This is a genomic window from Adonisia turfae CCMR0081 (genome assembly GCF_011009555.1).
Classification (GTDB): domain Bacteria; phylum Cyanobacteriota; class Cyanobacteriia; order Phormidesmidales; family Phormidesmidaceae; genus Leptothoe; species Leptothoe turfae.
On sequence record NZ_QXHD01000004.1, the window covers coordinates 6977879 to 7034518 of the forward strand.

Annotated in this window: 65 protein-coding genes and 1 pseudogene (1 of these 66 running past the window's edge); 33 read left to right on the forward strand and 33 right to left on the reverse strand. The window is 47.5% G+C overall.

From position 1 onward, the window contains the following. From DXZ20_RS37990 to menB, 3 genes are all read right to left on the reverse strand, one after another. The coding region (locus tag DXZ20_RS37990; protein WP_431732095.1) for a DUF6891 domain-containing protein at positions 1 to 308 on the reverse strand (308 nt) is incomplete at its 3' end. Between the two features lie 121 nt (positions 309 to 429). Further along, positions 430 to 1212: an aminoglycoside phosphotransferase family protein gene (locus DXZ20_RS33660; protein WP_163661927.1), complete on the reverse strand. Its 783-nt coding sequence runs from the start codon at positions 1210 to 1212 to the stop codon at positions 430 to 432. 118 nt (positions 1213 to 1330) lie between these two features. Further along, a complete protein-coding gene (gene menB, locus DXZ20_RS33665; RefSeq protein WP_163703006.1) occupies positions 1331 to 2164 on the reverse strand; it encodes a 1,4-dihydroxy-2-naphthoyl-CoA synthase in 834 nt (277 codons plus the stop codon). Positions 2165 to 2358: 194 nt separating this feature from the next. Between menB and hemJ the strand changes: the two genes are divergently transcribed. Further along, complete coding sequence (gene hemJ / locus DXZ20_RS33670; RefSeq protein ID WP_163661931.1) at positions 2359 to 2949, forward strand: protoporphyrinogen oxidase HemJ; 591 nt, start codon at positions 2359 to 2361, stop codon at positions 2947 to 2949. A 189-nt stretch (positions 2950 to 3138) separates the two neighbouring features. Here hemJ and DXZ20_RS33675 read toward each other — a convergent pair whose 3' ends face one another. Beyond that, a complete protein-coding gene (locus DXZ20_RS33675; RefSeq protein WP_163661932.1) occupies positions 3139 to 4098 on the reverse strand; it encodes a LysR substrate-binding domain-containing protein in 960 nt (319 codons plus the stop codon). Between the two features lie 97 nt (positions 4099 to 4195). On the opposite strand from DXZ20_RS33675, the gene chrA reads away from it, so the two are divergent. Both chrA and DXZ20_RS33685 read left to right on the forward strand, forming a co-directional pair. Continuing rightward, entirely contained in the window at positions 4196 to 5368 is a 1173-nt protein-coding gene (gene chrA / locus DXZ20_RS33680) for a chromate efflux transporter (RefSeq protein WP_163703007.1), read from the forward strand. Between the two features lie 128 nt (positions 5369 to 5496). Then, on the forward strand, positions 5497 to 6558 hold the full coding sequence (locus DXZ20_RS33685) for an N-acetyltransferase DgcN family protein (protein WP_163703008.1): 1062 nt from the start codon (positions 5497 to 5499) through the stop codon (positions 6556 to 6558). Between the two features lie 56 nt (positions 6559 to 6614). On the opposite strand, the gene infA is transcribed toward DXZ20_RS33685, so the two are convergent. From infA to rplC, 21 genes are all read right to left on the reverse strand, one after another. Beyond that, positions 6615 to 6839 carry a translation initiation factor IF-1 gene (infA, locus tag DXZ20_RS33690; RefSeq protein ID WP_006276978.1) on the reverse strand — a complete coding sequence of 75 codons (225 nt, stop codon included), beginning with the start codon at positions 6837 to 6839 and terminating at the stop codon, positions 6615 to 6617. Positions 6840 to 7090: 251 nt separating this feature from the next. Then, a complete protein-coding gene (locus DXZ20_RS33695; RefSeq protein WP_163661938.1) occupies positions 7091 to 7645 on the reverse strand; it encodes an adenylate kinase in 555 nt (184 codons plus the stop codon). After that, the gene (gene secY, locus DXZ20_RS33700; protein WP_163661940.1) at positions 7645 to 8967 is read right to left on the reverse strand and encodes a preprotein translocase subunit SecY; all 1323 of its coding nucleotides are present in this window, start codon (positions 8965 to 8967) and stop codon (positions 7645 to 7647) included. The genes DXZ20_RS33695 and secY overlap by 1 nt, the downstream gene beginning before the upstream one ends. Before the next feature lie 98 nt (positions 8968 to 9065). Continuing rightward, complete coding sequence (rplO, locus tag DXZ20_RS33705) at positions 9066 to 9512, reverse strand: 50S ribosomal protein L15 (RefSeq protein ID WP_163661942.1); 447 nt, start codon at positions 9510 to 9512, stop codon at positions 9066 to 9068. Positions 9513 to 9548: 36 nt separating this feature from the next. Continuing rightward, positions 9549 to 10073, reverse strand: a complete 525-nt coding sequence (rpsE, locus tag DXZ20_RS33710) for a 30S ribosomal protein S5 (protein ID WP_163661944.1) — start codon at positions 10071 to 10073, stop codon at positions 9549 to 9551. Positions 10074 to 10094: 21 nt separating this feature from the next. Then, on the reverse strand, positions 10095 to 10451 hold the full coding sequence (gene rplR, locus DXZ20_RS33715; protein ID WP_006515900.1) for a 50S ribosomal protein L18: 357 nt from the start codon (positions 10449 to 10451) through the stop codon (positions 10095 to 10097). 7 nt (positions 10452 to 10458) lie between these two features. After that, positions 10459 to 10995: a 50S ribosomal protein L6 gene (gene rplF / locus DXZ20_RS33720; RefSeq protein WP_163661946.1), complete on the reverse strand. Its 537-nt coding sequence runs from the start codon at positions 10993 to 10995 to the stop codon at positions 10459 to 10461. A 67-nt stretch (positions 10996 to 11062) separates the two neighbouring features. Next, positions 11063 to 11464 carry a 30S ribosomal protein S8 gene (gene rpsH, locus DXZ20_RS33725; protein WP_163661948.1) on the reverse strand — a complete coding sequence of 134 codons (402 nt, stop codon included), beginning with the start codon at positions 11462 to 11464 and terminating at the stop codon, positions 11063 to 11065. Between the two features lie 20 nt (positions 11465 to 11484). Beyond that, positions 11485 to 12030, reverse strand: a complete 546-nt coding sequence (rplE, locus tag DXZ20_RS33730) for a 50S ribosomal protein L5 (RefSeq protein WP_163661950.1) — start codon at positions 12028 to 12030, stop codon at positions 11485 to 11487. Between the two features lie 44 nt (positions 12031 to 12074). Beyond that, positions 12075 to 12386 carry a 50S ribosomal protein L24 gene (rplX, locus tag DXZ20_RS33735; RefSeq protein WP_163671561.1) on the reverse strand — a complete coding sequence of 104 codons (312 nt, stop codon included), beginning with the start codon at positions 12384 to 12386 and terminating at the stop codon, positions 12075 to 12077. A 29-nt stretch (positions 12387 to 12415) separates the two neighbouring features. Beyond that, positions 12416 to 12781, reverse strand: coding sequence for a 50S ribosomal protein L14 (gene rplN / locus DXZ20_RS33740; RefSeq protein WP_006515905.1), 366 nt, complete (start codon positions 12779 to 12781; stop codon positions 12416 to 12418). 12 nt (positions 12782 to 12793) lie between these two features. Continuing rightward, a complete protein-coding gene (gene rpsQ / locus DXZ20_RS33745; protein ID WP_163661952.1) occupies positions 12794 to 13045 on the reverse strand; it encodes a 30S ribosomal protein S17 in 252 nt (83 codons plus the stop codon). Positions 13046 to 13059: 14 nt separating this feature from the next. After that, a complete protein-coding gene (gene rpmC / locus DXZ20_RS33750) occupies positions 13060 to 13308 on the reverse strand; it encodes a 50S ribosomal protein L29 (RefSeq protein WP_163661954.1) in 249 nt (82 codons plus the stop codon). Between the two features lie 3 nt (positions 13309 to 13311). Then, a complete protein-coding gene (gene rplP, locus DXZ20_RS33755) occupies positions 13312 to 13731 on the reverse strand; it encodes a 50S ribosomal protein L16 (protein ID WP_006515908.1) in 420 nt (139 codons plus the stop codon). A 36-nt stretch (positions 13732 to 13767) separates the two neighbouring features. Continuing rightward, positions 13768 to 14499, reverse strand: coding sequence for a 30S ribosomal protein S3 (rpsC, locus tag DXZ20_RS33760; RefSeq protein WP_006515909.1), 732 nt, complete (start codon positions 14497 to 14499; stop codon positions 13768 to 13770). A gap of 44 nt (positions 14500 to 14543) precedes the next feature. Next, positions 14544 to 14906: a 50S ribosomal protein L22 gene (gene rplV, locus DXZ20_RS33765; protein ID WP_006515910.1), complete on the reverse strand. Its 363-nt coding sequence runs from the start codon at positions 14904 to 14906 to the stop codon at positions 14544 to 14546. A gap of 11 nt (positions 14907 to 14917) precedes the next feature. Beyond that, entirely contained in the window at positions 14918 to 15196 is a 279-nt protein-coding gene (gene rpsS / locus DXZ20_RS33770; protein ID WP_163661956.1) for a 30S ribosomal protein S19, read from the reverse strand. A gap of 78 nt (positions 15197 to 15274) precedes the next feature. Then, positions 15275 to 16138, reverse strand: coding sequence for a 50S ribosomal protein L2 (gene rplB / locus DXZ20_RS33775; protein WP_163703009.1), 864 nt, complete (start codon positions 16136 to 16138; stop codon positions 15275 to 15277). Between the two features lie 41 nt (positions 16139 to 16179). Further along, positions 16180 to 16485, reverse strand: coding sequence for a 50S ribosomal protein L23 (locus DXZ20_RS33780; RefSeq protein WP_163661960.1), 306 nt, complete (start codon positions 16483 to 16485; stop codon positions 16180 to 16182). Continuing rightward, positions 16478 to 17110 carry a 50S ribosomal protein L4 gene (gene rplD / locus DXZ20_RS33785; protein ID WP_163661962.1) on the reverse strand — a complete coding sequence of 211 codons (633 nt, stop codon included), beginning with the start codon at positions 17108 to 17110 and terminating at the stop codon, positions 16478 to 16480. Before rplD ends, DXZ20_RS33780 begins: the two co-directional genes overlap by 8 nt. Before the next feature lie 18 nt (positions 17111 to 17128). Continuing rightward, positions 17129 to 17767 carry a 50S ribosomal protein L3 gene (gene rplC, locus DXZ20_RS33790; RefSeq protein ID WP_163661964.1) on the reverse strand — a complete coding sequence of 213 codons (639 nt, stop codon included), beginning with the start codon at positions 17765 to 17767 and terminating at the stop codon, positions 17129 to 17131. Positions 17768 to 18234: 467 nt separating this feature from the next. On the opposite strand from rplC, the gene ndhN reads away from it, so the two are divergent. From ndhN to DXZ20_RS33875, 17 genes are all read left to right on the forward strand, one after another. Next, entirely contained in the window at positions 18235 to 18708 is a 474-nt protein-coding gene (gene ndhN, locus DXZ20_RS33795) for an NAD(P)H-quinone oxidoreductase subunit N (protein ID WP_163661966.1), read from the forward strand. A 90-nt stretch (positions 18709 to 18798) separates the two neighbouring features. After that, positions 18799 to 19944 carry a circadian clock protein LdpA gene (ldpA, locus tag DXZ20_RS33800; RefSeq protein WP_163703010.1) on the forward strand — a complete coding sequence of 382 codons (1146 nt, stop codon included), beginning with the start codon at positions 18799 to 18801 and terminating at the stop codon, positions 19942 to 19944. 99 nt (positions 19945 to 20043) lie between these two features. Beyond that, the gene (locus tag DXZ20_RS33805) at positions 20044 to 21828 is read left to right on the forward strand and encodes a R3H domain-containing nucleic acid-binding protein (RefSeq protein WP_250564853.1); all 1785 of its coding nucleotides are present in this window, start codon (positions 20044 to 20046) and stop codon (positions 21826 to 21828) included. A 127-nt stretch (positions 21829 to 21955) separates the two neighbouring features. Next, complete coding sequence (gene psb27 / locus DXZ20_RS33810; protein ID WP_163661969.1) at positions 21956 to 22366, forward strand: photosystem II protein Psb27; 411 nt, start codon at positions 21956 to 21958, stop codon at positions 22364 to 22366. 216 nt (positions 22367 to 22582) lie between these two features. Further along, positions 22583 to 22696: a 50S ribosomal protein L36 gene (gene rpmJ, locus DXZ20_RS33815; protein WP_006515920.1), complete on the forward strand. Its 114-nt coding sequence runs from the start codon at positions 22583 to 22585 to the stop codon at positions 22694 to 22696. A 106-nt stretch (positions 22697 to 22802) separates the two neighbouring features. Further along, positions 22803 to 23183, forward strand: a complete 381-nt coding sequence (rpsM, locus tag DXZ20_RS33820; protein ID WP_163661971.1) for a 30S ribosomal protein S13 — start codon at positions 22803 to 22805, stop codon at positions 23181 to 23183. A 169-nt stretch (positions 23184 to 23352) separates the two neighbouring features. Then, a complete protein-coding gene (gene rpsK / locus DXZ20_RS33825; RefSeq protein WP_163661973.1) occupies positions 23353 to 23745 on the forward strand; it encodes a 30S ribosomal protein S11 in 393 nt (130 codons plus the stop codon). A gap of 66 nt (positions 23746 to 23811) precedes the next feature. Continuing rightward, positions 23812 to 24759, forward strand: coding sequence for a DNA-directed RNA polymerase subunit alpha (locus DXZ20_RS33830; protein ID WP_006515923.1), 948 nt, complete (start codon positions 23812 to 23814; stop codon positions 24757 to 24759). A gap of 94 nt (positions 24760 to 24853) precedes the next feature. After that, on the forward strand, positions 24854 to 25204 hold the full coding sequence (rplQ, locus tag DXZ20_RS33835) for a 50S ribosomal protein L17 (protein ID WP_006515924.1): 351 nt from the start codon (positions 24854 to 24856) through the stop codon (positions 25202 to 25204). 9 nt (positions 25205 to 25213) lie between these two features. Next, entirely contained in the window at positions 25214 to 26092 is an 879-nt protein-coding gene (gene truA, locus DXZ20_RS33840; RefSeq protein ID WP_163661977.1) for a tRNA pseudouridine(38-40) synthase TruA, read from the forward strand. 89 nt (positions 26093 to 26181) lie between these two features. Further along, positions 26182 to 26613, forward strand: a complete 432-nt coding sequence (gene rplM, locus DXZ20_RS33845) for a 50S ribosomal protein L13 (protein ID WP_163661979.1) — start codon at positions 26182 to 26184, stop codon at positions 26611 to 26613. Positions 26614 to 26661: 48 nt separating this feature from the next. Then, complete coding sequence (gene rpsI, locus DXZ20_RS33850; protein ID WP_006515927.1) at positions 26662 to 27072, forward strand: 30S ribosomal protein S9; 411 nt, start codon at positions 26662 to 26664, stop codon at positions 27070 to 27072. Positions 27073 to 27121: 49 nt separating this feature from the next. After that, entirely contained in the window at positions 27122 to 27364 is a 243-nt protein-coding gene (rpmE, locus tag DXZ20_RS33855) for a 50S ribosomal protein L31 (protein WP_006515928.1), read from the forward strand. A 106-nt stretch (positions 27365 to 27470) separates the two neighbouring features. After that, a complete protein-coding gene (gene prfA, locus DXZ20_RS33860; RefSeq protein ID WP_163661980.1) occupies positions 27471 to 28574 on the forward strand; it encodes a peptide chain release factor 1 in 1104 nt (367 codons plus the stop codon). 109 nt (positions 28575 to 28683) lie between these two features. Beyond that, positions 28684 to 29961 carry a metallophosphoesterase family protein gene (locus tag DXZ20_RS33865; protein WP_163661982.1) on the forward strand — a complete coding sequence of 426 codons (1278 nt, stop codon included), beginning with the start codon at positions 28684 to 28686 and terminating at the stop codon, positions 29959 to 29961. A 57-nt stretch (positions 29962 to 30018) separates the two neighbouring features. Beyond that, positions 30019 to 32562, forward strand: a complete 2544-nt coding sequence (locus DXZ20_RS33870) for a M48 family metalloprotease (RefSeq protein ID WP_163703011.1) — start codon at positions 30019 to 30021, stop codon at positions 32560 to 32562. A gap of 709 nt (positions 32563 to 33271) precedes the next feature. After that, positions 33272 to 33712, forward strand: a complete 441-nt coding sequence (locus DXZ20_RS33875) for an RNA recognition motif domain-containing protein (protein ID WP_163703012.1) — start codon at positions 33272 to 33274, stop codon at positions 33710 to 33712. Positions 33713 to 33814: 102 nt separating this feature from the next. On the opposite strand, the gene crtB is transcribed toward DXZ20_RS33875, so the two are convergent. Further along, positions 33815 to 34744: a 15-cis-phytoene synthase CrtB gene (crtB, locus tag DXZ20_RS33880; protein ID WP_163661989.1), complete on the reverse strand. Its 930-nt coding sequence runs from the start codon at positions 34742 to 34744 to the stop codon at positions 33815 to 33817. A 385-nt stretch (positions 34745 to 35129) separates the two neighbouring features. Here crtB and glyA point away from each other — a divergent pair, with 385 nt between their 5' ends. After that, positions 35130 to 36410 carry a serine hydroxymethyltransferase gene (glyA, locus tag DXZ20_RS33885; protein ID WP_163661995.1) on the forward strand — a complete coding sequence of 427 codons (1281 nt, stop codon included), beginning with the start codon at positions 35130 to 35132 and terminating at the stop codon, positions 36408 to 36410. Positions 36411 to 36698: 288 nt separating this feature from the next. Beyond that, on the forward strand, positions 36699 to 37760 hold the full coding sequence (locus tag DXZ20_RS33890; RefSeq protein ID WP_163661996.1) for a glycosyltransferase family 4 protein: 1062 nt from the start codon (positions 36699 to 36701) through the stop codon (positions 37758 to 37760). A 92-nt stretch (positions 37761 to 37852) separates the two neighbouring features. On the opposite strand, the gene DXZ20_RS33895 is transcribed toward DXZ20_RS33890, so the two are convergent. Next, a complete protein-coding gene (locus DXZ20_RS33895; RefSeq protein WP_250566022.1) occupies positions 37853 to 39403 on the reverse strand; it encodes an ArnT family glycosyltransferase in 1551 nt (516 codons plus the stop codon). A 130-nt stretch (positions 39404 to 39533) separates the two neighbouring features. Between DXZ20_RS33895 and DXZ20_RS33900 the strand changes: the two genes are divergently transcribed. The 3 genes from DXZ20_RS33900 to aroQ all read left to right on the forward strand — a co-directional run bounded on the left by DXZ20_RS33900 (position 39534) and on the right by aroQ (position 41661). Continuing rightward, on the forward strand, positions 39534 to 40802 hold the full coding sequence (locus tag DXZ20_RS33900; RefSeq protein WP_163703013.1) for a competence/damage-inducible protein A: 1269 nt from the start codon (positions 39534 to 39536) through the stop codon (positions 40800 to 40802). A gap of 150 nt (positions 40803 to 40952) precedes the next feature. After that, on the forward strand, positions 40953 to 41108 hold the full coding sequence (locus DXZ20_RS33905; RefSeq protein ID WP_156828345.1) for a hypothetical protein: 156 nt from the start codon (positions 40953 to 40955) through the stop codon (positions 41106 to 41108). 109 nt (positions 41109 to 41217) lie between these two features. Continuing rightward, positions 41218 to 41661, forward strand: a complete 444-nt coding sequence (aroQ, locus tag DXZ20_RS33910; RefSeq protein WP_163661997.1) for a type II 3-dehydroquinate dehydratase — start codon at positions 41218 to 41220, stop codon at positions 41659 to 41661. A 95-nt stretch (positions 41662 to 41756) separates the two neighbouring features. Here aroQ and DXZ20_RS33915 read toward each other — a convergent pair whose 3' ends face one another. Continuing rightward, complete coding sequence (locus DXZ20_RS33915) at positions 41757 to 43067, reverse strand: AAA family ATPase (protein ID WP_348918747.1); 1311 nt, start codon at positions 43065 to 43067, stop codon at positions 41757 to 41759. Between the two features lie 213 nt (positions 43068 to 43280). On the opposite strand from DXZ20_RS33915, the gene DXZ20_RS37995 reads away from it, so the two are divergent. Next, positions 43281 to 43829 carry a hypothetical protein gene (locus DXZ20_RS37995; protein WP_250564855.1) on the forward strand — a complete coding sequence of 183 codons (549 nt, stop codon included), beginning with the start codon at positions 43281 to 43283 and terminating at the stop codon, positions 43827 to 43829. 16 nt (positions 43830 to 43845) lie between these two features. Here the strand turns inward: DXZ20_RS37995 and DXZ20_RS33925 are convergent, their stop codons facing one another. Then, positions 43846 to 44460: a PsbP-related protein gene (locus DXZ20_RS33925; protein WP_163662000.1), complete on the reverse strand. Its 615-nt coding sequence runs from the start codon at positions 44458 to 44460 to the stop codon at positions 43846 to 43848. 96 nt (positions 44461 to 44556) lie between these two features. Here DXZ20_RS33925 and DXZ20_RS33930 point away from each other — a divergent pair, with 96 nt between their 5' ends. The 4 genes and pseudogenes from DXZ20_RS33930 to secG all read left to right on the forward strand — a co-directional run. Beyond that, complete coding sequence (locus tag DXZ20_RS33930) at positions 44557 to 45282, forward strand: DUF928 domain-containing protein (RefSeq protein ID WP_163662002.1); 726 nt, start codon at positions 44557 to 44559, stop codon at positions 45280 to 45282. Between the two features lie 130 nt (positions 45283 to 45412). Next, the gene (locus DXZ20_RS33935) at positions 45413 to 47134 is read left to right on the forward strand and encodes an ABC-F family ATP-binding cassette domain-containing protein (RefSeq protein WP_163703014.1); all 1722 of its coding nucleotides are present in this window, start codon (positions 45413 to 45415) and stop codon (positions 47132 to 47134) included. A gap of 577 nt (positions 47135 to 47711) precedes the next feature. Next, positions 47712 to 49310: a 2,3-bisphosphoglycerate-independent phosphoglycerate mutase gene (gene gpmI, locus DXZ20_RS33940; protein ID WP_163662007.1), complete on the forward strand. Its 1599-nt coding sequence runs from the start codon at positions 47712 to 47714 to the stop codon at positions 49308 to 49310. Positions 49311 to 49477: 167 nt separating this feature from the next. Further along, positions 49478 to 49699: pseudogene (secG, locus tag DXZ20_RS38000) on the forward strand (preprotein translocase subunit SecG); the annotation flags it as partial. Between the two features lie 359 nt (positions 49700 to 50058). Here secG and tkt read toward each other — a convergent pair. The 3 genes from tkt to acpP form a co-directional block, all read right to left on the reverse strand. Beyond that, positions 50059 to 52056 (reverse strand): transketolase, encoded by a 1998-nt coding sequence (gene tkt / locus DXZ20_RS33950; RefSeq protein WP_163662011.1) that lies wholly within the window; start codon positions 52054 to 52056, stop codon positions 50059 to 50061. A 507-nt stretch (positions 52057 to 52563) separates the two neighbouring features. Further along, the gene (fabF, locus tag DXZ20_RS33955; protein WP_163662013.1) at positions 52564 to 53817 is read right to left on the reverse strand and encodes a beta-ketoacyl-ACP synthase II; all 1254 of its coding nucleotides are present in this window, start codon (positions 53815 to 53817) and stop codon (positions 52564 to 52566) included. Positions 53818 to 53883: 66 nt separating this feature from the next. Beyond that, positions 53884 to 54126 carry an acyl carrier protein gene (acpP, locus tag DXZ20_RS33960; protein WP_006515949.1) on the reverse strand — a complete coding sequence of 81 codons (243 nt, stop codon included), beginning with the start codon at positions 54124 to 54126 and terminating at the stop codon, positions 53884 to 53886. Between the two features lie 423 nt (positions 54127 to 54549). Between acpP and psaC the strand changes: the two genes are divergently transcribed. After that, positions 54550 to 54795 (forward strand): photosystem I iron-sulfur center protein PsaC, encoded by a 246-nt coding sequence (gene psaC, locus DXZ20_RS33965; protein WP_006515950.1) that lies wholly within the window; start codon positions 54550 to 54552, stop codon positions 54793 to 54795. Between the two features lie 92 nt (positions 54796 to 54887). Here psaC and DXZ20_RS33970 read toward each other — a convergent pair whose 3' ends face one another. Further along, positions 54888 to 55793, reverse strand: a complete 906-nt coding sequence (locus tag DXZ20_RS33970; protein ID WP_163662015.1) for a cell division protein FtsX — start codon at positions 55791 to 55793, stop codon at positions 54888 to 54890. A 190-nt stretch (positions 55794 to 55983) separates the two neighbouring features. On the opposite strand from DXZ20_RS33970, the gene def reads away from it, so the two are divergent. Together def and DXZ20_RS33980 are read left to right on the forward strand one after the other, a co-directional pair. Beyond that, the gene (gene def / locus DXZ20_RS33975) at positions 55984 to 56541 is read left to right on the forward strand and encodes a peptide deformylase (RefSeq protein WP_348917902.1); all 558 of its coding nucleotides are present in this window, start codon (positions 55984 to 55986) and stop codon (positions 56539 to 56541) included. A gap of 80 nt (positions 56542 to 56621) precedes the next feature. Beyond that, a protein-coding gene (locus DXZ20_RS33980) for a hypothetical protein (protein WP_006515953.1) crosses the window boundary here: on the forward strand, positions 56622 to 56640 show its beginning. Its footprint extends 182 nt past the window's final position; the window shows 19 of its 201 coding nt (coding positions 1-19); it begins with the start codon at positions 56622 to 56624; its stop codon lies beyond the right edge, outside the window.

The window sequence follows — 56640 nt, forward strand, 5'->3', positions numbered from 1 at the left end:
TAAGCATCAAGAAAGTCTTCATAGCCATCGCTTTGCGTGTAGCCCGCATTTTGTAATGCGATAATCCCGCGTTCGTTGATTGCGGCAAAAGCTGAATCGAGGCGATCACAATCAGTCACCTCGGGCCATGTTTGTTTTTCCGCTTCCCATGTTTCGAATTCAACGTCAATTGCCGCCGACACTTCGTCTGGCTCAAGGTCTCCAGGCGCGTACATCTCCTCGCAGAAGATATCCATCAGGCGGTTCTTGCGGTAGAACCCTGAGCGAACCAAAGCGGCAATTTCTTGAACGGTTTCTGAACTGAGCATCGTGATGATTCAGATACGCGAGTGGAATCAGCAACATACCGATTGAGTCCAGCGGCGATTAATAGCCTTGTTATTCGACCGAGCATCTTTAATCGCCTTCGACTGCGGTTATATCGCTAGGTTAAGCGATTCGCTTCAGTGTATCCAATCCATCGTTCAGAGTTTCGTCATCTGCGTGTTCAACACCGAAAACTGCATCCATCAAAGCAAACATCTGATGATAAAAAGGCGATCGCTCCAGTAATGATCCAACTACCGGATAAGTTAAGGCAAGCTGCTCAACAAACAGACTGCCATAACTGGCAAACAGCCCTGCTATGTCCCAACCAGGATCACCCCACCCTAATGAACCGAAGTCAATAACACCCGTGATATTCTTTTCACCGTCCCACAGAATATTACTCGAACCAAAGTCACCGTGTCGCAGCACACAAGGCAGGTTCGGCAGTTGCTCGATATGGGATTGAATTTGAGAACGCAAAACTTTGGCAGTCGTAGAAGTTACCTTAGGAAAAACAAATCGCTCTGCTTTATCGAGAAAATTCGTCCACCATCTTTGATCGATGCAGGGTAAATCAATATCACCCAAGACAACTGACTCGATCTCATGTAGAGACTTCAAGAAACTACCAAGCTGAGTTGCTAGATGCTCTTGGGTTAAGTTGCTAAGATTTTGCACTGACCATAGCGGTTCACCTGGAAGTCGAGAATGAAGGGTCACAATTTCATCTCCAACCTCTACGATTTGCATAACGGGAACTGGCAGAACAAGCAGGTTACGAAGTCGTGGTAAAACAGACACTTCTTGACGAACTCCTGCGACCGCTTCAATATTTCGAGGACGACGAATTACAACATTACCTAAGACAGCAACATCACTGTTTTGGCTGTCGAACAGTTCCATAAAAGAGTTTCAATCAACACTAAAGGTTTCTGCTCAAAATCCATAGTAGGTTGTTCGATTGCTCAATAGTTATTGCTCAATAGTTATTGCTCAATAGTTATTGCTCAATAGCCTATAACTAAGGCAGCCAGGGATATTGGCTAAAATCAGGCGGACGTTTTTCCAGAAAAGCCTGTTTTCCTTCAGCACCTTCTTCTGTCAAGTAATACAGCAACGTAGCATTACCCGCTAATTCTTGCAGACCAGCTTGACCATCGCAGTCGGCATTAAATGCGGACTTAAGACAGCGAATGGCAGTAGGGCTTTTTTGAAGAACTTCCTGTGCCCACTGAATGCCTTCTGCTTCTAGCTGTTCCACGGGGACAACATAGTTTACTAGTCCCATATTCAGTGCCTGTTGGGCATCGTACTGACGACAGAGAAACCAGATCTCGCGCGCTTTTTTCTGACCGACAATGCGGGCCAGATAGCTAGCCCCAAAGCCCCCATCAAAACTCCCCACCTTAGGGCCAGTCTGACCGAATATGGCATTATCCGCAGCAATGGTCAGGTCACAAATCAAATGCAATACATGGCCACCGCCAATGGCATAGCCTGCCACCAGGGCAATGACTACCTTGGGCATGGATCGAATCAGCCGCTGCAGGTCTAGCACATTCAATCGAGGAATGCCATCAGCCCCTACATAGCCTGCTTTACCACGCACGCTCTGGTCACCACCTGCACAAAAGGCATACTTGCCATCGGTGTGGGGACCCGCTCCGGTCAACAGAACAACACCGATGGAGGTGTCTTCTCGCGCATCACAAAAAGCTTCGTAGAGTTCAAATACTGTTTTGGGGCGAAAGGCATTGCGTTTGTGGGGACGATTAATGGTGATCTTCGCAATGCCATTGGCCTTGTGATAAAAAATATCCTCATAGGTTTTGACAGATTGCCAATCAACTTGCATGGTGTGTCTGCTGGTGAATGATCGCCCGATGGGCAATGCCCACCCTACCATTCACTACTCACCACTCACCATTCTCTAATCATTACAAGGCCGTTACAAAGCCAGATCGCAGCAGTCAAAACCATGACATTTACGGGAGAATAGTCGCTAGAGAAAAATAGTGGCTTCAAGTTTTAGCCCCACTGTGCAAATTCATGGCTTACTACTGGTTCAAAGCATTTCATATTTTTGGTGTCGTGGCCTGGTTTGCAGGTCTTTTCTATCTGGCACGTTTATTCATCTATCATGTCGAGGCTGACATGGAGATTGAACCCGCTCAGAGTATTTTGAAAAAGCAATACAGCATTATGGAAAAGCGGCTGTATAACATCATCACTACACCAGCCATGGTGTTAACTGTGGCCATGGCCATAGGCTTACTCACAGTTATGCCTGAATATCTTCATCAGGGGTGGATGCACGCCAAACTTGGCTTTGTAGGATTGCTATTGATCTATCACTTTTACTGTGGTCGCTTAATTAAGCAGTTAGAAAATGGCGAATGTATGTGGAACAGTAAAACGTTGCGGCTCTTTAATGAGGGACCCACTTTATTACTGGTGATCATTGTCATGCTGGTCATCTTTAAGAACCAGTTTCCCACTAGCGCCACCACATGGTTGATTGTGGCTTTAACTATTTCGTTTTTGGCAACTATTCAGCTCTATGCCCGAAAGCGTCGCTTAGATAAAGAACGAGAAGTGGCAGAGGCTACTGACAAGACGAAACAGGCCTTGTCATCTTAGCCATGGGATATGGTATTGACTAACCTGCAAAAAACAATAAACTTTTGCAGGTTACAGCTCTAGGGGAAATGCCTTGTACGATAGCTGCCTGAGTAGCAGTATTTGGCATCCCAAGAGATGTCATAAACTATCAGGTTTCGACTTTGAACCAGTTGTCAAATGTGAACTTTATATTGGCTTGATAAAGTCTCAGCCAACCACTACGGCTTCCTGGTTCGGCATTGGTTGCCCCAGACCTGGTAAAAACTTTTTAGCCATAGCAGGACTTTCCTCTAGCAAGTATGTCAAGAAGCTTTCAGCTACTACAGAAAGCTGCTTACCGGCTAAATGACCAACATACCACTGGCGAGGAATGGGAAAACCTTCAACATCAAGAATGGCAAATTCACCACTCGTGCCTTCAGAAATAATGGTGTGTTGGGATAGGACCGAAACACCTAGACCACCAGCAATCCCTTGCTTAATGGCTTCATTACTACCCAGTTCAAGACGGACTTTTACATCCACATTATTAGCGGCAAATAGCTTTTGTACCGCTTCGCGAGTACCTGAACCTGGCTCACGCATAATGAAGGGCTCGTTATTTAAGGCCTCAATCGGTATATTTGCTTTGCCAGCCAGTGGATGATCTGTAGGCGCAATTACCACCAGCGGGTTATCCAAAAAGGGATAAGTTTTGAGATCAGGCTGGCTGGGCAGTTGGCTGAAAATAAACAAATCATCCCGATTATTGATCATACGCTCCTGAATATTTTGGTGATTTGTCACCTTGAGCGAAATGTCAATGCCAGGATAGCGCTTGCAAAATGGTCCTAACAGGCGTGGAACGAAATATTTGGCAGTTGTAATGACAGCTATACTCAAGCGCCCCTGTTTCATGCCTTTAAGATCGGCAATGGACATTTCAAACTGAGATAGCCCTTGAAAAATTTCTTGACAGGTTTCTAGTAGCTTTTTACCAGCCTGGGTCAGGTATAACCGCTTACCAATTTGTTCAAATAATGGCAATCCTACAGCTTTTGTAAGCTGCTTGACTTGTATTGATACTGTTGGCTGGGTTAAATAAAGTTCTTCGGCTGCACGGGTAAAACTACCGTGGCGCGCAGTTGCTTCAAATACCTTGAGCTGATGGAGCGTCGCATGAATCACGGTCTGAGTCCTCGTTGCAGCTAGCGGTAATCAATCGTCACGTATCCTTCGATAGAGTCTATTCTATCAAAGAAACCTATTAGAGTGGACTTTTTCTATGAATAGTCAGATAAATCGACTTAAAGAATTGTCTGAATTGTTTCTAAAGTTAGGTGCTATTGGCTTTGGAGGTCCCCAGGCTCACATTGCCATGATTAACGATGAGGCAGTTGAGCAACGCGGCTGGCTTGATGCTGATGAGTTTAGCGATGGTCTGGCGTTATGTGAAATGCTTCCAGGCCCAGCCTCGACTCAGATGGGTATTTACACCGGCTATGTTTATGCTGGTTGGTTGGGGGCTTTGGTAGCAGGTCTGGCATTTATTACACCAGCCTTCTTGATTGTGGTAACTCTAAGCTGGGTTTACTTTCAGTTTCAACAGCTACCCCAGCTAATCGCTCTATTTTTTGGGCTATCGCCTGTCATGATCGCCATCATTCTGGGCTTTTGTTATAAGTTAGGCCGCAAATCTATTCAGAACTGGATAGGGATAACAATTGCTGCTATGGCTTTTTTGGCAAGCACATTCAGCAATCTCAGCACCCTGGTTTTATTCTTGCTGGCAGGACTATTAGGGATTGGATTATATGGCTCTAAAAGTCTCCGGTTCAATAGCGTCGCCCCCTTAGGATTATTGGCAACATTGCAGCCTAGTTTTTGGGGAACTGAACGCATATCAGAATATGGCTGGCCTTTATTTACGTTTTTCCTACAGGTAGGAACACTTATTTTTGGCGGTGGATTAGTCATTATCCCGCTGTTGGAGTTCGAGGTGGTGGAACGTTTAGGTTGGCTATCTACTGCTGACTTTATCAATGGCGTTGCTATCGGACAGCTTAGTCCTGGCCCTGTCGTCCTCACAGCGGCATTTGTGGGATATAAAATGGCTGGTTTTTTTGGAGCACTGATTTCTGCCATAGGCATTTTTACGCCATCGTTTCTATTTATTATGCTGGCAGCTCCTGTTTTGGTTCGGTTACGACAAAATACTTGGGTCCAGGCATTTCTAAAGGGTATTAAACCAGCTGTAGTCGGTGCAATTATGGCAGCGGCCATCCCTTTAGGGCAAACGGCATTTGGGCGAGAAACTTGGGCGCTATCGATCTTGGCTGGGGTGGTTGCGATCGCATCACTAATCGCCATTATCCGTTTCAAAGTTACCGCATGGAAACTCATTCTAGGCGGTGCTGCGGTGGGTCTCATCGGCTATCCCCTCTTAGGAGGAGCTTAAGTTTTGAGTGTTAAGTGCTGAGTTTTAAGTGATTCCGGTTAAAACGTTTTACACGGCACGAAAATCCGTGAGTAATAAACCTCATAATTTAGAACTCAAATCTTTTCTTACCCACGTGTCTCCCTACTATGCATCTCCAACCTCACCATCGCATTGCGATCCTGCTTCACAACGGCATTACTGGAGCCAAGGGTAAAACCGGGCTTGCCCTGCTGCGCTATAGCCAGAATCCCATTGCCGTTGTTGTGGATGAAACCTGTGCGGATCAATCGATTCAAGAACTTACCGGCATCAATCGAGATGTACCCATCGTGGCCACGATGGCAGCCGCTTTGCACTATCAGCCCGATGTACTGGCTATTGGACTTGCTCCATCTGGAGGTCGTTTACCAGAACCATGGCTGGAAGATGTGAGGGTTGCGATCGCAGCAGGCCTGAATGTGATGAACGGTCTCCACACCTACTTCAACGATGATCCGACGTTGACTAAGTATCTTGACCGAACCCGCTACCCCGACCAGTGGATTTGGGACATGCGCCAGGAAACCCCTGGGCTGTCCGTTGGCTCAGGCAAAGCACGCGACTTAAACCATTGCCGCCGTGTATTGGCAGTTGGCACTGACATGGCGGTTGGCAAAATGTCTACATGTATTGAACTGAACCGCGCCACGCAGGCAAAAGGCTTGCGATCACAGCTAATTGCCACTGGCCAAACAGCTCTAATGCTTGGGGCTCCAGGCATAGCCCTCGATGCTGTGCGCGTAGACTTTGCAGCCGGGGCAGTAGAACAAGCTGTCCTCGACCATAGCGCCCAAAATGATGTGCTCTATGTAGAAGGTCAAGGCTCTTTGCTCAATCCAGCCTCGACCGCCACATTACCCTTACTACGGGGCACTCAGCCAACCCATCTTGTCTTGGTACACAAAATTAATCTAGAACGCATTCAACACTTTCCAGACTTTATCATCCCCCCTATTCAAGAGGTGATTAAACTCTATGAAACTGTGGCTCATGCAGGTGGAACCTACAGAGCACCAAAAATGACAGGTATTGCTTTGAATACCTTTGGAGTCAGTGAAGATGAAGCTAGAAATGCAATTTCAAACTTATCAGAAACGACCGGACTACCTTGTACAGATGTTGTCCGCTTTAGCCCATCTCCAATCCTCGACGTTATTCTAAATACCTAACTCTATTGAGCGTAGACCCAACAACCCAAAACTCAAAACTAAGCATTTAGAACAAACTACTTTTTCCTCAAACGATAGGTAATGCGGCCCTTAGTCAAATCGTAGGGAGTTAGTTCAACCTTGACCCGATCACCTGGCAAAATCTTGATGTAATTACGACGAATTTTGCCAGAAATATGGGCTAATACATTAAACCCATTATCTAAATCCACTCGAAACATAGCGTTGGGAAGAGATTCGGTAACAGTCCCTTCCATTTCAATTAAATCTTGCTTAGACAATTAGCTAATCCTCAATTCAATCAATAATCAAACACGAAGCGGACAGACTTCACCGTCCACCCGCTCCAATAGCAGCTACTTGAACACGTTAGAATAACTGCTGACATCGCTAGTGCAATTTAAATCTCTCACGATTGTCCCTTGTTCTAGACAATGGAACCACCGTTATAAGATTAACAAACGATACCCAAATTGCTATGAAATGGTCCGCCAATAGATGTCTACTAATAACATATACATAGACAGTTAACCTATGCTTGTAAAACCTGTTTCAAATCAGCTTCTACAGACCCCATTGCCTGATGCCCATTGACCGACACTAGTTGCTGGCGACTTCTAAAGAATTCAATCAGGGGTTCCGTTTGCTTACGATAAACCTCTAATCGGTTACGAATAACATCTTCGTTATCGTCCTTACGACCGCGCGACAATAAGCGAGATATCAGCACATTATCCGGTACCTCCAGATTCAGCACACATTCACAAGGCTGCTGAATCTCTGCAAGCAGCTTGTCTAGAAAGTTAGCCTGGCTAACATTACGGGGAAAGCCATCCAAAATCCAACCCTTACTGGCATCTTTCTGACCTAAACGCTCACGAATAAGATCCAAAATCAGCTCATCAGGTACCAACTCCCCAGCATTCATATAGGATTCCGCTTTTTGACCAAGCTCACTCTTGGCAGCCACCGCTGCTCGAAGAATATCTCCAGTCGAGATGTGAGGCACATCAAAATCTTTAGATAAAACGGCGGCCTGAGTCCCCTTACCAGCACCAGGAGGACCTAAAAAAATTACTCTGATCACTATTTTTTCACCATACCCTCGTAACGTTGAGAAATCACATAGGTCTGAATCTGCTTGGCTGTATCAATAGCCACACCTACCAAGATCAGCAGAGAAGTAGCACCTAAGCCTTGAAATACGGTTACGCGCAAACCACTTTCTACCATACTGGGAACCACCGCAACGACCCCTAAGAACAAGGCACCAAGGAAAGTTAGACGATTTAAGACTTTCCCAATAAAGTCACTAGTAGCCTTACCGGGCCGAATACCTGGGATGCTTGCCCCCATTTTCTTCAAATTCCGCGACATATCTTCAGGATCCACAACCAGTGATGCATAGAAGTAGCTGAAGAACAGAATCATAACCAGATACATCAGGTTGTAAGGTGGAGAACCCGGGCTCAAAAATCGATTTACAAAGTCTGAGATCCCAGGATTAGATAGCGTGCTGGCAATATAAGGAGCCGCCTGTAAAGGTAGAACCAAAATAGCCGACGCAAAAATGATAGGCATCACTCCACCTTGGTTTAGACGCAGAGGCAGGTAGTTGCTCTTTTCCAGATAGAGTTTTCGACCTACCTGTCGTCGTGCGGAAACAATGGGAATTCGACGCATGCCCTCTTGGACAAACACAATCCCCACAACCATAGCCAAATATACAAGGCTGACAACTATGATACCTGCTACTTCCTGACGAGAGGATGTTGGCGACTGAGCTACGGTGACAGCACTATCAAGTAAGCGAGGTAGTGATGAAACAATGTTCAGAAAAATCAGTAAAGAAGCCCCATTACCAACACCACGCTCGGTAATTAACTCCCCTACCCACATCACAAACATTGAGCCAGCAGTTAAAGCAACTGCCGTTTCAACAATGAATAGGATGCCAGGCTCATTCGCAAAAGGACTTAGCAAAAAGCTAGCCAGCAATGTACTCTGCAGTACCGCCCACCCCATCGCAACATAGCGAGTGATTTGGGAAATCTTGCGTCGTCCAGCCTCACCTTCATTTTTCTGTAAATCCTCCAATTGAGGAATAGCGGCTGTCAGCAACTGCATAATGATAGAGGCGTTAATGTAGGGCAAAATGCCTAAGGCAAAAATACCCAACAGGGATAAACCACCACCCACAAAAATATCAAGGAAACCAAGCAGGCCTCCAGCATCAACCTGCTGTGAGAAAGCGACACGATCAATCCCTGGCACAGGGATATACATTCCCAAGCGTACCAACACCAACAATCCCAAAGTCACCAGCAAACGCCCACGCAAACCGGCTGCTTGAGCCATTTGCAAAAACGTTTCCTGAGCGCTTGGTGTCTTCCCTCGACTGACAACCATAATCTTTAGATTCTGTTTTAGATTCTAATTAAACATAAGCTGCGCCTAGGACGGAAACCAAGACACAGCTAACTGAGTTATATGCTTATTCTAGAGGCTTACGCCACGATTTCACAGGTACCACCAGCTGCCTCAATCTTAGCTTTCGCACTTTGGGTAAATGCTGCAGCTTTAACCGTTAAGGCAACATCAAGCTGACCATTGCCCAAAATTTTCAGTGGTCCATCGTTAGATGTAATGATTCCAGCTTCCATCAGAGATTCTATAGTCACCTCTGAACCTGCAGAAAGCTCAGCCAAGCGCGAAACATTTAGCACTGTGAATACCTTTTGATTCACAATGGGAAAATGCTTAAGCTTTGGAATTCGGCGATATAGCGGTAGCTGCCCACCCTCAAAACCAGGGCGCGTAGGGCGACCCGAACGAGATTTTTGCCCTCGCATTCCAAAACCACAAGTAGCCCCCTGTCCGGCTGAAATGCCACGCCCTACGCGACGACGACGGCGTCTTGAACCAGCTTTTGGCTGAATATCCTCTAATCTCATTGTTCTAAATCTCAACAATTTTTAATTATCTCAGATCTAAGCGTAGAGCTTCTCAAGGGGGATATCCCGCTCCTTAGCAACCTCAGAGAAAGTTCTCAATGAGGCCAACGCATCAGCAGCAGCTCGAGCATTATTTAATTGATTACCAGAGCCTAACTGTTTAGCTAAAACGTTCCGCACACCTGCAAGCTCAAGCACAGTACGAACGGCACCACCAGCAATTACACCAGTACCAGGAGCAGCTGGGCGCATGAAGACACGAGCACCACCCGCTTCACCAGTAGCAGGATGAGGCAGCGAATAGGCCTTATTCAAAGGCACATCCACTAAGTTTTTCTTCCCATCAGCTACACCCTTCTTAACAGCACCGATTACGTCGCTGGCTTTACCAACACCAACACCAACTTGGCCTTTCTCATTGCCAATTACTACGATGGCGCGAAAACTTAGCTTTTTACCGCCCTTAACCACCTTAGTGACACGGCGGATTTGAACAACTCGCTCCTGCCACTCTGACTCTTTTTCTTTACCTTTATTGCTCTTGCGACGTTCCTTTGCCATGATTTAACCCTTTAAGAAGTCCTAGAAATCCAGACCAGCCTCACGAGCAGCATCTGCCAGAGCTGCCACACGACCGTGATAAAGCTTACCACCACGGTCAAAAACAACGTGCTTAACTCCCTTAGCTAAGGAACGTTCAGCAATCAACTTACCGACCTTAGCTGAGGCATCCTTAGTAGCGCCAGTATCTCCTTTAAGGTCAGCCTCTAATGTAGATGCTGCAGCCAGGGTGTGATGCTTATAATCATCAATTACCTGGGCATAGATGTGATTATTAGAGCGGTAAACCGCTAACCGAGGGCGCTCAGCAGTACCCTTGACTCGGCGACGAATGCGCGCGTGACGACGACGGGTAGATTGTTTACGCGTAGCTTTCATAACTCAATTACTTCCCTGCTTTACCAGCTTTACGTCTCACCATCTCACCGAGATAGCGTACACCTTTACCCTTATAGGGCTCAGGCGGTCGGGCATCACGAATCTTAGCAGCGACGGTTCCTACTAGTTCCTTATCAATACCAGACACAATTATATTCGTGTTGTTTTCTACCTTGAACTCAATGCCTTTTGGTGGTTCGAATTCGACCGGATGGCTATAGCCCAAGTTCATATTCAAGGTCTTACCCTTGACAGCAGCACGATAACCAACGCCTTTAATCTCAAGACGCTTCTCAAAGCCCTTAGAAACACCCTCTACCATATTGGCAATCAAAGTACGTGACAGCCCATGACATGCTCGCGCAGCACGCGACTCATCTTGACGGGTCACAATTACTTGCTCACCTTCCTGGGTAATATTGACTTCCCCAGGTAAAATGCGAGACAGCTCTCCCTTTGGACCTTTGACAACTACTGATTGAGCATTGATAGACACGGTAACACCTGAAGGTACAGGTACCGGTTTTTTACCAATCCGAGACATTTTAATTTTTCCCTAACCGCCAGCAATAGCCGCGAAAACAACTAATTAATACAAGCAAGGCAAAACATTACCAGACGTAACAGAGCACTTCTCCACCGATACCCTTATGACGAGCATCTCTGTCAGTCATGATGCCACTTGAGGTAGAAACGATGGCAATGCCGATACCCCCCAACACTCGCGGTAAATCTTTGCAGCTTGAATAAACTCGCAAACCCGGCTTACTGACACGAGTCAGATTACGAATAATAGGTTGCTGCATCTTACCCTTGTACTTTAGACTCACCGTCATCATGCGTGCCACACCTTCAGTTGCGTCCGAGGTATCACCAATAAAGCCCTCTTCCTGAAGCACTTTGGCAATATTACGGGTAACTTTGGTAGATGGGATTTGGACAGTCCTATGCCGCGCGAGATTTGCATTTCGAATGCGCGTCAGCATGTCTGAAATCGTATCGTTAGACGCCATATTTCTCTCTCGTATAAACCTTAGTTATCCCGGAACGGCATTCCCAGCTCTTTGAGAAGAGCACGCCCTTCCTCGTCAGTCTTGGCAGTGGTAACAATCGTAATATCCATGCCGCGAACCTGATCAACACTGTCGTAATCGACCTCAGGAAAAATCAACTGCTCACGCAGACCCAAGGTGTAGTTTCCCCGACCATCAAAACTCTTAGGACTAACCCCTCGAAAATCGCGAATACGGGGTAGAACCAAATTGATTAAGCGATTTAGAAACGCATACATACGCTCAGAACGAAGGGTAACCATAACCCCGACTGGCATACCTTGACGAATTTTAAATCCAGCAATCGCCTTCTTAGCACGAGTGATCACAGGCCGTTGACCAGTAATTACACCCACCTCGCTCACAGATGCTTCCAATGCTTTAGCATTCTGTGAGGCTTCTCCTAAACCACGGTTGACAGTTACTTTGAGTACCTTGGGTACCTGGTGTACATTTTTGTACTCAAATTGCTCCATTAACTTAGGAACAACCTTTGTATTGTAAAAATTTTTCAGCTGTTCAGCCATTCTCTCGTTCCTTTCCCTGGGCTTGGTCAGGGACAAATAGTGAGCTAATCAATGATCTCGCCTGTCTTTTTCAAGATGCGGACTTTACGACCATCATCGGTAAACGTATAGCCAACACGACTAACAACTTTTTCCTTTTTGGAATAAAGCATCACGTTTGAACTATGAATCGGAAACTCAGATGTAACAATCTGTCCCGACTCCCCCTCTTGACGAGGCTTAACATGCTTAGTACGAATGTTGACACCTTCAACAATTATCAGGCTCTTCTTAGGCAAAACAGCAGTAATTTCGCCTACTTTGCCTTTATCCTTACCGGTGATAACCTGCACAGTGTCGCCTTTCTTAACGTGCATCTTGTGACGCACAGCTTGTTTGCTAGCCACTACAGTACCTCCGGTGCTAGTGAAACAATTTTGGTAAAGTTTCTGTCACGCAACTCACGAGCAACAGGCCCAAAAACTCGAGTACCTTTTGGATTGTTGTCATTATTAATGAGAACAGCGGCATTATCATCAAAACGAATGCTCATACCACTGTTGCGACGAAGATTTTTCTTGGTACGTACAACAACAGCACGGACAACGTCAGATTTCTTTACACCCATGTTTGGTAGCGCGTCCTTAACAACGGCGATAATGACATCACCCACGCTCGCATAGCGACGATTACCGCCGAGAACACGAATGCACATTAGCTTTCGTGCGCCGCTGTTGTCTGCCACATTCAGATATGTTTCCTGCTGAATCATTAGTTGGCTCCCCTACACTTTTTCAGAACGGCCTACAATATCGGCAACGACCCAGCACTTGGTTCGGCTAAGAGGGCGACTTTCGCGAATACGAACAATATCGCCATCCTTACACTCATTAGCATCGTCATGGGCCTTGTACTTTTTAGTACGGACGACGATTTTCTGATATTTGGGGTGGGGGACACGATTTTCAACAGCCACAACAACTGTCTTATCCATTTTGTCGCTCACCACTCGCCCCGTTAGTTCTCTAGCTGCCATAGCTTTTTCAACTCCTACTGCTCGCTACTCACTGCCGCATTTTCGCTAGTCGTCGCACCAACACTCAGTTGCCGTTCACGCTCGATAGTCATTAGCTGAGCCAATTTACGACGAGCATGCTTAAACTGATGAAATCCTGTCTCCATCTGACGGGTGGCTAGCTGGAAGCGCAAATCAAACAGTTCACGCTTAACATTAGCAATTTCAGTAGACAGCTCATCTTCACTGAGTTTCCTCAACTCTTTAGCCTTAGAAAGCGCCATAAATTATCCCTCCAATCCTTCACGAGCGATGAATTTTGTTTTGAATGGCAGCTTAAAGGATGCTAAACGCATCGCCTCACGGGCAATTTCCTCAGGCACACCAGTAATTTCAAAAACAATTCGACCGGGCTTGATCACAGCAACCCAAAATTCAGGGTTACCCTTACCAGATCCCATACGGGTCTCAGCCGGACGCATCGTCACAGGCTTATCTGGGAAAACACGAATCCAAATTTTCCCGCCACGCTTCACATAACGAGTCATCGCACGACGAGCAGCCTCAATTTGGCGAGAAGTCATCCAAGAGCACTCAGTGGCTTGGAGAGCATATTCACCAAAGTTAATTGTGCTGCCACGATGGGCCATACCGCGCATACGACCGCGATGCTGTTTACGAAATTTTGTTCTTCTAGGACTCAGCATGATGCTTAAACAGGCTAAACAGTTAAAGAGAAATAATTAGGACTCGTTAGAACGGTCCTCGAACTGTTGACGACGACGTGGCTGACGACGACGTGGCTGATTATTAGCAGGTTGAGGAACATCTTCCTGACCTGGAATAATTTCACCTTTGAAAACCCAGACCTTAATGCCTAGAATTCCGTAAGTAGTCTGAGCAGTTTTGTAGGCGTAGTCAATGTTCGCGCGCAACGTATGCAGGGGCACACGCCCTTCACGTGTCCATTCAGTACGAGCGATTTCAGCCCCATTCAAACGACCACTAACCTGAATTTTGATCCCTTCAACACCAGCACGTTGAGCACGTTGAATTGTCTGTCTTACCACTCGGCGAAACGATACACGTCGTTCAAGCTGCTGAGTAATGTATTCAGCAATCAGAGCAGCTTCAGCATCAACTCGAGCAACCTCGATTACATTGATACGAATTTGACGGGTATTATCTTTGAGTTGTTTTTGTAAACCAGCCCGCAGAGACTCAATACCTGTGCCACCACGACCAACAACAACACCAGGTCGAGCTGTGTGCACCTCTAAATCAATTTGATCGGCTTTACGAGCAATCTTGATATCAGAGATACCAGCGTTATTGAGGGTTTTCTCAATAAACTGACGAATTACATGATCCTCTTGCAATTGACTAGGGTACTGCTTTGAGTCGGCATACCAACAAGAAGCGTGCTCTTTAGTAATGCCAAGACGAAAGCCAATTGGGTGAATTTTTTGTCCCACAAATCCTTCCTTATACAGAGCTAACAGCGAAAAAATACTAGACCTTAACTAGCAGAGCCAGGGGCCACTGCAATTGTTATGTGACAGGTTGGCTTACGAATTTGATAAGCACGCCCCTGGGCCCGAGGTCGATAACGCTTAAGGACAGGCCCCTGATCAGCAAACGCTTCGCTAATGTAAAGATCAACGGGGTCCATGCCATTGTTATGCTCAGCATTGGCTACAGCAGAGCGGAGAACTTTAAGAATTGGTTCACAAGCCCTGTAGGGCATAAATTCAAGAATGATTAGAGCTTCTCGGTAGGAGAGGCCGCGAATCTGATCAAGTACCCGACGCACCTTATGAGGCGACATTCGAATATAGCGAGCAACAGATTTAACTTGATTACTACTGTCAATATCAACCATGGCTAACCTCCCTATCGTCTCGCTTTCTTATCACTCTTGACATGCCCACGAAATGTACGCGTGGGGGCAAATTCACCCAACTTATGCCCGACCATTTGTTCGCTGACATACACCGGGACATGCTGACGACCATTATGAACAGCAATGGTATGCCCAATCATTTGAGGGATAATAGTAGAGGCACGAGACCAGGTTTTAATCACCTGCTTGTCCCCTTTAGCATTGAGCTTTTCAATCTTTTTGAGCAGGTGATCCGCCACAAAAGGACCTTTCTTGAGAGAGCGAGCCATAGTTTCGCCAGCCTAACAACAATCGGTTGAACAACAAAATTTGGATGAGCAATAGAATCCAAACGAATGGATAAACATTTATGCGTCTCGACCACCGCGGCCACGCTTAGAGGAACGACGACGACGACGAACAATTAGCGAGGTACTAGCCTTCTTCTTATCGCGGGTCTTATAGCCAAGTGCTGGTTTACCCCAGGGAGTCACAGGACCGCTACGCCCAATGGGAGCACGACCTTCACCACCACCATGGGGGTGATCCACAGGGTTCATAACACTGCCTCGAACCTCTGGTCGACGCCCCAACCAACGCTTACGACCAGCCTTACCTAAAGTTACGTTACGAGACTCTACGTTACCTACTTGACCGATTGTGGCGTAACATTCACGACGAACCATACGGACTTCACTCGAAGGCAACTTGAGGGTGACATATCCCCCTTCCTTAGCCATTACTTGAGCAGAAGCACCAGCTGCACGAACAATTTGACCACCACGTCCTGGATACAGTTCAACATTATGAACCGACGTGCCAAGAGGCATCTTATATAGTGGCAAAGCATTACCCACCTCAAGGGGAGCATCAGTCCCAGCGACAATAGTAGCCCCCACTTTTAATCCCACGGGATGCAAAATGTAGCGCTTCTCGCCATCTTCATACTGAACCAGAGAGATGCGCGCATTTCTGTTGGGATCATATTCAACCGAAAGAACCTCAGCCGTTATCTCTCGCTTATCGCGCTTAAAATCAATCACGCGATAGAGACGCTTGTGACCACCACCACGATGACGGCAAGTAATCACACCACGGTTGTTTCTTCCCTTGGCACGATGAATAGAGCGCGTTAATTTCTTTTCCGGCTTACTCCGAGTGATTTCTGAAAAGTCAGAAACACTGCGCTCACGAGTACCTGGAGTCAGAGGCCGATAAGTACGAATTCCCATGTTTTTATCTACAAACTAATTGAGTAGTGCTAAAGCCGGTACTAGACATCTGGGAAAAGAGGAATGCTATCACCCTCAGCGAGAGTCACAACTGCTCGCTTATAGGTAGGCTTATAGCCTATAAAACGGCCAAGGCGCTTCTTCTTACGAGGCGGATTCATAGTACTAATGCCAGTCACTTTGACATCAAACAATGCTTCAATCGCTGCCTTAATTTCAGTTTTTGTAGCTTTTGGAGCAACCTCAAAGGTGTATTGATTATTTTCCAGATTGAGGGTCGCTTTTTCACTAATAATTGGCTTCCGAACAATGTCGGGCAGATCTCGGGGGTCAATTGCCTTAGGCACTGTACACCTCCTGAATTTTCTCGAGAGCTGTTGCTGTCACCACTAGCTTGTCAGCTAGAACGATGTCGTAAGCATTGAGATTAGTAGCCAAAATCAATTTGATGTTGGCCACATTACGCACAGAGCGATAGACTACTTCATTTTTCTCAGCTGTGATCATCAAAACTTTCTGCTCAACATCAACTCCCCAACGTTCCAGAGCTGAAAGCACTTCTTTCGTCTTAGGAGCTGAGAGTTGATCAGCAAAGTTTTCAACAACGACCATGTCATCCACTCGACTTTGGAATGCTGTACGCAGGGCTAAACGACGCTCCTTGCGATTCATCTTGACATCGAAGTCACGAGGTTTGGGACCAAAGATAACCCCACCTCCACGCCACAATGGAGAACGGTTAGAACCAGCACGAGCTCGACCGGTACCTTTTTGACGCCACGGCTTACGGCCACCTCCACGCACCTCGGAACGCGTCTTTGAAGACAACGTGCCTTGGCGAGAATTATGCATCTGACGCACAATGGCGCGATGCACTATATGAGCAGCGTTATCTTCCTTGGCAACGCTTAGATCAAGGGTGGCAGTACCTGCATCAGCCCCTTGCCAGTCTTTTATTACGCAATCAACCATGATAAGTTCTTAGCCCCCTTATTTCTTGCCGACAATATTTGCAGGGGCGATGTTCAATAGTGCGCCTGGCTTACCAGGAACAGCACCTTTAACCAGCAGAACACTACGCTCACTATCTACCCTTACGACCGCAAGCTTGCGCACAGTAACTTGCACATTACCTAATTGACCGGCCATTTTCTTACCAGGGTAGACTCGGCCAGGTGTTGTACCAGGTCCGATAGAACCAGGTAGGCGATGATTCTTGGAGCCGTGACTCATTGGACCACGACTAAAGTTGTGACGCTTTTGGTTACCTGCAAACCCTTTACCAATGCTCTTACCAGAGATATCTACTAGTTGACCAGCTTCAAAAATATCCGCTGCAACAGTTTGACCCAACTCAAATGACGAGCTGTCATCAACACGATACTCACGCAGATGACGCAGACTAGGAGCTCCTGCCTTTTTGAGATGACCTAATTCAGGCTTAGTCAATGCCTTCTCCGCTACTTCCTGATAGCCAATCTGCACGGCGCAGTAGCCATCGGTTTGCTGCGTTTTAACCTGAGTAACGACACAGGGGCCTGCTTGAATGACAGTTACCGGTACTGCGTTACCAGCGTCATCAAACACCTGAGTCATTCCCAGTTTTGTCCCGAGAATACCGACAGACACAATCAATCTCCCTAAACATTTCAGCTAAACTGTGGTGATTCACAGCCAGCACTTTGAGCCCCTTGTTTTTTCACAGCGGGGGCAATTACCCGGAAAGACAGACAAATGCAAAGAGCACTTACCCGCTCTCCAGAAATTCAACCGTATTTGATTGAATATTTTGAACATTAGCCAGGGTATACAAACAACCTCAATACCTTTGATGTATTGAGACACAACCCTTTGAGCCGTTAAAGTTGCGCCTTAGACTTAAGCAGCAGCACCACTTAGTATCTAGCTTGGCAGCGGTTTATAATAATACAGACATTTGAGATACTTGTCCATTATTTTATCAAATTAAATTTGAAATCCTAATTTGATAAAGCTTTGAATGCAAAGAACCTGCCGTGTTTTTATCAAAGGTGACGTTTAACCGGCTTAATATATGTAGTAGAGCAACCACCATTTAGGCACTGTTTGCATAAGTTATGGGATTACTTGTATTCGGCAATCGATTTGTTCGGGATTTAGAGAGCAACGGTGCACTGGCAGTGCAGGTACCGTTGGAGGGTGGCTTCGAAGGCCGCTATCAGCGACGCATGCGGGCATCAGGTTATGAAAGTTTACACATGACGGCCCGTGGGCTGGGGGATTTATCAGCTTACTTAGGTGATGTACACGGTGTCCGCCCTCCCCATTTAGGTAAGAAAAGTATGGGGCAAGCCGCTGTCGGAGATCGCTATTTTGTGCCAGCCGTGTTGGATTATCGCCTAGAGCGTATGGCTAAAGGCATGAAGGGTATTTTGCTCTGGTTAATTGAGGGACATATTTTATCTAGCCAAGAATTGGCATTCTTAACAACCCTATGTGAATCCGACTCCCGCATCAAAGTGGTTGTTGAACTAGGTGGTGACCGCTCATTTAAGTGGTTTCCGCTTAAGGACGCTGTTAAATCTGCATAGGTCGACCATTGGCCAACCAGAAACTGGCCCAAAAAGAACATTTGTTCTAATTTGACTGCAGAGTATTTTGCTAAGCGATAGTATAGGTGGGTGACTATTCCCCTAAATCCGCTAGATTCCCTGAGACTTGGACAATGGTTCAAGCTTATTTGTGGCGCTAGTTATCAAGATGTCTCAAAAGTCCGTAATTTGTCCCTGGTGTATAGCCTTGCAGGGGCAGATTGCGTTGATGTAGCAGCTGATCTGGCAGTGGTACAGGCTGCCACTGATGGAATAACTGCATCACAGTTTGTGACACCAACTGGCTCTGGCAGACGTCCGTGGTTGATGGTGAGTTTTAATGATGGTCAAGATCCTCACTTCCGCAAAGCGTGGTTTGATGGCCGAAAATGCCCTGTCAATTGCCCCCGTCCTTGCGAGCGAGTATGCCCAGCTGATGCGATCTCGTTACTTTCAGACAAACCTGGGCTGTCAGGGTTGGGGGTAATTGCTGAACGCTGTTATGGCTGTGGCCGTTGTTTGCCGGTCTGTCCCTATGGTTTGCTGAAAGAGAACGCATTTACTGTAGCCGCAGGTGAGCTCGTACCCACACTGATTCCCTTCATCGATGCAATTGAAATCCACACTCAAATTGGTCGACAGATTGAATTTCAGCGCCTATGGCAGCAAATTGCTTCTTATATTCCGCAGCTGAAGTTGGTGGCCGTCAGTTGCCCCGACAGCGAGGCTTACGGCATCACCATTGTTGACTATCTAACTGAGCTCTATCAGTTAATGGATCCTAAGCCCAATCAATTGCTGTGGCAGACGGACGGACGACCCATGAGCGGCGATATTGGTAGGGGAACAACCCTTGCGACGGTTCGGCTAGCTGAAAAGGTCTTAAACGCTCGTTTACCTGGCTATGTTCAACTAGCAGGCGGAACCAACGACTATACGGTGGCTAAGTTGCGATCGCTAAATTTGCTCAAGCCTCGCCTACAGTCTCTTGGAGAGACTAACTCCAACACCATAGGGATTCACGGGATTGCCTATGGTAGCTACGCCCGTCGATTATTGAACCTGGGAGATGGCCATCTCGAAGATGAGCCAGAGCAGCTATGGCAGCAGGTTAACTTAGCGCTTGGCTTGGTAAGTCAGATTAAGCCTGATATCCGGAACGCCACCAGTATTTCACACTTCTTAAAACAAGAGAACTATCCAAAACCAAGCTCAGCTGCGACGGTTCCCCCATAGGAGGTAGCTGTAGTCAGGCAAGCCAGTTTGACTCCTATGGCTGAAAACCTGGCTCGATTCTACCTATTTTTAAATATTCCTTTTTAGTTTCCCGAATCTATGGCTCGTTCAGACGAATATCAATCTACGCCTGAATCGACTGCTGCACTTTCTAAAAGCAGTGCTCCAATTCATGACGACCTGGATCAGCTTTTAAGTATCCTGCCTGAAGGCCTGCGGGCTCCCCTGAGTAATCACCCTCAGCGTTCTCAGCTAATTGAGGTCATCCTAGATTTAGGTAGACGACCCGAAGCTAGATTTCCAGGCAAGGCAGACTATCTTTCAGAGCAGGTTATTTCCAAGGAAGATTTACAGCACTGTATTGAACGGGTTGGGACGTTTGGGGGTGATAATCGCGCTGGAATTGAGAAAACGCTACACCGCATTAGTGCTATGCGGAACCGAGCTGGAACCATTATTGGCCTGACCTGTCGAGTGGGTCGAGCTGTTTTTGGTACGGTCGAAATGATTCGTGACCTGGTTGAAGCAGGCCAGTCAATTTTACTGCTGGGCAGACCAGGTGTGGGCAAAACTACTGCTCTACGCGAAATTGCTCGCGTCTTAGCAGATGACCTTGATAAACGCGTCGTCATTATAGACACGTCCAACGAAATTGCTGGTGATGGAGACATACCTCACCCTGCCATCGGTCGAGCCCGCCGTATGCAAGTAGCTCGACCGGAACAACAGCACCAAGTCATGATCGAGGCCGTTGAAAACCATACCCCCGAAGTCATTATCATTGATGAAATCGGTACTGAGCTCGAAGCACTAGCAGCCCGAACTATTGCAGAAAGAGGGGTACAGCTAGTGGGTACCGCCCATGGTAACCAACTAGAAAACCTGATCAAAAATCCAACTCTGGCTGACCTCATTGGCGGTATTCAAACGGTCACCCTAGGAGATGATGAAGCTCGTCGTCGGGGTAGCCAAAAAAGTGTTTTGGAACGCAAAGCTCCACCCACATTTGACATGGCCATTGAAATGCTGGAGCGACAACGGTGGGTTGTCCATGAGGATGTAGCAGCTACGGTTGATCATCTATTGCGCGGGCGCATGTCGGAAACCCAGGTTCGGACGGTGGGAGAAAACGGCAAAGTCTCCATTACCCATGAACTACCGGATATTGTTAGTCAAAGGCGCACCACTCGACGGACTCAGCGAGGTTGGCGCGAGGCTGGCCAAATGGAACCCGTTGCACAACGAGCTCGCCAGCATGGCACCAAGGCACCGACGCCACTGCCCGTACCTAATGCTACTGATGAGTTTCAAGCCTTGTTGGATCGGCAACTGGATACAAGTAGTTTGGAACTATCCACACCCGTGGGGCCTAATGGGGAAGATTTGGTGCCGATTTATCCCTATGGCATTAGCCGTGAACAGCTACATCATGTCATTGATACGCTGAAACTTCCGGTATCAATTACCAAGGAGCTTGGGGTGGCTCAAGCAGTGTTGGCATTGCGATCGCATGTGCGAAACCACTCTAAACTCAAAACCATTGCAAAATCGCGTCAACTTCCTATTTACACCGTCAAATCCAATACCATTCCACAGATCACACGGGCCCTGCAACGTCTTCTAGATATTGACCCTAGAGATCAATCAGCAGCTATTGATCTTTCTCTCTTTACTCGCCAAGGCGAAGATGATGAACTCGAAGCCCTTGAAGAAGCAAGGCTAGCAGTTGAGCAAATTGTGATTCCTAAAGGACAACCCGTCGAATTATTACCCCGCTCCGCAAAAATCCGAAAAATGCAACACGAATTAGCCGAGCACTATCGACTTAAGTCCTTGAGTTTTGGGGATGAACCCAACCGTCGGCTACGTATTTTTCCCGCCTAAATATCGCCATACCTATGGGTGCCATACACCTAAACGTTCTCCTGAGTACCCCATTCAGATAAGATAATCACCACAGGCCCAATGGCCAGGCACACAATTGGAGCCATCTGTAATTGGGAATAAGTTTATGAAACGTATTTTGTCTCGTTTGTTTGCATTTACCCTAGTGGCCATCCTAGGTCTCACTGGCTGCGGTGGTGACGGCATGGGAGCTGACGGACTCAGCGGTAACTATCGCCAAGACACCATGGCAGTTGTAGAAACCCTCAGAACCGCCATTGAGCTACCCGCAGATGCTCCAAACCTCCCTGAGGTTCGCTCCCAAGCCAGACAACAGATCAATGCATTCTCAGCTCGCTATCGTCGATCTGCAAATGCAGCTAGCCTAAGTTCCTTTGCCACCATGCAAACAGCAGTGAATGCGCTGGCAGGCCACTATAGTTCCTATCCCAATCGCCCTATTCCCGCAAAGCTGAAGGCTCGGTTAGAACAAGAGTTTAAGCAAGTCGAAGCTGCACTGCGTCGAGAATCGGCTTAGCTAATAATTAACAGTCACAAATACCCAAAAAAGCCTCGCCGGAATCCGGCGAGGCTTTTTTGGGTATTCCCATGGCAATTTACATCTACTAATGGCTATATCGAGTAGCAAGCGAGCTCAAGACACATCAACTGTCCATAACAAAAATTAATTGACCGCTTGTTAAGCTATTTGCTAGAATCACACTTCTGTAGGCAAGTTTTTTACATTTTCAGCATGAAAGTACGGGCATCCGTCAAGAAGATGTGCGACAAGTGCCGGGTGATCCGTCGGCGCGGTCGAGTGATGGTTATTTGTTCTAACCCCAAGCATAAGCAACGCCAGGGTTAGCCACTGTAACGAGTTTAACGATTTATTTCACATTCAACTGAGCGGTTGCCAACTGACATGTCAGTGCCAACGTAACCGCACGGCAGCAAACTAGGGAGAAAGCACGGTGGCACGTATTGCAGGCGTTGACCTACCAAGGGATAAGCGCATTGAGATTGGTTTAACTTACATCTACGGTATCGGCCTGAGTCGGTCCAAAGAGATCCTGGAAAAAACTGGGGTCAACGCCGATATTCGCGTTAAGGATTTGGCCGATAGCGATGTAGCAAAACTACGGGAAGTGGTTGAAAACGACTATCAAATCGAAGGTGATTTGAGACGTTGGGAAAGTATGAACATCAAGCGGCTAATGGATATTGGCTGCTACAGAGGACGTCGCCATCGGTCAGGACTGCCCGTGCGTGGTCAGCGGACTCGCACTAATGCGCGCACACGTCGTGGTAAGCGCTTGGCTATTGCTGGCAAGAAGAAGCCTGGTAAGAAATAAAACCTGACGACGCAATCTGTAGGTGATCTTTACATTCCAAGGGTTGCCGATTTAGACATGCGTGCTACAACAGGAAAGGCATTTTGGCAAGGAATTGGCAATCAGGTGGGTCACTAGTCGGCGACTACACAGGTTTTTAAAGAGTTAACGTTTTCGGAATACAGGAACTATGGCTAAAGGCGTCAAGCGCGCGGGTGGACGCAAACCCCGGAAGAATGTCCCCAACGGTGTTGTCCACATTCAATCAACATTTAACAACACCATTGTGACTATTACAGATACCAAAGGTGATGCAGTTTCATGGGCATCAGCTGGTTCCAGCGGCTTTAAAGGTGCCAAGAAAGGAACTCCCTTTGCAGCTCAAACAGCAGCCGACAGTGCTGCCCGTCGAGCTATGGACCAAGGAATGCGTCAGGTTGAAGTCATGGTTAGTGGCCCTGGTGCTGGTCGTGAAACGGCCATTCGTGCTCTTCAAGGGGCTGGGTTAGAAATCACTTTAATTCGTGATGTGACGCCTATTCCCCACAACGGCTGCCGCCCACCCAAGCGCCGCCGCGTCTAATTTTTTTTAACCTATCAGCTAAAAAGTTAGCCACCAGGCAATAGCTATCTAAGGGAGGTCACTGTAGTGGGACAGTTTAAAATTGAATGTGTAGAATCAATCGTCGAAGACGATCAGAGCCAATTTAGTCGTTTTGTACTCGAACCTCTTGAGCGTAGTCAAGGGATCACAGTTGGTAACGCACTCAGACGGGTTTTACTCTCAAATATTGAGGGTGCTGCTATCACAGCGGTGCGCATGGCAGGGGCAAATCATGAGTTTGCAACAATTCCAGGAGTACGTGAGGATGTGCTTGATATCATTCTGAACCTCAAGGAAGTTGTTGTTAAGACCTACACAAACCAACCTCAGATTGGCCGCCTAGCTGTACAAGGTCCTGCAACTGTAACGGCAGCGCATTTTGAGTTGCCTGCTGAAGTTGAGCTTATTAACCCAGATCATTACGTGGCCTCAGTTGCGCAGGGTCACACACTTGAAATGGAGTTTCGGGTAGAAAATGGTCATGGTTACCGTGCTGTCAGCAACAATCGCGATGAAGCAACAGCCCTAGACTTCATGCAAATTGACGCTGTCTTTATGCCAGTAAGAAAGGTCAATTATTCAGTTGAAGAGACAATCGTTGGTGCCGATCAGCCTAAAGATCGCTTACTGATGGAAGTTAGTACGAATGGTAGTCTGACGCCTCAGCAGGCAATGAGCCAGGCAGCGGATATTCTGATAGACCTGTTTAACCCACTCAAGGATGTTACCCTTGAGCCCAAGCGGGATGAAGACGTCAAAGAGGAAGACACCACTTATCAGATTCCAATTGAAGAATTACAGCTGTCTGTACGTGCCTATAACTGTTTGAAGCGAGCGCAGATTAATTCTGTGTCTGATTTGCTGGACTACAGCCAAGAAGATCTCCTTGAGATTAAGAACTTTGGTCAGAAGTCAGCGGAAGAGGTGATTGATTCACTACAACATCGATTGGGAATTACCCTACCTATCGAAAAACCGGCTAAACAATCTTAGGCCTAACGCCTTGGCCTTGAGTGTTTTCAGGCCAATCTCTCCGAAGCCCAAGGCTTCGGTTTTTTCTTGTCTATTTGCTAACAGAGGAGACCCTATGCGCCATCGTTGTCGTACGCCCCATCTGGGCAAACCTGCAGATCAGCGTCGTGCTTTGTTGCGATCGCTAACTACTGAACTCATTCGTCACGGTCGGATCAAAACCACACTCACTCGAGCCAAAGCCGTCCGTTCCGAAGCCGAGCGTATGATCACCCTAGCCAAGGAAGGTTCCCTGGCGGCTCGCCGTCGAGCCATGGGGTACATGTACGACAAAGACCTTGTTCATTCTTTGTTTGAACAAGCCCCCTCTCGATATGCTGAGCGTCAGGGTGGCTATACTCGCATCGTGCGCACAATTAGCCGCCGAGGTGACAATTCAGTGATGGCCATTATTGAGCTCACCTAGTTCCCATTGATGGCTAATCGTACGCCCGCTAAGCAGCTCGAAGCTGTCCCTAAAGCCAACCAAGGTACCCAACGGGTAGCCATTGTTATTCAATATCAGGGCACCCATTTTTATGGATGGCAACGTCAGCCGGAAAAACGTACGGTACAAGCGGAGATTGAGGCAGCGATCGCGTCATTACTGGGTTATCACGTCACCATTCATGGCGCAGGGCGTACTGATACGGGGGTACATGCGGCAGCCCAAGTAGCCCACTTTGATGCTCCTAAAATCATCCCAGCCTACCGTTGGGCATCTATACTTAATCATCGATTAAGTGAAGACATCGTGATTCGCGCTGCGGCTCAGGTTCCCGATGATTGGCATGCCCAATATTCGGCCAAATGGCGACGGTATCGATACACCATCTACACCGATGCCTATCCCAATCTCTTTGTTCGTCCCTACGCATGGCATTTTTACCATGAGCCGCTGGACGATCAGCTAATGCAGTCGGCATTAACCCCCATGGTGGGTTATCATGAGCTAACTGCGTTTCATCGCGCGGGATCTAGTCGTGCCCATTCGTGGGTTGAGTTGCAGGCGGCTGAATGTTCCCGCTGTGGACCGTTTGTTCAGGTTGAGCTGCAAGCTGCCGGTTTTCTGTACGGCATGGTGCGCCTGGTGATGGGCTTGCTAGTGAGTGTGGGACGCCGCCGCTTAACCCCTGCTGCTTTTACTGAACTATGGCAGTCAGGGCGTCGTGACTTGGTTAAGCATGCCGCACCGGCTCGAGGACTTTGTCTGTTGCGAGTCGGTTACCAACATTTCCCCTTTGCACCGGATGCTTGGTTTGATACTCAACCACAGCTAACGCTGCATTCCACCACCAAGAATTTGGCTGTTTAGATTGCTGTGGGCAATCGTTGAGATGTTACTCAACACTCTTAGAAAAAGAAGCAGCCTTTCATCCAGTTCGTTGATATCAGAGCCTAAGCATGTTTAAGACCTACATTCCCCCTGTCCAAGAAATTGACAAGAAGTGGTACGTTGTCGATGCGGCTGACAAGCGCCTTGGTCGTCTAGCAACAGAAATTGCCAATATCTTGCGTGGTAAAAATAAACCCACCTTCACCCCCAATATGGATACGGGTGACTTTGTTATCGTAATTAATGCTGAGAAGGTTAACGTTACCGGTAACAAGCGTCAGCAAAAACTCTACCGCCGTCACTCTGGTCGTCCTGGTGGAATGAAGGTTGAAACATTTGACCAACTACAGAACCGGATTCCTGAGCGCATTATTGAAAAGGCTGTTAAAGGAATGCTGCCTAAGAATGCTCTCGGACGTAAGCTGTTTACCAATCTGAAAGTCTATGCAGGTCCTGAGCATCCCCACGCTGCTCAACAGCCTGAAACAATCAGCCTTTAGGAGTCGACCTCATAGTATTTAGCAGTATTTACAGGAGAGCATAATTCCATGTCAGAAGGACAGTCCGATCGCGTTGTTTATTGGGGTACTGGCCGTCGCAAGGCATCTGTCGCCCGCGTACGCTTAGTTCCAGGAGAAGGCAAGCTTTTTGTCAACGGTAAACCCGGTGAAGATCATCTTCAGAACAACTCTGCCTACTTGTCAGCAACCAAAGCTCCGCTAGAGACTCTAGGCCTGGAAGGTGACTACGATATTTTAGTTAATGTTCGTGGTGGTGGATTGACTGGTCAAGCTGATGCCATCAAGCTCGGTGTAGCTCGAGCTCTGTGTGAACTAGACCCTGCAAACCGTGGTCCTTTAAAGATTGAAGGTTATCTAACCCGTGATCCCCGTTGTAAGGAGCGTAAGAAGTACGGTTTGAAGAAAGCCCGTAAAGCCTCCCAGTTCTCCAAGCGTTAAGTTTGGATTCTATCTATTTTTTAGATCATCTCACTACCGGATTAGAACAATGCCAAAAGCTGATATTCATCCCGAGTGGTATCCTGACGCTAAGGTTTACTGCGACGGCAAGTTAATTATGACTGTGGGCTCTACTAAGCCCGAGCTTCACGTTGATGTATGGTCTGGCAACCATCCCTTTTACACAGGAACGCAGAAAATCATTGACACTGAGGGTCGTGTAGAGCGCTTCTTACGTAAGTACGGCATGGCCGACGATAAGGCCAAAACAGCTGATAGCTCAGAAGGCTAGCTGCTCATAACGTCATCTTGAATCCGAAGGATTATTGTATCCTTCGGATATTTTTTATTTGACATTTCTTCTAGCCCGAATCCGCTGAAATCATTGAGCAAATCCCATGGCTGAGCAATATCTACTCGACAAATTAAAGTCGGTTGACCAAACTTTTGAAGAACTCACCCGCCGCCTTGCCGACCCGGATGTGGCAAAAGATCCGACTGAGTTCCAAAAAATTGCCAAGGCGCGGGCGTCATTAGAGGAAACTATCACCACCTATAACGACTGGAAAAAAGCTCAGTCAGACTGCGAGGGCGCTCAAGAAGTTCTGAAAGAGTCCGCAGGGGACGAGGAACTTCGAGAAATGGCAGCCATGGAAGTCAAGGAACTTCAGGCAACCATTGGTGACCTAGAAAACCGCCTCAAAATTCTTCTGTTACCACGCGATCCCAATGACGATAAAAATATTATGTTGGAGATCCGAGCAGGTGCTGGTGGCGATGAGGCTGGCATTTGGGCAGGGGATTTGTTGCGGATGTACTCCCGCTATTCTGAGGGGCAGGGTTGGAAGGTACAGACAGTTAGTCAGTCGGTCGCTGATATGGGTGGCTGCAAAGAAGCCATTCTAGAAATTACAGGCGACCAAGTTTACAGCAAACTCAAGTTTGAAGCAGGCGTCCATCGCGTGCAACGGGTGCCTGCCACAGAAACTAGCGGTCGAGTGCACACATCGACAGCAACCGTGGCAGTGATGCCAGAAGTGGACGATGTGGAAGTTAAAATTGATTCCAAAGATATTGAACTGACCACAGCACGTTCTGGTGGTGCAGGTGGTCAGAATGTCAACAAGGTAGAAACAGCCGTAGACTTATTCCATAAACCTACAGGTATTCGAATTTTCTGTACGGAAGAGCGATCGCAGCTACAAAACCGAGAGCGCGCTATGCAAATTTTGCGGGCTAAGCTTTACGAAATGATGCTCCAAGAGCAACAAGCAGAAGTCACTGATATGCGACGCTCTCAGGTAGGGACCGGCTCACGCTCAGAGAAAATTCGCACCTATAACTATAAGGATAACCGAGTCACGGACCACCGTCTGGGACAAAACTTTAGCCTATCCCCCGCGTTAGAAGGAGACATTGAAATCATGGTGCAGTCCTGCATCACCCAAGACCAACAGGCTAAATTAGAACAGCTGGCGGCTGAAACTGATACGCCTGTTTAAGATAGCCTCCGGGATGATGCCCCCATGCTCTGGGTAAGTAGTCATTAGTTTTATTTGACAACCTCCAGCTCAAAACTAAAATTAATCACTCACATTCATTCCCTTTACCATGGCGAAATTTCTGCACATTGCCGATGTACATCTGGGATTTGATCGTTACAACAGCAAGGTACGCACCACCGATTTTTTCCATACGCTGTGGGATGTGTTGGAGCGTTATGCTATCCAGACACGTGTAGACTTTGTAGTCATTGCCGGTGATCTGTTTGAACATCGAATGATTCAACCGGCTATTTTGAATCAGGCTCAGCTCTGTCTCCAGCAGTTGCAGAGTGCGGGTATTCCAGCAATTGCCATTGAAGGCAATCATGACAACTGTCCCTATGGCACTAAGACCAGTTGGCTACGCTATTTATCAGACTGGGGATTACTCACACTGCTAGAGCCCAGTCAAGATGAAGCGATGTACACCCCTTGGAATGAGGCAACAAAACGGGGTGGCTATATTGATCTTGACTGTGGTGTGCGAGTACTCGGCTCTAACTGGTATGGTGCTGCTGCCCCTAAGGCCATCGAACAAATTGCACAGGCTATAGAAACATTGCCTGTAGGCCCCGGCTCAACTGTTTTACTCTTTCATCACGGTTTAGAAGGGCAAATTGCTCGTTACTCTGGAGCGTTACGCTATGGCGATTTATTGCCTCTTAAAAAAGCTGGTGTGCACTACGTCGGTCTAGGGCATATCCATAAGCACTACACCGTCGATAACTGGGTTTTTAATCCTGGCTCCCTTGAAGCCAACAATATTGAGGAGGGGGGTCTGGAGCGCGGCGCTCTTCTAGTGGAAATCAATAATGGCCAAGTGGATGCTCAGCTACAAACTGAATATCGACAGCGTCCGATTATTCGTCTGTCCTTAAAATTACGGGGGCAAGAAGCGCTAGAGGATATTGAAGGGCTAGCCCTTAAGGTCATTGACCGGGCCATGGAGCAAAAACGCCTCATCCCTGCGGACCAGCCCATTGTGGAACTGCGGATTGAAGGGCAGATCGGTTTTGAGCGCTTAGAACTTGATACCAGAAAATTGCAAAGCTTATTGCAAGAACACTGTAGCGCATTAATTTTTCTACTTAGGTATGAAGTTGAAAACGTTGAGTACGGCACGCCATTGCCGGACGATGCTGACCGTCATCAAATTGAACGAGAGATTTTCACCGATCTGCTAACAGCTCACAATGTCTATAAAAAACGAGCACAGCCCCTTGCCGCAGGTTTGATCGATCTCAAAGAACAACAGCTTACTGGTGTAAATGAAGAGACTCTCTACACACTGGTTGAACAGATATTAAACCCACCGACGAAAGCATCTCCTGGCCATTCGGGTTAAGATTGCGTCAAACTTGTGTCCCCTGCACTGCCGTCAATAACATCAGAGGATATCTGCATGGGTTTAGATCGATCACCGGACTATTTGATTAAAACCGGGCTAGCTGCACTCAAGCAAAAAGATTATGAGCGTGCGATCGCAACGTTTACACAGCTCAGTCAAGCGGATGGGGTCAGCACAAACCATCGACTCAAAGCTCAAATGGGTCTTATTCGCACCTATGAAGCCCAAGGAGCGAATATCCAGGCCCAAACCCTATGCAAATCTCTACTAAACAGCCATAGTCAGGCTATTCGTCAATGGGCCCACGATAAATTAAAACATTTAGAGACTGACCAACCATCACTAAAGAGACCCAATAGCACACCTGAAGCACCCCAGAGTAGAGGGTTTGTCCCTGAGAGCAGCGGCTTTATCCCTTTTAACGACCAGACACCGACCGTCAATCAAACACCCCCCTCAAAAGACAGTATTTCCTCACCAGACATCCAACCAACATTGGCTGAAGACGTCCCTAGCCAATCGCTAACGCACAGTGAGCAAACCATTGCTGACAGTCGTGGACTTTCTAACCAGACATTAAACGTACAGCCTCAGTCCACCAACGACCTCACTCACCAAACTGTAGGCAGATCGTCTTTGTTCCATTATGAAACGCTCAACACTAAACAAGATTTGAGCACCATTGACACAGGCGTCAATCAAGTGCCGAAAAGTACGCCAACTGCTGCATCCACACCACAGCAAACTAGCACGTCCACACAACGGCCAAAGCCACAGCCCCCTAAACAGCAACAATCCCCTCACCAAAAACAACAAGACTCTCCCCCCCACCCTCTAGCTTCTGCACCTCCACCACATGGCACTGACAGTTGGCCCCAAGGCACTCGCCTCAGAGCCCTGAAATCTCTAGGTAAAGTCAGTAAAGGGAAACTTTGGTTTGCTCAAATAACAACAATCCCAATTCTTTTTTTGGTAATTCGTTGGTCGCTAAAAACTAGCCTGATCTTTATTCGCGGCTACTTACAGTTTCTCGATCGGATCTTACCGATCAATATTAGACCAGCCCCATTTTTTTGGGGTAACCAGACCTGGACAGTCCTGATTGGATTGGGACTATTGACGTTGGCAGCGCCCTGGTTATGGGCATTGCTTTTACGCCCTTCTGAACAAATCACCCATCAACAATTACAAAACTACAGCCCGGAAGCTGCTCAGTTATTACGACGTCTCTGCACAAATCGACGCTGGAAATTTCCCACAATTCAGCTAATAGACAGTGAACTAGCCGTTATTTTTTCCTATGGCTGGCAGCCTCGCGTTGGTCAACTGGTGGTCAGCCAGGGGCTACTCGATCGCCTACAGCCCGATGAGTTGGCCGCAATCATCATGTATGAAATCAGCCACTGGCCCAAACTTGACTGGATCTTGTTTTCCGGACTAGGGCTGTTATTACAAGGATGCCATCGTGTCTATTGGTTCTTGGCACGGCACGGCGAGCATCGCCCAATCCTCATCCAGTGGACTGCTGGTACACTCGCCACTCTTAGTTATTGTATGTTTTGGCTACTGGCTAAGATCGGGTGTAGCTTAGCGCGTATTCGCACACCCTATCGCGATCGCATCGCCACCGAACTTACGGGCAATCCCAATGGCCTTGTACGGGCACTGGCCAAATTGTCACAAGCCAACGCAGAGGCTATCGCCCAGCAAGGCTACACGCCTCCTTTATTGGAAAGTTTGGACTTAATGCTGCCAGTTGGATTGGAAGAAACGGGGACATCGGTGCAGCAGTATGCTTGGGGAGCGTTTAATCCATTGCGGCACTGGCTATCCATCAATCAAGCCCACCCACCCCTAGGAGATAGACTCTATACCCTAGGGGCTTATGGACGGCATTGGCGACTCAAACCGAGTCTCAACTTTGCCCATCTGACCCTCAAAAATAGAGCGCGCATTCTCTCTGCCCATGATTGGCAAGAACTCCTATCCCAGGGGGGCGGATGGTCTGGATTAATCGTGGGGTTGGGTGTAGCAGGTGTAATGTGGCTCATTGGTGCGATCGCGACAAGCCTCGATTTCCCTCTACTGGATTGGCTTTATAAAGATCGCAGCATTCTCATTGGTATCCCTCTGATCTGTGCCGCAACTGGCCAGTTACTAAGGATCAATCCCTTTTTTCCAGAAATCAGCAACACTCAGCCAAAAAGTGAAGCACACCTAACAAGCTGGCAAAAAGATCCTACGCTGATTCCCCTCAGTCATCGACCTGTAACTATCAAAGGTACTCTGACAGGCCGCCCAGCCTTAGCAAACTGGCTAGGTCAAGAATGGCGACTACGCACACCCCAAAACTGCATTAAACTGCATTACACCAACCACTTTGGCCCCTTGGGCAATATCAAAAGCCTCACCCCTTGGCTCCAACAGTCATTACAGGTAACCGGATGGTTTCGCCGAGGACATCACCTCTGGATTGATATTGACCGCCTCCAAAACGATCAAAACCAAATCAAGATTGCTCAACATCCCATATGGGCTACCATTAGCAGCCTCTGCCCTTTGGCGTACGGCCTTTGGCTCATCTTCAAAGGCGGCTGACCATACCGACACGTTGCACCCATTACCAGAAAATGTTAAATATTGTAAATGAGTACTGATTGCCTAATTTCGTTTCAGATTGTTTATTTAGCAATTTGTCGTTGGGCATCGGGTTCTCCTACTCTCAACACAGCAAACCAGCCCTACTAAAGTGGCTGGTTTTTTTATTACACAGATGCTGTTGTTTTGAAAAAATGGTTTAACGATAAATCATTTACTTATATCAATTGTCTTTCCCTTCGAGTAAATGCCCTCAATGGTTTTACCCACGGAAGGGACAAAACAGACCAATACACTTGATGGCATACTCTACGCTATCTTTAGGGAGCTTCACCAAAAAAACCACTGAATAGCTTGGCTAGGCATCGGACAGCGTGATACCTTGATGGTGTAGAGATACGTCATAGTTCTCATTGAATATAATGAGAATTCTCTGGTAACGATAGTGATGAGTAGTCGTTTTAGTTGACTGTTACCAGAGTTTTAAAGTGATTTTTGCAGACCCCTAAGTAGGGTTGTTAGCTCATCAACGTAGTTGCTCGCTTAAAATGGCCAGTTTTTTTGCTGCGGTTCGTCACCTGTTAATCATTTCAAGCCACAGTTACAAGCTATTTTCTAGAGATTTCCAAGCTCTGGTAGGGCTAGTTGGCTAATTTTTTGTTTGCCTATCCGCCGCAGTTGTTTTTTAGATTTTTTTAAGAGGTATCCCATGTCAGTGCGCTTATATATTGGCAACCTACCCCGCGATCTAGAACGCGAGGAGTTTGAAGCTGTCTTCTCAGAAGACGTGGATAATATCGTTTCAGTAAAATTGATTGCTGACCGAAAGACTGGCAAGTGCCGCGGCTTTGGGTTCGTAACTGTTAAAACTGATGAGATCGCAGACACCCTTGTTACCAAGTACAATGGCCAGGCTTTGCAAGACATCACTCTAAAGGTTGAGAAAGCAATGCCCCGTACCAAAGAAAATGAGGGCGCTAATGCTAGTAGCGGAAACAATAATCGAAAGGGCGGTAAGCGTAACGGCGGTGGACGTAAGCCTGCTACCTATTCCTCCCCAGCTCCTGAAAGCACACAGCCCGATCCTCGATGGGCTTCCGATTTGGAAAAGCTCAAGGAAATGCTAGCTGCCCAAACAACTGCTTCATAGAAGCGCCCTCCACTACTTGACTTTAGGAAAAAGCCAGGGGATGCATCCCCTGGCTTTTTTTAATGCTGAAAGTTTATAACCTTTAGAGGATTCAACGCTAGCTTAAAGCACCCGAGCACGAAGCAATGCAGGTGGCAAGCAGAGCAGCTTACGTACTGTAGGGACAAATGCACGTCTGTTAAAGACATCGTATTGATTCTCAGCAATTACATCCAGAATCTTGCGATAAAGCATCAGAGCAGACCATACAGGCCAGCGAGCATCAGGGCTTAGAACACTGATACCGCTTTCTGCCTGACGATAAAACTTTAATGCCCGTTGAATCTGAAAGCGCATCAGTGCGCACCAACGCTCATCAATCACCCCATTCATTAAATCGTCTTCACTATATTTGAATAGCTCAAGGTCTTCGAGGGGTAAGTAAATACGACCACGACGGGCATCTTCTCCCACATCACGCAAGATATTAGTGAGCTGATTAGCAATGCCCAAGGCAATAGCTTCTTCCGTAGGACAAGGTAATGCCTTAGCCCAGGGTGCTGTGTTGTATTCAGGGTCCACACCCATCACTACGGTGGACATTAAACCCACCGTACCTGCAACCCGATAGCAATATAGCTTTAGATCTTCAAAGGTCTCGTATCGAGAGCATTCTAAATCCATCCGTTGCCCCGAAATCATGTCACGGAAAGGCTGGATATCTAAGGAGAAATGCTCTAGAGCGTCCACCATAGCGACATCGTAGTCATCCTGAGGATGACCTGAAAAGACAGACTCTAGTTGCTTCTCCCAATCATTAAGGGTGTCTTCAGTCGTGAACTGAGCAGAAGGGCCATCAACCAACTCATCTGTACGCCTACACCATACATAAATCGCCCAAATGGCACGGCGTTTGACTTCCGACATCAGCATCGTACCCATATAAAATGTCTTTGAGTACTTAGCTGTAATTTGCCGACAGCGTTCGTAGGACTCATCTACAGAAGCCAACTTGGACGCAGGCGAGACATTAGTAGTGGGTTGCAGCAGCATGGGTGTCCTTCTTAAGCAAAAAAGCGTCAAGAGCTAGTAGGGAGTCAAAAAACAAGAGATGAATGTTTGCCAGCTAATGACAAATGCAAATTCACCTTACTATCCTTGAACATTTGTAAATGCCCAAGCACAGGATTAATCACAAGTTTTCGTGGATTTTATCCATTATAGATTTTCAAGCGTTACATTCTGATACAAAAACGTAACATTAACCTTAGTGAGGTTTCAATTAACCAGAAATTGAAACAGCTAGAGGCGATGGCTCTAGCTGGTAACCACCCTTTGCAGCACGGTACTATAGTTTGCTGGTAAAACCACGAAGAATTAAATTCCTGTCCTAACTCTTCAGCCAACCAGACTTATCCAACTTAAAGTATCCATCCCCATGACCACTAATTTTGAATTTTTGAGACAAACTGACCCAGATATTGCCGCCATCATCGAGAACGAACGTCAGCGTCAACAGGAACACTTAGAGCTAATTGCCAGCGAGAACTTTACATCCCCTGCTGTCATGGCTGCCCAAGGTTCTGTTCTGACAAATAAATACGCAGAGGGGTTACCTAATAAGCGATATTACGGCGGGTGTGAATTTGTCGATCAGGCTGAGGCTCTGGCAATTGATCGAGTCAAACAGCTGTTTGGAGCGGCCCACGCTAACGTTCAACCCCATTCGGGTGCTCAGGCTAACTTTGCAGTTTTTCTAGCCTTACTACAACCCGGCGATACCATCCTGGGTATGGATCTTTCCCATGGTGGTCACTTAACTCACGGCTCTCCGGTGAATGTATCGGGCAAATGGTTCAATGTTGTCCAGTACGGCGTTAACAAGGAAACTGAGCAACTTGACTACGATGAAATTCGGAAGCTAGCCCTTGAGCATCGACCTAAAATAATTATTTGTGGCTATTCTGCTTATTCCCGAACTATTCATTTTGATAAGTTCCGAACCATTGCTGATGAGGTAGGTGCTTACTTCATGGCCGATATCGCTCATATTGCAGGGCTAGTTGCGACAGGTCATCATCCCAATCCCATTCCCCACTGTCATGTAGTGACCACCACCACACATAAAACATTGCGAGGTCCCCGTGGTGGTCTGATCATGACCAATGACCCTGATTTGGGTAAAAAGTTTGATAAAGCCGTGTTTCCTGGTAGCCAAGGGGGGCCCTTAGAGCATGTCGTAGCCGCTAAGGCAGTCGCTTTTGGAGAGGCGCTTAAACCCGAATTTAAGACCTATTGCGCCCAGGTAATTACCAATGCCAAAGCCCTTGCAGCGCAGCTACAGACACGAGGGTTTAAGGTGGTTTCAGATGGCACCGATAATCACCTGGTATTGGTTGATTTGCGTTCCATTGGTATGACTGGAAAACAGGCTGACGCTCTAGTCAGCATGGTCAACATTACAGCCAATAAAAATACGGTTCCCTTTGATCCAGAGTCTCCCTTTGTGACCAGTGGTCTGCGTTTAGGGTCACCAGCTATGACCACTCGCGGGCTAGGCAGTGAAGAGTTCAAGGAGATTGCCAACATTATTGCTGATCGGCTACTCTCCCCTGAGGATAGTGATGTTGAAACTGACTGTCGAAATCGTGTTGCAGCTCTCTGTAATCGATTTCCTCTTTATCCTCATCTCCACCCAACAGAGGCTATTTTGGCCTAGGTAATCTCTTCATGGCTAGATAGCTTCACAATTGCTCTATCTTCCATGGAATTCCTACAAAGAATCTTTGATACGTCATGAGTACCTGACGTATCAAAGATTTATAAAAATCCCTATATCTCGCCAATTCCTTTGACAAATCCATAATCGTTATTTGAACCATATAATTACCGGCTTGAAAGATCTAGAAAACCTGCTAGGGTGACGGTGACTATTGTGTGTGCTGCCAACCCTGTGCGTTGAGTTCATATAAGAGCTTGTGTTGTCTTCCCCCTTACTCTGTCACCCATGCCCTTTCAGATATATCCCCTGTTAGCTTTTACGCTGTCGGCTGTTGTGGTTCTTGTCGCTACACCGATTGTCAAAAGAATTGGGTTACACAGTGGCCGAGTTGATATGCCTGGTGGCCGTAAAGTACATAAAGTCCCCATGGTTAGGTTGGGGGGCGTATCAATTTTTTTGGGCTCCGTCGTGGCTCTATTGGTTGTTTGGAATATTGGTGGCTTTGTTGATGCCCAAGGTCAACAGCTGGTTAATGAACCTGAGGCTGAAATCTGGGGTGTTACCTTGGGAGGCTTGGCATTCTTCTTAATCGGGTTGTTGGATGATCTATTTGGGCTTTCTGCCATTAGTCGTTTGTTAATGCAGGCTGTTGTCGCGGCTATTACCTGGCATGTAGGGGTGGATATTGAGTTTGTGTCTATTCCAGGGTTGGGCATTGTTCAACTAGCTGGCTGGGTGAGTTTACCCATAACGGTTGTATGGCTGGTGGGGATGGCTAATGCAATTAATTGGATTGATGGGTTAGATGGCTTGGCAGCTGGGGTTTCCGGAATTGCCGCGATTGTCATGATGCTGGTAGCTCTGTTTATGGAGCAGCCTGCTGCAGCCCTTATTGCCGCCGCTCTTGCCGGTGGAGCCTTGAGTTTTCTCAAGTACAATTTCAATCCTGCCCAAATTTTTATGGGGGATGGCGGGGCCTATTACATGGGCTTTACCCTGGCAGGGGTAGGGGTCATTGGTCTGGTCAAAGGTGTAACAACAGCTGCGGTATTTTTGCCCTATTTACTGATATTGGCCGTACCCATCTTGGATATGTCGGCGGTCATCCTGGCTCGTCTGCGCCGAGGGCTGTCCCCGTTTGTTGCAGATAAAAGACATCTCCATCATCGGCTTTTAAATGCTGGATTATCCCATCGCTTTACAGTGTTATTTATTTACTCTTTGACCCTATGGGTGGGTAGTCTAGCGTTGGCCTTCTCTGATATGCCCAGTGGCAGGGCCTATGCGCTTGGTTCAACAGCATTATTAGGCTACACAGGTTGGCGGGCTAAACGTCATGCGAGATGAACCGGTAACGAATCGGCAATGGCCACTGCCAACAAACAATAAATTCGTAGGGCAGGGGCCTTATACATGCCCTCTCTTATATCTATCGACCGTCAATATGGATAATCGTAGGGCTTTATGAGTTGACCAACGTCGTATAGATAGAACGTCTCCGTTGTCGATCTTGCCCGTTGAGTGTCTACGCTTGCTAACAAATCGAACCGCTCAAAGTAGGGGGCGTAGGTAGCTCGGATCTCAGATTGATCATCATCGGCAATACTCAGAAACAGCCCTGAATATCCCAACCAATCTTTTGGCTGAAACCAGACTGCATGACCCCGTGGATCTTGAGTAAATGCCATTACGGGAGATGACGTGAGAGGGCTAATGGCCATGTCTACATATCCACTGAGCCAGAACTCATTCGTCACTAGAAAATTCGCGGCTGCGATCGCATCTCCCACACGCCCCTCTTGCAACCGTCGCCGTAGCTGTACCACGTCAATCATGGTGGTGGTTGGATCGGTTTCTGGTGCCACCACCTCAACCACGCCACCGGGGCGCTGTAGGGTCCCCAGCGCGACATGGCCCAGGGCAAACACTAACAATGTGGCTATCACCAGGGCACTGCTGACCAACCATCGTCTTACTGTTTGGAATGACCAGCCGGCCATGGTCACCGCCAGCAATAAACTCAAACTCCACAGTCCTGGAGCAGGCCAAGCCGGATAAATCCGGGTAAAACCGCCGAGCAAGGTAAACCCAGCCGCAATGGGCAACCCTAGCCATAGAATAAATCGATGGCGCAAATCACCGTTGGGTACATGCCAGAGGTGACGACCAATGGCCCACCACAGTGGAAACCCCAAGGCAGGAAACAGGTAGGCAATACCCACCAGCCACACCCCCACCATATTCAGCAAATTAAACTGAGGCCCCGTGGCATCACCGTCAAACCGGGTAGATAAGTGAAATCCAAAGGAGAGCCAATCATGGTGAAGGTTCCAGTACACCAGCGGCAGTAAAGCCAGGCTAAAAAGCCCTAGGGCGGCCAAGGTCCATACGGACACAAGTGCTTGACGATGACGCGTGCTGGTTAAACAAAACCCCACCAAACTCAGCCCTAAAACAAAGCCGTGATATTTGCTCAGACAGACCAGCCCTAGCAACAGACCAATCAAAGCAATTTTGGCAGTGGGTTGATAGGGTCCCTTCACTGGGAAAAATTCCAAGACAGCCACATACATCGTCACTGACCACCAAAAGATCAAGGCGTTATCTGGGGCTGCTAGCAGACCAAAGCTGAATATAAATAACGGGCATAGGGAGGCGATCGCAACTGCCCCCATCCCAACTTTCTCCCCAAACAACTGCCGCCCGCTTAAATAGAGCAACCCCGTACTGAGGCCATATAGAATCAATGCCCCCAGTCGGATCGTCAAGGGTGAAATATACCCCGTTAACCAGGGACCCAGTGCCGTCGTCAACGCCACCATGACCGGATGGTCAAAATAACTCCAATCCCAATGCTGGGTGTACAAGAAGTAGTAAGCTTCATCAAACCCTGGCGGCAACAGCCATGCAATAAGTATTCGTAAAATCCAAGAGCCTATTACCAGCCCCATCAGCCAGCTTGGCCATTGCATCAATTTTCCAGTGGCCATGTTTTCATCCCAATTGCAAAGCGCACGCACCTTCCAAGTATCAGATCAAATTTGCAAGAAATGCTTTACCATCAACCAACACAGGGCACTTTCTCCGCTTTCCTTTATTAACGACCTATCTTGGCCAACCATGATCACCGGCAGTGCAGAAATCATATGTGTGGGAACTGAGCTACTTTTAGGCGATATTCTCAACAGTAATGCCCAATACCTGGCCAAGCAGCTGGCCCATTTGGGTATTTCCCATCACTATCAAACCGTTGTGGGTGATAACCCACTGCGCTTAGCAAGAGCAATCGCCATTGCCTGTGAACGGTCACGGTTGATTATTTTTACCGGTGGCCTTGGCCCCACCCCTGACGACATTACAACTGCAACGATTGCAGACTTCTTTGGGGTACCGCTAGTGGAAAACGTCGAGGTTCTGGCTGATATTAAAGCTAAATTTGCTCAGCGCGATCGCGTTATGACTGATAACAATCGTAAGCAAGCCTGGCTTCCCGAAGGTGCAGATATACTACCGAATACTCAAGGCACAGCCCCCGGTATTCTCTGGCAACCTCGCCCCGGACTGCACATCATGACGTTTCCAGGAGTACCGCGAGAACTGTACTCCATGTGGCAAACCACTGCTGTTCCTTATCTACAAGATCAAGGGTGGAGCAATGGCATCATTCATAGCCGCACCCTCAAATTTTGGGGCACCAGTGAGTCAGGTCTGGCCGCCAAAGTCAATGATTTTCTTCAGCTAGAAAACCCAACAGTTGCCCCCTACGCCAGCGACGGCGTGATTAAGCTGCGAATTTCAGCTAAGGCAGACTCTTTAAACGCTGCTGAACAGCTCATCGACCCTGTCGCCAAACAACTCAAAGCCATTGGTGGTGTCGACTGCTTTGGAGAAGACGATGAGACCTTGGGCAATGCTGTCGGGCGGTTGCTCATAGAACAAGCTGCCACTCTAGCTGTAGCCGAATCCTGTACCGGGGGTGGGCTGGGTGCCATGGTTACCGCCGTTCCAGGCAGTTCCCAATATTTTATGGGGGGAATTATCTCCTATGACAACACCGTTAAAGAGCGGCTACTGGGAGTTTCGCCTCAGGATTTAGTAACCCATGGGGCTGTCAGTGCTCCAGTTGCTGAACAAATGGCAGGTGGTGTCCGTGCACGGCTGCAAACCGATTGGGGCATCAGTATTACAGGCATTGCCGGTCCTGGTGGCGGCAGTCCGCAGAAACCTGTTGGTTTAGTATTTATTGGTGTGGCAAACCAGACAACTACGTGGCATATTGAATGCCGGTTTGGCCATCGTAAAAGCCGCGAGTGGATTCGTTTAATGAGTCGTAACACCGCGCTAGATATACTCCGACGTACCTTACTCAGTAATCCTCAGACAGTGTAAGTACCGACATCGGGATGACAACACCTTGATCATTTCTGCTAATTCGTTATTATGGTGAATACTTCCACAAGTAACTTCACTGAAGTTTACTTCAAGTTGATTTGCTATTTGTGGAATTTATAATGGTCTTGTTAAATGAGACCGCACCAGATGAGATTAGGAGCAGCCTGGCTCATGGATATTGGCAAAATTCTGGAAAAGTTGAAGAACTGGGTAAATCGGGTTTTAGACTCTTTGCTTGGCCCTTCAGCACAACCGGAGCCAGAAGCAATCCCTATTCCAGTTAACGATCGCCGCCGTCGTTAAGCCCCAGCATCATTTATAAATGGGCTTTCAAGTATTGTCCTAGGATTAACCTCTGTCGCTTCGCTGGTTAGTCTTTGATACTATTCCATGTGTAGCTTTAGGTGACTCATTGGATAGTATCTTCGTAGTTCATGGCCCTAATTTGAACATGTTGGGCAAACGTGAGCCTGAAATATACGGTCACGATACCCTGGATGATATCAATCAGGCCTTAGTATCTCTGGCTGAGTCTTTGGGTGTGCAGGTTAGCACCTATCAGTCTAATCACGAAGGTGATTTGGTGGATGCAGTACAGGCTACTAGTGAAAAGCATCAAGGATTATTGATAAACCCTGGAGCCTACACTCACACAAGTGTTGCCATCCGTGATGCCATTGCCGCTGTAAATATTCCAACGGTTGAGGTCCACCTCAGCAATATTCATAAGCGTGAGGCATTTCGTCACCATTCTTACATTGCCCCCATTGCCATTGGTCAAATCTGCGGCTTTGGCATAAATAGCTATTACCTGGGTCTACGAGCCCTGGTCAATCATTTACAAAATTCAGCCTAGTACCCGATGGCAGAATTTTGGGAGCTATTGCATCCCCCCGTCCACATTTATAGTGGGCAAACTTACGCCACAGAGTACTAGTTTAATGGGGTGGTTCAAGTCTCAGCAGTTGCAGAGTCAGAGGTTACTTTATCCGATGCCGCCCCATTCATATCGGATGTTGGGTGCTCATCCTGGCCCTTAGACTCGGAAGATTGGCTCTGCATTTGCGTCTTAAGTTTTTTAAGCTGCTCAACCATGATACTGGCCATGGTGCCCGGTGTGCGTTGTTGAACCCAAACCATACTGGCTGACAGCAGCAACTCTTTGAGATAAGCATAGGAAAAATTCTCAGAGGTAGTTGCGATCGCATCAATTTCATCCAGCGATAACTGCATTTCTGACTTCAACTTCTGATTCCAAAGCTGCAAATAAGCCACGCGGTCGTCCATTCCAGGTGCTTCAAAATGATACTTGCGATCAAACCGACTAGGACGCTCCAAAATTGCGATATCTAACCGTTCTGGGTGGTTGGTAGAGGCAATCATCAACACTCCATCGTTGAGGGCGAAACCATCCAACTCATTCAGGAAAAACGATCGATTCTCATCGTCTACTAGAGCATCCAAATCTTCAATCACTACAATGCAAGGGGCAGCCTCCCTAACCCGATTAAAGGCCAAGCGCATGTTATCAGTATCACTACTCTGACGGGTCTTAAAGCTCTTGATATATAAACAGGGATATCCCAAAGAATTGACTAACGCCTTGACCATGTGGGTTTTCCCATTGCCTGGCGGGCCAATAAACAAAAGGCCACGCTTCCAAGGCACGTTGTACTCGGCATACATAGCCTGCGATTCAAAGAAGCGTTGAGCATCTTTGTAAATATCTTCTTTGAGGGTGCCAGCCAGGACTAGATTTTCGAGCGTGGCACTTTTAATCGACGCGTATAAATCACGATTTTTTTGCCAAAAGCCCCCCTCAAACACCAAAACTTCTTCCCTTACTTGGGAGTTCCATTTACAAACATCAGCAAAAAAGTTATCGGCAACAACCTGGGTATCTGACAAAATCCAGTAATAACGGCAATCGTCAAAATACCCCTGAGGCCAGGACAGCTGTAAAACCATCAATATGTGCTCCTGCCACTGGACCTCAAAACAAAAATTCTTTTGCTCATAGCGCAGTTTCTGGTTCTTGGCATCCCAGAGGGTCATTACATGGTTATGCACAACTGCTTCGCGGGCACTTGCCGCATAGCCTGGTGGCAAATCAACCGTGCTAATTACCTGGGTCGTACACAGTCCTTCTTCAGCATATTTACGAAGATCAAAATAGTAGCTATCCCCCTCTAAAATCTCCTTTTCAGGAAAGCTCTCTGCCAGAAACTGACTGACGTAGTAAGGAATGGAGGCGGGAGACATCCGCAACGCTTCTAGAATTAAATACGTAAGATTGACTGAACGCGAACCTGATGAATAAAGCATGCTGAAGCGTATGTGAATGCCTAAAAAGACTGATTTTGCCCTTGGACTATATTTTGCACCGCTTTTCCATAACCGATGGGAAAACTTGGGTTTCTCGATGGAATTCGACAACCTATGCTAGGTTATCCACAACAAAGTCCAGGAGTAGCTATGGGTGATTCGCAAGGTAATCCCTTTATCGGCAATCCCTTTATGCAAAAGGGCAGAAAAAAACCACCCGCTGATCCTGACGTATCTCCCCAGTCTCAACACAAATCGCCAACGGATCTTTCCCTCGCTACGCCAGAGAAACTCAGCAAGTCGCCAGCCGTTGCCCCACCTCAAAACTCAGCTAAACCAACAGCAAAAAAAGTATCAAAATCGTTATCTAAACCGAAGGCCACAGCAAAAACGACAAAAACTCGATCTAGCCCTGCCAAAAAAAACACTAGCCCGCCTTCTACACCAACACCTTCTGCAAGCTACACAGGGAATGGCTACAAAGTTCAGGTATTGGCCAAAATCCCAATGCCCACCAATACCAATATGCCCAGCCGCGACTATTTATGGTTTGCGGTGTATCCCATCATTCCCCGTGTGGGTGACTGCATCTTTCACGATGGCCGCTATTTTCGTGTAGATGCCGTATTTCTATACGAAAACACGAATGCTGGCTGGTGTGCTGACTTAGAAGTTTCTTACTACACCCGACGACACTAGGCCCACGATGTTTATATCACTGCTCAGGCTTAGCCGCGCGGGCAATTGAATGATTCACAAATGAATCATGAATTTGAGTAACCAGGACTTCAGCATCCTCAACCTGGGAATACTGACTGGAGAGGACAACTGTTTGCTCGTTACCATAACCCACAAATGTGATTAGTGCTTGTTGCCCAGCTTCTGGCTCGTACCAAATCCGAAACCCCGACTGTCCATCGATAGCAACCAGGGAGTAGCGCTGCACAGCTACTGCGTCAGCCACGATTTGATCTAGTTTTTGGGGCACAGCAGTCTGCGGATCTTCCCGGAGCATTACAATATCGGTGCGAATAGGCATATTGACGCCATCGGCAATACTGACAATTGCCACACCATTATCTTCTTGGGAGGCTATTTGCCATTCCCTGGGGTAATCCACACTGAACTTAGCAGATTCATAACGAGCAAACTCACTGGGGGCCGACGGTTCCTGCTTAACGTTAACGGCATTACCGGCAGCAAACTCAACCTCTTGGTGATTAGCCAACGTCTCAGCGGCAACCTCGGTTGAGCCAGGGGCTAGGACGATCCCTAAAGCGCCTATGCCCAATACAAATTGCCTTACAGTCTGCTTAGTATCAAAGTCCATAAGTGTTTAGCGATGACGTCTATATCTTTGAACAATAGCCCTCAAAACTCTAGTCGCCTGAACACCTCAGTCTAGTATCAAGCATCTCAGGTTTCCATGAAAATTCTTAGCCTTGTCTCAGCATTAGCTCCAGTGACGTTGGGGCTATCTGTAATGGCCACGAGTGCCGAAGTATTTCCTGGCTATATCCCCAAACCTCGTGGTATTCCCAATGTACGCGTTTCAGGAGGCACCCGTTCCCCCGCTGGTGCTAGCTGCATTAGTGATCCACAAGCCCCTCAGCTGACATCCATCTTTCCAGACGATGATCTGGGCTACACCACGGATAATTATCCAGCATTCCAATGGTATATGCCTAGCAACAACGCTAGCCATGTCGAATTTAACCTCTACGAAGTTGTTAGTGAAGAAGAGGGCATCTTTCAGCCGATTTACCAGACGGCTTTTGTCCCCGCCCCCACAGCAGGCATTGCCACTCTAGAGCTTCCTCGTAATATTGGTCTGGCCCCCCTCAAAGCAGAGAATTATTATTACTGGAGCGTAGAGATTTACTGCTCCGATGAGACAATTGCCGTGATGATGGCGGAGGGGTTTGTAGAACGATTGGAGCCTGATCCTACTTTGGCGGCAGCCCTCGAAAATAGTGACGGAATTAGTCGAGCTGCGATCGCAGCTGAAAACAGCCTGTGGTTTGATGCCACCCGTGCTCTAACGGACCATCTACAGGAGCAACCCAACGACCGTCAGGCCATTGCCAGCTGGCAAATCCTACTAGAATCTATCGGGCTAGAGAATATTGCGGATGCCCCTCTCCTACCCTAATTAGCAATGTTTTAGCTACTGTTGATCGCCAAATTAAACCAAGGCTTTAACCTACAGTAAACAAACTGTACGTTGATTTTTGTTAAAGTTTATAAACGCGTTCAACGTTGGTAATCTCACTCATTAACCTATGCTGCGTCTCGAAAACATTACAAAGGTTTATCCTACCGGAGAAGTATTGCGAGACGTTACCTGGGAGGTCAAACCAGGTAATCGCATTGGTCTAGTGGGGGTTAACGGGGCTGGCAAATCCACTCAGCTCAAAATCATCATGGGGGAAGTTGAACCCACCAGCGGCAATGTCATTCGCCCCAATGAACTACACATCGGCTATCTCAATCAAGAATTTGAAGTTGATCCCCGCCGCACCGTACGTGAAGAATTTTGGACAGTCTTTGAAGAAGCCAACACAGTTCAACAAAAGCTGGCAGAAATTCCTATACATATGGAAAGTGCCGACCCAGATGCACTAGAAAAGTTGATTAAGGCCCTAGACCGCGAACAACGGAAGTTTGAAGCTCTTGACGGCTACGGTTTGGAATCCAAAATTGAGAAGATTCTGCCCGAAATGGGATTTCAAAATGATGATGGAGAGCGACTAGTTAGCTCCTTCAGTGGCGGTTGGCAAATGCGCATGGGTCTGGGCAAGGTGATGCTCAAAGCTCCAGATTTATTACTGCTGGACGAACCTACTAACCATCTGGATCTAGAAACCATCGAATGGCTTGAGGGCTATCTCAAAGGCTTAACGACACCGATGGTGATCATTTCCCATGATCGTGAATTCCTCGACCGCCTCTGTACTCAGATTGTAGAAACTGAGCGAGGCGTCTCCACTACCTATTTGGGTAATTACAGCGCTTATCTGGCTCAAAAAGCGGAAAGTAAGCTTGCTCAACAGGCCACCTATGATCGTCAGCAAAAAGAAATTGCTAAACAGCAAACCTTTGTCGATCGCTTCCGTGCCAGTGCGACTCGCAGCACCCAGGCCAAGAGTCGTGAGAAACAGTTGGAAAAAATAGAGCTGATCGAAGCTCCCATTTCCGACGTTAGAACTTTGCAATTTAAGTTTCCCCCCGCCCCTCGTAGCGGTCGTGAAGTCGTTCAAATCAGCGACCTCACCCATACTTACGGTGATAACATTTTATTTTTAGGGGCAGAATTGCTGATTGAGCGGGGCGATCGCATCGCTTTTGTGGGCCCCAATGGCGCTGGCAAATCGACGCTTCTGCGCCTAATCATGGGTCTAGAAGAGCCTGTAGAAGGCGATGCCACCCTAGGGGAGCACAATGTCATTCCTAGTTACTTTGAGCAAAATCAGGCAGAGGCCTTGGACCTTAATAAAACGGTCATGGCCACTATTCATGATGAGGTGCCCACCTGGAAAAATGAAGAAGTACGCACCCTCCTAGGTCGCTTTCTATTTAGCGGCGACATGGTAAACAAACCTGTAACCGCTCTCAGTGGTGGTGAGAAAGCTCGTTTAGCCTTGGCCAAAATGCTACTTGCCCCAGCTAACCTTTTAGTTTTGGATGAGCCCACGAACCACCTGGATATCCCAGCTAAAGAAATGCTAGAGTCGGCGTTAAAAGAATATGAGGGAACCGTTCTCATCGTTTCCCACGACCGCTTTTTCATTTCCCAGGTAGCCAATAAGATTGTAGAAATCCGAGAAGGTGAATTACGGCTGTATCGCGGTGACTATAGCTACTATCTTGAGAAAATAGCCCAGGAGAAGGAACGGGCTAGATTAGAAAAAATAGAAGCCGAAAGATCAGCTAAAGCAGCCGCTAAACGGCAGAAACAAAAGGATAAGCAAAAGGCCAAGGCCGCTGCCAAGAAAAAGGGATAACCATTGACACTGCATCCTTCCTTACGGACATTAATATAAGGTTTCAGATGTACTTCTGTCATGCTCCCAAAACTTTTATATAGTTCTGACAGTTACTCAAGAGCACACCATAGACTTGGAAGTATATAGGCATCCTTGCCCACAGTTATTTTCAATAGCATTAATTTTGGGGTGCTAAGAAAACACAGAGTAAAGCTGTTCAAATAGAAAAATCTATTGACAACGTGGTTGTTCCAATGAGTAATTCAACTCATTGACAAACTGGGGGTAAACAGAGAAAAAAATATAGCTAGATGCTCTATATTCTGGATAATTTTTAGCAAGCGATAATACTCTGATCAATAGCTAAAATATTAGGAAGCTGTTGATACCAAAATGTAGTTAAGCAGTCTCAGAATATACGCCAGAGCAGTTAGGTCTTGCACTGACAGTAGGTTTTTGCTAGCCGCCTAACAAGCTATACTTTTGTACGAGAAAGAAATGTTAAGAAAACCTTAATATTTGAGAAAGGGCGAGTGATATGATCTCGCTAGGCAAAAGGCACAGTCGTTCACAGTCAGAAGAAGGAATTGTAAGTATGGCGCAGGAGTCTGTTTCTCCAATGGTTCTCGTCATCCTGGATGGATGGGGACATCGCGATGAGGACAATGGCAATGCAATTCGCAATGCAAGGACCCCTGTTATCGATAGTCTTTGGACCGCCTATCCACATACCTTAATTCAAACATCAGGTAAACAGGTGGGGTTACCTGATGGCCAAATGGGCAACTCTGAAGTGGGGCATTTAAACATCGGTGCAGGTCGCATTGTGCCTCAGGAGCTTGTGCGCATTTCTGATGCCGTCGACGATGGCTCAATTCAAGAAAATCAGGCTCTTCTGGATGTATGCCAAAAAGTCCGTTATAACGGCGGCAAGCTTCATTTAATCGGTCTTTGTTCTGAGGGAGGTGTACATTCACATCTGGACCACTTGCTAGGCCTAGTGGATATGGCAAAGGCACAAGATATCCAGGAGATCTGCATTCATGCAATTACCGATGGTCGTGATACCCAGCCTACTGCAGGGCAATACGCTATTGGCAAATTGCAAGACCATCTGGAACAGAGCGGGATCGGTCGGATTGTTACCTTAAGCGGACGGTATTACGCGATGGATCGCGACCATCGGTGGGATCGTGTGGAAAAGGTATACAGAGTGATGACAAGTTCAGGCGCTGGCAATGGACTTACAGCCCTAGAAGCAATCCAGGCTTCTTACACTGAAGGCATCACTGATGAGTTTATCGAACCAGTCCGTTTATCATCTGGAACTTTGGCAGCCAATGATGGTGTTGTGTTCTTTAACTTCCGTCCAGATCGGGCACGTCAGCTAACTCAAGCGTTTGTCGCTCCTAAGTTTGAAGGGTTTGAAAGACAGCTAATTGCCCCGCTCCACTTTGTCACCATGACTCAGTATGATGGGTCATTGCCTGTGCAGATTGCTTTTGAGCCTCAAAACCTGAGCAATATTCTGGGGGAAGTGGTTGCTAACCATGGGATCAAGCAGTTCCGCACCGCTGAAACTGAGAAATATGCCCATGTCACTTACTTCTTTAATGGGGGTCGTGAAGATCCCTTTGAGGGAGAAGACCGTGAGCTAGTCGCCAGTCCCCAGGTCGCAACCTATGACAAGGCTCCAGCCATGTCAGCGAAGGCCGTTACTGATACAGCAATCACAGCGATCAACAAAAATAAGTATGGTCTGGTTGTGATCAACTACGCTAACCCAGATATGGTTGGCCATACTGGCAATATGGAAGCCACTATTCAGGCCCTTGAGTCAGTTGATGTACAGCTAGGTCGATTGCTCGATGCCGTAGGTCAAGCTGGAGGAACAACTATTATCATTGCCGACCATGGTAATGCTGAATATATGTGGGATGACGAGGGCAGACCTTGGACAGCCCACACAACTAATCCAGTTCCGTTTATTTTGGTCGAAGGTGAGCGTTTGAAGATTCCAGGTCGCGGTTGCGAAGTAGAGTTGCGAGAAAATGGTTGCCTGGCGGATGTTGCACCAACTATCTTGGAAATTCTGCAACTAACCCAACCTGAGGAAATGACAGGTAAGTCTATGCTTGAACCGGCTCGTGTGGATGTGAAGCGTAACCGTACACCGGTCAAAGTATCTCGTTAACTGCATTTCCAGATACAATCTATCATCAACCTGAACTTTTGGGGTGGATTAGATGGTTCGTCATGGTGCCATTACCTGCGGTACCATGGTTTGATGCTGGGGTTTAAGAGTGTATTCTTAAACTCAACAAATATGAATTTACGGAACAGTCAGGCTAGAAAATTGAAATGGTATTATCGGTTTTACAGGTGGTATGGCTAGTGTCTGCCATTGGATTGATCATTTTGGTGCTGTTTCACAGCCCCAAAGGTGATGGCCTTGGAGCTTTAGGGGGACAAGCTCAGATGTTTACGAGTACTAAGAGTGCTGAAACGGCTCTAAATCGTGCTACCTGGCTCCTGACAATCTTGTTTATGGGAATTACGGTGATTTTGAGTGCTGGCTGGCTAGGTAGTACGGTATCTGAACTATCTCCCTCCGTAGACAGTCTTCCCATTGAAGAAACAGCCCCAGCTCCCGCAGCTGAGACCATTCCATCTGAACTAGGTTCTCCTGAAGCCCCTGCCGATGCAGCTACAGAATAGGGGCTATTTTTTATAGCTGTCAGCGCTCACTTACACTCATATTGTGAACTATGTGCGCCAAGCTATATTTCTTAGACTAAACAAGAAATGCCTTAGAAACCTTGGTTTCTAAGGCATTTCTTGTTTAAAGGAGTCAGTTAAGCGCCCTTTGAGGTTCCTGGGTGAGTCAGTCTGTCCAGGATGCAGCACCCAGGACAGGATGCCCCCAGGAAATCTTCTACAGATTAAAGAGCCTTGGCACGAGCAATGACATTCTCAACCGTGTAGCCAAACTCTTGCATAATGCGTCCGCCGGGAGCAGATGCACCAAAGCGATCAACACTGATCATGTCACCTTCAGCACCGTAGTACTTACCCCAACCCATTTCGATACCAGCTTCTACAACCAGGCGCTTGGTGATTGCCTTGGGTAGAACGGACTCCTTATAGGCTGCATCTTGAGCTTCAAAAAGTTCCCAGCAGGGCATGGAAACAACGCGGACTTTCTTGCCTTCGGAACGTAGTTGCTTAGCGGCCTCTAAACAGAGGGAAACTTCACTACCGGTTCCGATTAGCAGTAGGTCAGCACCCTCGTCATCGGAAAGGACATAGGCACCCTTGGCTACACCATCGATGGAACTACCTTCCAGCTGAGGTAGATTCTGACGAGAGAAGGCCATCAGTGTGGGAGTCTTACGACTAGCGATCGCAACCTTGTAAGCACCGGATGTCTCATTACCATCCGCAGGACGAATCACATAAAGGTTAGGAATTGCCCGCAGGGAAGCAACCGTTTCCACTGGCTGGTGGGTGGGACCATCTTCACCCAATGCGATGGAATCGTGGGTCATCACATACAGAACACCCGCTTCAGCTAAAGCCGATAAACGGATAGCCGCGCGCATGTAATCAGCAAATACCAGGAATGTTGCACAGTAGGGAATCAGACCCGAGTTGTGCAGCGCAATACCATTACAGATAGCGCCCATACCATGCTCACGTACACCGAAACGTAGGTTGCGGTTTTCATAGGCTCCCTTCTGAAAATCACCGGAGATCTTCATCAGGGTATTGTTGGACTTAGCCAGGTCAGCAGACCCCCCCACTAGCTCAGGCACAGCAGGTGCTAACGCATTCAATGTCGCTTCAGAGGTCTTACGGGTGGCAATAGCCTTATCACCGGGGGCGTAAGTAGGCAGTGCATCAGCCCAGTTTGCAGGTAGTTCACCCTTGAGCATGCGCTCAAACTCAGCAGCTTCTGTAGCGTACTTAGTACGGTAAGTTGCCAATGTCTGATTCCACTCAGCTTCTGCACTAGCGCCTTTCTCAACTGCCTGACGAAAACGGCCTAACACATCCTCAGGAATCTCAAAAGGAGCGTGGTCCCAACCCAAGTTTTCACGAGTTAGCGCAATCTCGTCACCACCCAAAGCAGCACCATGGACTCCAGATGTATCAGCCTTGTTAGGAGAACCATAACCAATGGTGGTAGTCACCTTGATCATGGTGGGCTTGTCAGTTACCTTCTTGGCTTCTTCAATCGCTTTGGCAATGGCTTCTAAATCAGTATTGCCATCTTCCACATGCAATACGTGCCAGCCGTAGGCCTCGAAACGCTTGCTCACATCTTCAGTGAAAGCGATATCGGTAGAACCATCAATGGAAATATGATTGTCGTCATAAAAAGCGATGAGTTTACCCAAACCTAGGTGACCGGCTAAAGAGCAGGCTTCACCGGAGACACCCTCCATGTTGCAGCCATCGCCCAAAATTACATAGGTATAATGGTCAACCAATGTGGAGTCAGGCTTGTTAAAGCGAGCTGCCAGGTGAGCCTCCGCCATGGCCAGACCCACGCCATTACAAATACCTTGCCCTAGAGGCCCCGTGGTAACTTCAACACCGGGGGTCTCAAAATTCTCAGGGTGCCCAGGAGTGGTTGCGCCCCACTGCCGGAAATTCTTAATGTCCTCAATCTTGACACTGTCGTAACCTGTGAGATGCAACAGAGCATACTGCAGCATGCAACCATGTCCTGCAGACAGCACGAAGCGATCGCGGTTGAACCACTGGGGGTTTTTGGGATTAAAGCGCATAAACTGATCCCAAAGAACAAACGCCATTGGCGCAGCTCCCATGGGCAAACCAGGATGACCAGATTTTGCCTTTTCAACGGCATCAATGGCCAAGAACCGAATGGCATTTATACACTGCGTTTCAAGAGATTGGGTTGCGACAGCCATAGTCTTCCAAGTAGTTAACGACGGTACAGTCCAGGTGTGAACAAAGCAGACGAACGCACCTTTGCTGATGGTGATAGAGATTCGGAGCTCTCAGATGGGTAACCCCAACACGCCAAAGCATGTGCTAAAAACGGATAGGTACGTAATCTACGCAGCTGTGCACCACAGCGGAAGAAAGCTGAACGCAATAGCTCAAGCCTTCACCCCTGAGCACATAACCACGGGGCAAAAACATTTTCACAGACAACAGGCTGGAGCAGACACTTAGCCGCTCACCTGAAACGCTGATTGTGACAGAAGCTCGCTGCAGCTGACTAAGCATACGAGCTAACTACCTCAACCTGGTCCAAGGAGAGCCACTGGCCTAAGCCTATACCGTAATATTGAGCATATCCATTGGTTAAGTTAAATATGCTCAGATACGAGTGGCAGCTTATATGAAATAAGCAAACCTTTCGTTTTAATTAATGTTTCCTGTTAGGTCATTATACCTACCAAGCTGTAGCACTAGCTACGATACTTGCGAAAAACCAGAGTAACGTTGTGACCGCCAAAGCCAAATGAATTAGACATCGCCACATCTACCGTATGGGCACGGCTCTGATTGGGCACGTAGTCTAAATCACACTCATCATCTGGATCTTGCAGATTAATGGTGGGAGGAACGTGGTCGTTGGCCACAGCCATACAAGCTGCCACACCCTCAATACCGCCAGACCCCCCTAACAAATGCCCGGTCATTGATTTCGTAGAACTCACCAGTATTTGTTTTGCATGATCGCCCAACGCAGTCTTAATAGCTGCCGTTTCAGTGGGATCGTTAGCAGGAGTACTTGTCCCATGGGCGTTAACGTAGCTTACGTCTGAAGGAGAAATTTCTGCATCCTTCAGGGCTAGTTCCATAGAACGGGCAGCACCAGCACCACCGGGGACTGGCGCAGTCATGTGGTAGGCATCACAGGTCATGCCGTAGCCCACCATTTCAGCATAAATGCGAGCACCTCGACTGAGGGCATGGTCTAGCTCCTCTAAAATTAAAATGCCAGCCCCCTCACCCATCACAAAACCATCACGACCTTTGTCAAACGGGCGACTAGCATGATCCGGATCGTCGTTGCGTGTAGATAACGCCCGAGCTGAGGCAAACCCAGCAAACGACAAGGGCGTAATGGCAGCTTCAGTGCCGCCGCAGATCATGGCTTGGGCATAGCCATTTTGGACAATACGAAACGCATCGCCAATGGCATTAGAGCCAGCTGCACAGGCAGTCACAGCACAAGAATTGGGGCCTTTTGCACCGGTATGAATAGCTGTTAAGCCTGCTGCCATGTTGGCAATCATCATAGGCACCATAAACGGACTGCAACGATTGGGCCCTTTATTTAGGTAAACAGCCTGTTGTTCTTCCATAACCTTGAGGCCGCCCACCCCAGTCCCAATCATGACACCCACTTGCTCGGCGTTGAGATCAGTAATGGTGAGATCGGCATTGGCTAAGGCCTGCTTGCTAGCTGAGATCGCAAACTGGGCAAATCGATCAGTCCGCTTAGCATCCTTAGCATCCAGATACTCTAGTGGATCAAACCCTTTAACCTCACCTGCAATGCGGCATTTGTGCTTCGATGCATCAAATAATGTGATCGGCCCAATGCCGCTTTTGCCAGCCAGCAATCCTTGCCAATAGGCCTCTAGAGTATTACCGATGGGAGTAATAGCCCCCATCCCTGTAATCACAACGCGTTTTTTTTCAGTACTTGTCATGGTCATCGACACAAGGGGGACGGTCCCAAGGCATTAAAAAACAGATTTTCAAACAGACAGGGGCGCTCATGCAGGCGACTTTTCTTGAATGAAGTCGACAGCGGCCTGAACTGTGCCAATGCCCTCAGCAGCCTCATCTGGGATCTCAATATCAAACTCTTCTTCGAGAGCCATTACAAGCTCCACGGTGTCTAAGGAATCAGCACCTAGATCGTTGGCGAAACTGGCCTCAGGCTTGACCTCAGCTACATCTACACCTAGCTGCTCAGATACAATCTTCTGAACCTTTCCTAAAATGTCGTCAGCCATAATCTCCAAATTTCCTTTTCAGCGGCAGCAAAGAACATACCCTAGCCCCAGACCGGACCTTGCCACAATGGCAAACCGTCCGTCCAGATTTAGGCATTTTTTCATCTTATAGGAAAGCGTGCGCCCTACATGGGCATACAGTGGTCGCATTTTAGGTAACCTATGGCTGGCAAAGACAGAAGCCTAACAATATTACAATCCATAAACTTTTGACATGTTGCCCCGTTCGCTAAAAATGGCACTGATAGACTGAAACTTGATTGGAGAACTCTTCTGGCTAGTTTGGACTAATGTAAACAAACGTCGCTGAATTGTGATTTATCTATCTTTTTGAACGCTTTTTAGGCGATTGTTTGCATTCAAGGTCATAGCCAAACTGCTATATAGCTGAAACCATTTAATAATATTTGGAGCATTCCTTCGATGTCTCATTCGGTCAAGATTTACGATACCTGCATTGGTTGCACTCAGTGTGTTCGGGCTTGCCCAACAGATGTACTTGAAATGGTGCCCTGGGATGGCTGCAAAGCTGGTCAAATCGCCTCTTCCCCTCGCACTGAAGATTGTGTTGGCTGCAAGCGCTGTGAAACTGCCTGCCCAACTGACTTCTTGAGCATTCGTGTATACCTGGGTGCTGAGACTACTCGGAGTATGGGTCTGGCTTACTAGACTTCAGATTCGATAACAGCTTTCACTCGAAACGTTTACATCTCCTGGTCTGTATGGGCTAGGAGTTTTTTTATGGAAATATGCACCGCCGACTAGGCGCGCACAGCAAACTTGCGCACAGCCACTAAACTGCCCAGCAATCCCACCAAGCTACCTAGGGCAAAGAGGGATGCTGGCAATAGCAGCAACTGTTTCGGCGTAAACTGTAGTCCAACAGCTAAAAATTGTAGGAATTCAGGTTGCTGGGCTGACAGTCGCTGTAGTGACTGATGGGTACCGACCAAGAGTGCCCAGGCAATAAACGCCCCCATCAGACCAAAAGTAATACCCTGCAAAATGAAGGGCATATAGATCCATACGGACGTGGCTCCCACCAGCTGCATTACTTCGATTTCTCGCCGTCGGGCCATGACAATTAAGCGAATTGTGGTGGTGATAACTGCGATCGCAGTCAAGCTTAAAATTGCCAACACACCGAGACTGACATACTGCAATCCCTGGTTCAGTTCCGTCAGCCGCTGCACAGCTTCCGTGATATACAGCACTTCATCCACCCCAGCCAGACTTTCTAACTGAGCGGCCACAGCAGGTACCGCCTCAGATGACCGTACCTTCACCTTGATTTCATCAACCAGCGGATTACCTTTCAGCTGTTCAGTTGCGCCGGAGATATCAGTAATTCCGAGTTCCTGACTCAGCTGCGTCCAGGCCTCTTCCTTAGTAACCGTTACGACCTCAGCCACCTCGGCTAAGCTGCTAACGCGAGGGCTCAAACTATCCGCAGTAACACCGCTTTCCAAATAAACTGCTATTTCTAGCTGGCTACCAAATTGATTGAGTAAGCTTTCCACTTGCCAGGTTGCCTGCAAACTAATCCCAAACAGGAATAACAACACCATAATGGTGCTCACCGCGGCCCAGTTCATCCAACCACCGCGCTGCAGGCCCAAAAAGGTTTCCCGCAACAAATAGCTTGCTTTAGTAAAAAACTTCCCCATGCTGGCTTACACGCTGAGAGCGCAGTTAATCACAGTTAATAACGATTTTGGGAACACAATGCAAAGACACAAACAGCCTGATTAAACCATTATCTCAAAGGCTTTTGCGTTCATAGCCCCGTACACATACACGAGGTGAAGTCCTACTTGCTAGGATAGGGTTAGATCCATCAGCCTAATCAATTTAATCGTGGGTATTTCAGTCAGCAAAGAAAAGTTAAAAAATCCGCCTCTTGAGCTGCACTATTTGGGAGATCGGGTGCTCAGAAAAGCAACCAAACGCGTTGCTAAAGTAGATGACGGCATTCGTGATTTAGCCCACCAGATGCTACAGACCATGTATAGCGAAGATGGCATTGGTCTAGCCGCCCCTCAAGTTGGCATTCATAAGCAGATTTTAGTGGTTGATACGGACCCTGAAGAGGCCGCTAACAAACCGCTAATATTGATCAACCCTAAGATCACTCGCAACAGCAAGGAAATGGCCTGTGGTCAGGAAGGCTGTCTCAGCATTCCCGGCGTTTTTCTAGATGTCATTCGTCCAGCGGCCATTGAAGTGAGTTACAAAGACGAAAACGGTCGTCCTCAAAAGATTAAAGCTGATGATCTCTTAGCTCGTGTGATTCAACACGAGATGGATCACCTCAACGGAGTCATGTTTGTTGACCGGGTTGATAATGCCATTGCCTTAGCCCAGGAACTTCAGAAGGGCGGATTTTCTGCTAATGATGTTAGGAAGGTTGCCTAGGAATATGTAGAGGCGTTTCATACAACGCCACTAAGAGCAATATCCTTTAAAGCCTCATTTTTCATTATCAGGAGAAAACTGTGACCCCTAAAAGTGGTT

Coding starts and splice junctions, on each gene's coding strand:
- rpsS (WP_163661956.1), bottom strand. CDS start 15,196: ATGGCTCGCTCTCTCAAGAAAGGTCCTTTTGTGGCGGATCACCTGCTC.
- psb27 (WP_163661969.1), top strand. CDS start 21,956: ATGAAACGTATTTTGTCTCGTTTGTTTGCATTTACCCTAGTGGCCATC.
- DXZ20_RS33930 (WP_163662002.1), top strand. CDS start 44,557: ATGAAAATTCTTAGCCTTGTCTCAGCATTAGCTCCAGTGACGTTGGGG.
- rplV (WP_006515910.1), bottom strand. CDS start 14,906: ATGGTTGATATTGACAGTAGTAATCAAGTTAAATCTGTTGCTCGCTAT.
- rplR (WP_006515900.1), bottom strand. CDS start 10,451: ATGAAAGCTACGCGTAAACAATCTACCCGTCGTCGTCACGCGCGCATT.
- DXZ20_RS33865 (WP_163661982.1), top strand. CDS start 28,684: ATGGCGAAATTTCTGCACATTGCCGATGTACATCTGGGATTTGATCGT.
- DXZ20_RS33875 (WP_163703012.1), top strand. CDS start 33,272: ATGTCAGTGCGCTTATATATTGGCAACCTACCCCGCGATCTAGAACGC.
- DXZ20_RS37995 (WP_250564855.1), top strand. CDS start 43,281: ATGGGTGATTCGCAAGGTAATCCCTTTATCGGCAATCCCTTTATGCAA.
- tkt (WP_163662011.1), bottom strand. CDS start 52,056: ATGGCTGTCGCAACCCAATCTCTTGAAACGCAGTGTATAAATGCCATT.
- DXZ20_RS33805 (WP_250564853.1), top strand. CDS start 20,044: ATGGCTCGTTCAGACGAATATCAATCTACGCCTGAATCGACTGCTGCA.
- rpmC (WP_163661954.1), bottom strand. CDS start 13,308: ATGGCGCTTTCTAAGGCTAAAGAGTTGAGGAAACTCAGTGAAGATGAG.
- rpsQ (WP_163661952.1), bottom strand. CDS start 13,045: ATGGCAGCTAGAGAACTAACGGGGCGAGTGGTGAGCGACAAAATGGAT.
- gpmI (WP_163662007.1), top strand. CDS start 47,712: ATGGCGCAGGAGTCTGTTTCTCCAATGGTTCTCGTCATCCTGGATGGA.
- rplO (WP_163661942.1), bottom strand. CDS start 9,512: ATGAGATTAGAGGATATTCAGCCAAAAGCTGGTTCAAGACGCCGTCGT.
- hemJ (WP_163661931.1), top strand. CDS start 2,359: ATGGCTTACTACTGGTTCAAAGCATTTCATATTTTTGGTGTCGTGGCC.
- chrA (WP_163703007.1), top strand. CDS start 4,196: ATGAATAGTCAGATAAATCGACTTAAAGAATTGTCTGAATTGTTTCTA.
- glyA (WP_163661995.1), top strand. CDS start 35,130: ATGACCACTAATTTTGAATTTTTGAGACAAACTGACCCAGATATTGCC.
- DXZ20_RS33935 (WP_163703014.1), top strand. CDS start 45,413: ATGCTGCGTCTCGAAAACATTACAAAGGTTTATCCTACCGGAGAAGTA.
- rplX (WP_163671561.1), bottom strand. CDS start 12,386: ATGCACGTTAAGAAAGGCGACACTGTGCAGGTTATCACCGGTAAGGAT.
- secY (WP_163661940.1), bottom strand. CDS start 8,967: ATGGTTGTCAGTCGAGGGAAGACACCAAGCGCTCAGGAAACGTTTTTG.
- DXZ20_RS33895 (WP_250566022.1), bottom strand. CDS start 39,403: ATGGCCACTGGAAAATTGATGCAATGGCCAAGCTGGCTGATGGGGCTG.
- DXZ20_RS33970 (WP_163662015.1), bottom strand. CDS start 55,793: ATGGGGAAGTTTTTTACTAAAGCAAGCTATTTGTTGCGGGAAACCTTT.
- crtB (WP_163661989.1), bottom strand. CDS start 34,744: ATGCTGCTGCAACCCACTACTAATGTCTCGCCTGCGTCCAAGTTGGCT.
- DXZ20_RS33900 (WP_163703013.1), top strand. CDS start 39,534: ATGATCACCGGCAGTGCAGAAATCATATGTGTGGGAACTGAGCTACTT.
- rplN (WP_006515905.1), bottom strand. CDS start 12,781: ATGATTCAGCAGGAAACATATCTGAATGTGGCAGACAACAGCGGCGCA.
- DXZ20_RS33905 (WP_156828345.1), top strand. CDS start 40,953: ATGAGATTAGGAGCAGCCTGGCTCATGGATATTGGCAAAATTCTGGAA.
- DXZ20_RS33925 (WP_163662000.1), bottom strand. CDS start 44,460: ATGGACTTTGATACTAAGCAGACTGTAAGGCAATTTGTATTGGGCATA.
- DXZ20_RS33890 (WP_163661996.1), top strand. CDS start 36,699: ATGCCCTTTCAGATATATCCCCTGTTAGCTTTTACGCTGTCGGCTGTT.
- rpmJ (WP_006515920.1), top strand. CDS start 22,583: ATGAAAGTACGGGCATCCGTCAAGAAGATGTGCGACAAGTGCCGGGTG.
- rplB (WP_163703009.1), bottom strand. CDS start 16,138: ATGGGAATTCGTACTTATCGGCCTCTGACTCCAGGTACTCGTGAGCGC.
- truA (WP_163661977.1), top strand. CDS start 25,214: ATGGCTAATCGTACGCCCGCTAAGCAGCTCGAAGCTGTCCCTAAAGCC.
- DXZ20_RS33685 (WP_163703008.1), top strand. CDS start 5,497: ATGCATCTCCAACCTCACCATCGCATTGCGATCCTGCTTCACAACGGC.
- psaC (WP_006515950.1), top strand. CDS start 54,550: ATGTCTCATTCGGTCAAGATTTACGATACCTGCATTGGTTGCACTCAG.
- rplQ (WP_006515924.1), top strand. CDS start 24,854: ATGCGCCATCGTTGTCGTACGCCCCATCTGGGCAAACCTGCAGATCAG.
- rplE (WP_163661950.1), bottom strand. CDS start 12,030: ATGGCTGAACAGCTGAAAAATTTTTACAATACAAAGGTTGTTCCTAAG.
- acpP (WP_006515949.1), bottom strand. CDS start 54,126: ATGGCTGACGACATTTTAGGAAAGGTTCAGAAGATTGTATCTGAGCAG.
- rpsI (WP_006515927.1), top strand. CDS start 26,662: ATGTCAGAAGGACAGTCCGATCGCGTTGTTTATTGGGGTACTGGCCGT.
- rplM (WP_163661979.1), top strand. CDS start 26,182: ATGTTTAAGACCTACATTCCCCCTGTCCAAGAAATTGACAAGAAGTGG.
- rplP (WP_006515908.1), bottom strand. CDS start 13,731: ATGCTGAGTCCTAGAAGAACAAAATTTCGTAAACAGCATCGCGGTCGT.
- fabF (WP_163662013.1), bottom strand. CDS start 53,817: ATGACAAGTACTGAAAAAAAACGCGTTGTGATTACAGGGATGGGGGCT.
- rplD (WP_163661962.1), bottom strand. CDS start 17,110: ATGGTTGATTGCGTAATAAAAGACTGGCAAGGGGCTGATGCAGGTACT.
- rplF (WP_163661946.1), bottom strand. CDS start 10,995: ATGTCTCGGATTGGTAAAAAACCGGTACCTGTACCTTCAGGTGTTACC.
- ndhN (WP_163661966.1), top strand. CDS start 18,235: ATGGGATTACTTGTATTCGGCAATCGATTTGTTCGGGATTTAGAGAGC.
- rpsH (WP_163661948.1), bottom strand. CDS start 11,464: ATGGCGTCTAACGATACGATTTCAGACATGCTGACGCGCATTCGAAAT.
- DXZ20_RS33660 (WP_163661927.1), bottom strand. CDS start 1,212: ATGGAACTGTTCGACAGCCAAAACAGTGATGTTGCTGTCTTAGGTAAT.
- menB (WP_163703006.1), bottom strand. CDS start 2,164: ATGCAAGTTGATTGGCAATCTGTCAAAACCTATGAGGATATTTTTTAT.
- rpmE (WP_006515928.1), top strand. CDS start 27,122: ATGCCAAAAGCTGATATTCATCCCGAGTGGTATCCTGACGCTAAGGTT.
- DXZ20_RS33915 (WP_348918747.1), bottom strand. CDS start 43,067: ATGTCTCCCGCCTCCATTCCTTACTACGTCAGTCAGTTTCTGGCAGAG.
- rpsK (WP_163661973.1), top strand. CDS start 23,353: ATGGCTAAAGGCGTCAAGCGCGCGGGTGGACGCAAACCCCGGAAGAAT.
- rpsE (WP_163661944.1), bottom strand. CDS start 10,073: ATGGCAAAGGAACGTCGCAAGAGCAATAAAGGTAAAGAAAAAGAGTCA.
- prfA (WP_163661980.1), top strand. CDS start 27,471: ATGGCTGAGCAATATCTACTCGACAAATTAAAGTCGGTTGACCAAACT.
- DXZ20_RS33870 (WP_163703011.1), top strand. CDS start 30,019: ATGGGTTTAGATCGATCACCGGACTATTTGATTAAAACCGGGCTAGCT.